52 protein-coding genes and 3 pseudogenes (1 of these 55 running past the window's edge) are annotated in these 56528 nt (G+C 69.7%); 26 read left to right on the forward strand and 29 right to left on the reverse strand.

All coding sequences use genetic code 11. The annotated features are described in order from the left end of the window. A pseudogene (gene araD, locus ACZ48Z_RS25850) lies at nt 1-93 on the forward strand (L-ribulose-5-phosphate 4-epimerase); the annotation flags it as partial. A gap of 94 nt (nt 94-187) precedes the next feature. On the opposite strand, the gene ACZ48Z_RS25855 reads toward araD, so the two are convergent. The 6 genes and pseudogenes from ACZ48Z_RS25855 to ACZ48Z_RS25880 all read right to left on the reverse strand — a co-directional run. After that, complete coding sequence (locus tag ACZ48Z_RS25855; RefSeq protein WP_468738258.1) at nt 188-556, reverse strand: cupin domain-containing protein; 369 nt, start codon at nt 554-556, stop codon at nt 188-190. Nucleotides 557-719: 163 nt separating this feature from the next. After that, nucleotides 720-1070: a VOC family protein gene (locus ACZ48Z_RS25860; RefSeq protein WP_468738259.1), complete on the reverse strand. Its 351-nt coding sequence runs from the start codon at nt 1068-1070 to the stop codon at nt 720-722. Nucleotides 1071-1201: 131 nt separating this feature from the next. Continuing rightward, nucleotides 1202-1417 (reverse strand): annotated as a pseudogene (locus tag ACZ48Z_RS25865) (arabinofuranosidase catalytic domain-containing protein); the annotation flags it as partial. A gap of 443 nt (nt 1418-1860) precedes the next feature. Then, nucleotides 1861-2970 (reverse strand): hypothetical protein, encoded by a 1110-nt coding sequence (locus ACZ48Z_RS25870; protein ID WP_468738260.1) that lies wholly within the window; start codon nt 2968-2970, stop codon nt 1861-1863. 2 nt (nt 2971-2972) lie between these two features. Then, entirely contained in the window at nt 2973-4043 is a 1071-nt protein-coding gene (locus tag ACZ48Z_RS25875; RefSeq protein ID WP_468738261.1) for a hypothetical protein, read from the reverse strand. 431 nt (nt 4044-4474) lie between these two features. Continuing rightward, a pseudogene (locus ACZ48Z_RS25880) lies at nt 4475-5329 on the reverse strand (molybdopterin dinucleotide binding domain-containing protein); the annotation flags it as partial. A gap of 57 nt (nt 5330-5386) precedes the next feature. On the opposite strand from ACZ48Z_RS25880, the gene ACZ48Z_RS25885 reads away from it, so the two are divergent. Then, on the forward strand, nt 5387-6241 hold the full coding sequence (locus tag ACZ48Z_RS25885) for a class I SAM-dependent methyltransferase (protein ID WP_468738262.1): 855 nt from the start codon (nt 5387-5389) through the stop codon (nt 6239-6241). Between the two features lie 267 nt (nt 6242-6508). Here the strand turns inward: ACZ48Z_RS25885 and ACZ48Z_RS25890 are convergent, their stop codons facing one another. The 3 genes from ACZ48Z_RS25890 to ACZ48Z_RS25900 all read right to left on the reverse strand — a co-directional run bounded on the left by ACZ48Z_RS25890 (nt 6509) and on the right by ACZ48Z_RS25900 (nt 9124). Next, nucleotides 6509-8197: a dolichyl-phosphate-mannose--protein mannosyltransferase gene (locus ACZ48Z_RS25890; protein ID WP_468738263.1), complete on the reverse strand. Its 1689-nt coding sequence runs from the start codon at nt 8195-8197 to the stop codon at nt 6509-6511. Nucleotides 8198-8229: 32 nt separating this feature from the next. Further along, complete coding sequence (locus ACZ48Z_RS25895) at nt 8230-8478, reverse strand: hypothetical protein (RefSeq protein ID WP_468738264.1); 249 nt, start codon at nt 8476-8478, stop codon at nt 8230-8232. A 139-nt stretch (nt 8479-8617) separates the two neighbouring features. Beyond that, complete coding sequence (locus ACZ48Z_RS25900; protein WP_468738265.1) at nt 8618-9124, reverse strand: SigE family RNA polymerase sigma factor; 507 nt, start codon at nt 9122-9124, stop codon at nt 8618-8620. Between the two features lie 330 nt (nt 9125-9454). Here ACZ48Z_RS25900 and ACZ48Z_RS25905 point away from each other — a divergent pair, with 330 nt between their 5' ends. The 4 genes from ACZ48Z_RS25905 (at nt 9455) to ACZ48Z_RS25920 (ending at nt 13184) form a co-directional block, all read left to right on the forward strand. After that, the gene (locus ACZ48Z_RS25905; protein WP_468738266.1) at nt 9455-9694 is read left to right on the forward strand and encodes a hypothetical protein; all 240 of its coding nucleotides are present in this window, start codon (nt 9455-9457) and stop codon (nt 9692-9694) included. Further along, a complete protein-coding gene (locus tag ACZ48Z_RS25910; RefSeq protein WP_468738267.1) occupies nt 9694-10071 on the forward strand; it encodes a toxin Doc in 378 nt (125 codons plus the stop codon). Before ACZ48Z_RS25905 ends, ACZ48Z_RS25910 begins: the two co-directional genes overlap by 1 nt. 295 nt (nt 10072-10366) lie before the next feature. Beyond that, the gene (locus tag ACZ48Z_RS25915) at nt 10367-12076 is read left to right on the forward strand and encodes a glycosyltransferase family 2 protein (RefSeq protein WP_468738268.1); all 1710 of its coding nucleotides are present in this window, start codon (nt 10367-10369) and stop codon (nt 12074-12076) included. A gap of 265 nt (nt 12077-12341) precedes the next feature. Beyond that, nucleotides 12342-13184, forward strand: a complete 843-nt coding sequence (locus ACZ48Z_RS25920) for an RNA polymerase sigma factor SigF (RefSeq protein WP_468738269.1) — start codon at nt 12342-12344, stop codon at nt 13182-13184. Nucleotides 13185-13381: 197 nt separating this feature from the next. Here the strand turns inward: ACZ48Z_RS25920 and ACZ48Z_RS25925 are convergent, their stop codons facing one another. Then, nucleotides 13382-14233 carry a YihY/virulence factor BrkB family protein gene (locus tag ACZ48Z_RS25925; RefSeq protein ID WP_468738270.1) on the reverse strand — a complete coding sequence of 284 codons (852 nt, stop codon included), beginning with the start codon at nt 14231-14233 and terminating at the stop codon, nt 13382-13384. Nucleotides 14234-14497: 264 nt separating this feature from the next. On the opposite strand from ACZ48Z_RS25925, the gene ACZ48Z_RS25930 reads away from it, so the two are divergent. Next, nucleotides 14498-14668 (forward strand): hydrophobic protein, encoded by a 171-nt coding sequence (locus ACZ48Z_RS25930; protein ID WP_468738271.1) that lies wholly within the window; start codon nt 14498-14500, stop codon nt 14666-14668. Nucleotides 14669-14923: 255 nt separating this feature from the next. On the opposite strand, the gene ACZ48Z_RS25935 is transcribed toward ACZ48Z_RS25930, so the two are convergent. The 6 genes from ACZ48Z_RS25935 to ACZ48Z_RS25960 all read right to left on the reverse strand — a co-directional run bounded on the left by ACZ48Z_RS25935 (nt 14924) and on the right by ACZ48Z_RS25960 (nt 20341). Beyond that, on the reverse strand, nt 14924-15091 hold the full coding sequence (locus ACZ48Z_RS25935) for a hypothetical protein (protein WP_468738272.1): 168 nt from the start codon (nt 15089-15091) through the stop codon (nt 14924-14926). Nucleotides 15092-15238: 147 nt separating this feature from the next. Next, on the reverse strand, nt 15239-16405 hold the full coding sequence (locus ACZ48Z_RS25940; protein WP_468738273.1) for a phospholipase D-like domain-containing protein: 1167 nt from the start codon (nt 16403-16405) through the stop codon (nt 15239-15241). Nucleotides 16406-16592: 187 nt separating this feature from the next. After that, a complete protein-coding gene (locus tag ACZ48Z_RS25945; RefSeq protein WP_468738274.1) occupies nt 16593-17561 on the reverse strand; it encodes an anti-sigma factor RsbA family regulatory protein in 969 nt (322 codons plus the stop codon). Further along, complete coding sequence (locus ACZ48Z_RS25950; protein WP_468738275.1) at nt 17558-18388, reverse strand: MEDS domain-containing protein; 831 nt, start codon at nt 18386-18388, stop codon at nt 17558-17560. Before ACZ48Z_RS25950 ends, ACZ48Z_RS25945 begins: the two co-directional genes overlap by 4 nt. Before the next feature lie 186 nt (nt 18389-18574). After that, nucleotides 18575-19495 (reverse strand): NADP-dependent oxidoreductase, encoded by a 921-nt coding sequence (locus ACZ48Z_RS25955; RefSeq protein ID WP_468738276.1) that lies wholly within the window; start codon nt 19493-19495, stop codon nt 18575-18577. Nucleotides 19496-19702: 207 nt separating this feature from the next. After that, nucleotides 19703-20341 carry an HD domain-containing protein gene (locus tag ACZ48Z_RS25960; protein ID WP_468738277.1) on the reverse strand — a complete coding sequence of 213 codons (639 nt, stop codon included), beginning with the start codon at nt 20339-20341 and terminating at the stop codon, nt 19703-19705. Between the two features lie 135 nt (nt 20342-20476). Between ACZ48Z_RS25960 and ACZ48Z_RS25965 the strand changes: the two genes are divergently transcribed. Beyond that, nucleotides 20477-21445: a GlxA family transcriptional regulator gene (locus tag ACZ48Z_RS25965; protein ID WP_468738278.1), complete on the forward strand. Its 969-nt coding sequence runs from the start codon at nt 20477-20479 to the stop codon at nt 21443-21445. 22 nt (nt 21446-21467) lie between these two features. On the opposite strand, the gene ACZ48Z_RS25970 is transcribed toward ACZ48Z_RS25965, so the two are convergent. The 6 genes from ACZ48Z_RS25970 to ACZ48Z_RS25995 all read right to left on the reverse strand — a co-directional run bounded on the left by ACZ48Z_RS25970 (nt 21468) and on the right by ACZ48Z_RS25995 (nt 28802). Then, nucleotides 21468-22319: a hypothetical protein gene (locus tag ACZ48Z_RS25970; protein WP_468738279.1), complete on the reverse strand. Its 852-nt coding sequence runs from the start codon at nt 22317-22319 to the stop codon at nt 21468-21470. 696 nt (nt 22320-23015) lie between these two features. Then, nucleotides 23016-25103 (reverse strand): NAD-dependent DNA ligase LigA, encoded by a 2088-nt coding sequence (gene ligA / locus ACZ48Z_RS25975; protein WP_468738280.1) that lies wholly within the window; start codon nt 25101-25103, stop codon nt 23016-23018. Nucleotides 25104-25309: 206 nt separating this feature from the next. After that, complete coding sequence (locus ACZ48Z_RS25980; RefSeq protein ID WP_468738281.1) at nt 25310-25705, reverse strand: hypothetical protein; 396 nt, start codon at nt 25703-25705, stop codon at nt 25310-25312. A 28-nt stretch (nt 25706-25733) separates the two neighbouring features. After that, complete coding sequence (locus tag ACZ48Z_RS25985) at nt 25734-26159, reverse strand: hypothetical protein (RefSeq protein WP_468738282.1); 426 nt, start codon at nt 26157-26159, stop codon at nt 25734-25736. Nucleotides 26160-26406: 247 nt separating this feature from the next. After that, on the reverse strand, nt 26407-28131 hold the full coding sequence (locus ACZ48Z_RS25990) for an acyl-CoA dehydrogenase family protein (RefSeq protein WP_468738283.1): 1725 nt from the start codon (nt 28129-28131) through the stop codon (nt 26407-26409). 98 nt (nt 28132-28229) lie between these two features. Then, nucleotides 28230-28802, reverse strand: coding sequence for a PadR family transcriptional regulator (locus ACZ48Z_RS25995; RefSeq protein ID WP_468738284.1), 573 nt, complete (start codon nt 28800-28802; stop codon nt 28230-28232). 679 nt (nt 28803-29481) lie between these two features. Between ACZ48Z_RS25995 and ACZ48Z_RS26000 the strand changes: the two genes are divergently transcribed. The 3 genes from ACZ48Z_RS26000 to ACZ48Z_RS26010 all read left to right on the forward strand — a co-directional run bounded on the left by ACZ48Z_RS26000 (nt 29482) and on the right by ACZ48Z_RS26010 (nt 31056). Beyond that, on the forward strand, nt 29482-30102 hold the full coding sequence (locus ACZ48Z_RS26000; RefSeq protein ID WP_468738285.1) for an RNA polymerase sigma factor: 621 nt from the start codon (nt 29482-29484) through the stop codon (nt 30100-30102). Beyond that, nucleotides 30099-30770 carry a hypothetical protein gene (locus ACZ48Z_RS26005; protein WP_468738286.1) on the forward strand — a complete coding sequence of 224 codons (672 nt, stop codon included), beginning with the start codon at nt 30099-30101 and terminating at the stop codon, nt 30768-30770. The genes ACZ48Z_RS26000 and ACZ48Z_RS26005 overlap by 4 nt, the downstream gene beginning before the upstream one ends. A gap of 112 nt (nt 30771-30882) precedes the next feature. Further along, a complete protein-coding gene (locus tag ACZ48Z_RS26010; RefSeq protein ID WP_468738287.1) occupies nt 30883-31056 on the forward strand; it encodes a hypothetical protein in 174 nt (57 codons plus the stop codon). Nucleotides 31057-31390: 334 nt separating this feature from the next. Here the strand turns inward: ACZ48Z_RS26010 and ACZ48Z_RS26015 are convergent, their stop codons facing one another. After that, on the reverse strand, nt 31391-31984 hold the full coding sequence (locus tag ACZ48Z_RS26015) for a TetR/AcrR family transcriptional regulator (RefSeq protein ID WP_468738288.1): 594 nt from the start codon (nt 31982-31984) through the stop codon (nt 31391-31393). Nucleotides 31985-32117: 133 nt separating this feature from the next. On the opposite strand from ACZ48Z_RS26015, the gene ACZ48Z_RS26020 reads away from it, so the two are divergent. The 4 genes from ACZ48Z_RS26020 (at nt 32118) to ACZ48Z_RS26035 (ending at nt 35566) form a co-directional block, all read left to right on the forward strand. Further along, nucleotides 32118-33677, forward strand: coding sequence for a carboxylesterase/lipase family protein (locus ACZ48Z_RS26020; protein ID WP_468738289.1), 1560 nt, complete (start codon nt 32118-32120; stop codon nt 33675-33677). 58 nt (nt 33678-33735) lie between these two features. After that, on the forward strand, nt 33736-34146 hold the full coding sequence (locus ACZ48Z_RS26025; RefSeq protein WP_468738290.1) for a hypothetical protein: 411 nt from the start codon (nt 33736-33738) through the stop codon (nt 34144-34146). 425 nt (nt 34147-34571) lie between these two features. After that, nucleotides 34572-35156: a dihydrofolate reductase family protein gene (locus tag ACZ48Z_RS26030; RefSeq protein ID WP_468738291.1), complete on the forward strand. Its 585-nt coding sequence runs from the start codon at nt 34572-34574 to the stop codon at nt 35154-35156. Then, nucleotides 35153-35566 (forward strand): VOC family protein, encoded by a 414-nt coding sequence (locus tag ACZ48Z_RS26035; RefSeq protein ID WP_468738292.1) that lies wholly within the window; start codon nt 35153-35155, stop codon nt 35564-35566. The genes ACZ48Z_RS26030 and ACZ48Z_RS26035 overlap by 4 nt, the downstream gene beginning before the upstream one ends. Before the next feature lie 433 nt (nt 35567-35999). Here the strand turns inward: ACZ48Z_RS26035 and ACZ48Z_RS26040 are convergent, their stop codons facing one another. Continuing rightward, the gene (locus ACZ48Z_RS26040; protein WP_468738293.1) at nt 36000-37019 is read right to left on the reverse strand and encodes a LacI family DNA-binding transcriptional regulator; all 1020 of its coding nucleotides are present in this window, start codon (nt 37017-37019) and stop codon (nt 36000-36002) included. 260 nt (nt 37020-37279) lie between these two features. On the opposite strand from ACZ48Z_RS26040, the gene ACZ48Z_RS26045 reads away from it, so the two are divergent. The 5 genes from ACZ48Z_RS26045 (at nt 37280) to ACZ48Z_RS26065 (ending at nt 44501) form a co-directional block, all read left to right on the forward strand. Next, complete coding sequence (locus tag ACZ48Z_RS26045) at nt 37280-39265, forward strand: glycoside hydrolase family 127 protein (protein WP_468738294.1); 1986 nt, start codon at nt 37280-37282, stop codon at nt 39263-39265. Between the two features lie 94 nt (nt 39266-39359). Continuing rightward, entirely contained in the window at nt 39360-40607 is a 1248-nt protein-coding gene (locus tag ACZ48Z_RS26050; protein WP_468738295.1) for a sugar ABC transporter substrate-binding protein, read from the forward strand. Between the two features lie 128 nt (nt 40608-40735). Continuing rightward, nucleotides 40736-41719 (forward strand): carbohydrate ABC transporter permease, encoded by a 984-nt coding sequence (locus ACZ48Z_RS26055; protein ID WP_468738296.1) that lies wholly within the window; start codon nt 40736-40738, stop codon nt 41717-41719. After that, nucleotides 41716-42537 (forward strand): carbohydrate ABC transporter permease, encoded by an 822-nt coding sequence (locus ACZ48Z_RS26060; RefSeq protein ID WP_468738297.1) that lies wholly within the window; start codon nt 41716-41718, stop codon nt 42535-42537. The genes ACZ48Z_RS26055 and ACZ48Z_RS26060 overlap by 4 nt, the downstream gene beginning before the upstream one ends. Before the next feature lie 194 nt (nt 42538-42731). Continuing rightward, nucleotides 42732-44501, forward strand: a complete 1770-nt coding sequence (locus ACZ48Z_RS26065; RefSeq protein WP_468738298.1) for an RICIN domain-containing protein — start codon at nt 42732-42734, stop codon at nt 44499-44501. A gap of 166 nt (nt 44502-44667) precedes the next feature. Here ACZ48Z_RS26065 and ACZ48Z_RS26070 read toward each other — a convergent pair whose 3' ends face one another. Continuing rightward, nucleotides 44668-45639: an aldo/keto reductase gene (locus ACZ48Z_RS26070; RefSeq protein WP_468738299.1), complete on the reverse strand. Its 972-nt coding sequence runs from the start codon at nt 45637-45639 to the stop codon at nt 44668-44670. A gap of 113 nt (nt 45640-45752) precedes the next feature. Further along, entirely contained in the window at nt 45753-46118 is a 366-nt protein-coding gene (locus tag ACZ48Z_RS26075; protein WP_468738300.1) for an STAS domain-containing protein, read from the reverse strand. A 215-nt stretch (nt 46119-46333) separates the two neighbouring features. Here ACZ48Z_RS26075 and ACZ48Z_RS26080 point away from each other — a divergent pair, with 215 nt between their 5' ends. The 3 genes from ACZ48Z_RS26080 to ACZ48Z_RS26090 all read left to right on the forward strand — a co-directional run bounded on the left by ACZ48Z_RS26080 (nt 46334) and on the right by ACZ48Z_RS26090 (nt 48380). After that, nucleotides 46334-46753: an ATP-binding protein gene (locus ACZ48Z_RS26080; protein WP_468738301.1), complete on the forward strand. Its 420-nt coding sequence runs from the start codon at nt 46334-46336 to the stop codon at nt 46751-46753. 404 nt (nt 46754-47157) lie between these two features. Beyond that, entirely contained in the window at nt 47158-47454 is a 297-nt protein-coding gene (locus ACZ48Z_RS26085; protein ID WP_468738302.1) for an STAS domain-containing protein, read from the forward strand. Continuing rightward, nucleotides 47451-48380, forward strand: a complete 930-nt coding sequence (locus tag ACZ48Z_RS26090; protein ID WP_468738303.1) for an anti-sigma factor RsbA family regulatory protein — start codon at nt 47451-47453, stop codon at nt 48378-48380. Before ACZ48Z_RS26085 ends, ACZ48Z_RS26090 begins: the two co-directional genes overlap by 4 nt. 231 nt (nt 48381-48611) lie before the next feature. On the opposite strand, the gene ACZ48Z_RS26095 is transcribed toward ACZ48Z_RS26090, so the two are convergent. Together ACZ48Z_RS26095 and ACZ48Z_RS26100 are read right to left on the reverse strand one after the other, a co-directional pair. Then, entirely contained in the window at nt 48612-49181 is a 570-nt protein-coding gene (locus ACZ48Z_RS26095; protein WP_468738304.1) for a TetR/AcrR family transcriptional regulator, read from the reverse strand. 571 nt (nt 49182-49752) lie between these two features. Beyond that, entirely contained in the window at nt 49753-51252 is a 1500-nt protein-coding gene (locus ACZ48Z_RS26100; RefSeq protein WP_468738305.1) for an MFS transporter, read from the reverse strand. A gap of 296 nt (nt 51253-51548) precedes the next feature. Here ACZ48Z_RS26100 and ACZ48Z_RS26105 point away from each other — a divergent pair, with 296 nt between their 5' ends. From ACZ48Z_RS26105 to ACZ48Z_RS26115, 3 genes are all read left to right on the forward strand, one after another. Then, nucleotides 51549-52424 carry an alpha/beta fold hydrolase gene (locus ACZ48Z_RS26105; protein WP_468738306.1) on the forward strand — a complete coding sequence of 292 codons (876 nt, stop codon included), beginning with the start codon at nt 51549-51551 and terminating at the stop codon, nt 52422-52424. A gap of 226 nt (nt 52425-52650) precedes the next feature. Continuing rightward, nucleotides 52651-53655 (forward strand): TIGR03885 family FMN-dependent LLM class oxidoreductase, encoded by a 1005-nt coding sequence (locus ACZ48Z_RS26110; protein WP_468738307.1) that lies wholly within the window; start codon nt 52651-52653, stop codon nt 53653-53655. Then, nucleotides 53646-55346: an alpha-amylase family protein gene (locus ACZ48Z_RS26115; RefSeq protein WP_468738308.1), complete on the forward strand. Its 1701-nt coding sequence runs from the start codon at nt 53646-53648 to the stop codon at nt 55344-55346. The genes ACZ48Z_RS26110 and ACZ48Z_RS26115 overlap by 10 nt, the downstream gene beginning before the upstream one ends. Before the next feature lie 64 nt (nt 55347-55410). Here ACZ48Z_RS26115 and ACZ48Z_RS26120 read toward each other — a convergent pair whose 3' ends face one another. Beyond that, nucleotides 55411-56528, reverse strand: the 3' portion of a protein-coding gene (locus tag ACZ48Z_RS26120) for an MFS transporter (RefSeq protein ID WP_468738309.1). Its footprint extends 247 nt past the window's final position; only the last 1118 of its 1365 coding nucleotides appear in the window; its start codon lies beyond the right edge, outside the window — the gene reads right to left on this strand; the stop codon is at nt 55411-55413.

Raw genomic sequence — 56528 nt, forward strand, 5'->3', positions numbered from 1 at the left:
CCCACCACCCCACCCCCACCCCACCTCCTCAACCGCCACTACACCCGCAAACACGGACCCAACGCCTACTACGGCAACCCCACCACCAACTGACGACGAAAGGTGCTCCGGTCGACCGGAGCACCTTCGCTGGAAATGACTATGAGCGGAGCCCTGTAGCGGAAAGAGGGGTGGATGGAAAAACAGGCTATTCCTGTGAGACCGCGTAACCGGGCACAGACGGCCATCGAACCGTCAACAACACGGATTCTTCTTCCGCGAACCAGGAGTGGTCGACTCCAGGCCCCCAGACAACGTAATCTCCCTGCTTTTCCAGAACAATGCTGCGGTTTGGAAAATCCACGCGAAACTGGCCGCTGATGAGTACGAGGAGAGCGGTGCGCTCTTCGCCCCTCACCCACTCCAAACGCTCGTCGCCGCGCGGGTGGATACCCCACTTGACTTCCACCGCCTGGGTGTGACGAGGGTCATCGATGTCCTTGAAGTGTCCGAGAATCCACCCTCGATCCAAGGGGGCGTCCTCGCCCGCATTTCCTGTGTAAATTTCGCCTTCCATGAAGCGGAAGAATATCAGGCATGACAGGAACGGAAGTATGTGATTCTTTATCTGAGCCTGGATCTCGAAGGCGGCGGCGAAGCATTTGATGTGGATGCGAGTCCCGGCAACGTCGCCTCGCCGACACCTTCGGGCACAGGTCTTGGAGACAGCTTGTCGGGCCTTACAGGTCGGTGGCCCGCTCATGGCGGGGCTCGTACAAGCCCACCTCGCCGCCACCCGGCAGACGGAACCTGGCCAGCCGTCCCCAGCGCGCATCAGTGAGTGGCTGCGTGAACTCGACGCCCTTCGCGGTCAGATCCGCCACGGTTGCATCGACGTCGTCGCACATCAGGTAGAGCTCCTGCGTCTCCGGGCCGTCCGTGGGATGCACGGCGACCTCGGCCGGCGGAAGCTTGAAGATCAGCCAGCCGCCTCCCGCGTCAACGTGCGGATACTCCAGCACATTCTTGAAGAAGGCCCGGTCCGCTTCCGCGTCACGGCTGTAGATGATGACATGTCCGCCATTGATCACGCGGCCAGGGTAAGTCCTCGCAGAGACAGCGCGATGCTGTCACTTCATACGGAATGTCGCGGATCAATTGGACAGTCGGCTTTCCCTCAATCGGTCGACGCAGGACGAAGACGGCCTCCGTACGCGGCTCAGTAGAGGGGGCCGTTGTAGGAGGGGTACAACGCGCGGGTGGTGCTGTGGGCCGCCACGCAGGGGGTGCCGCCGGCGGCGTAGAGGTCGCAGGGCAGAGAGCCGGCGGCCTGGGAGGCCGGGGCCGTGCCGGCGAGGATGCCGGTGCCGAGCGCGGTTGCCGCTCCTGTTGCCAGGAGGGCGCGCGGGGAGCGGCGTAACCACTGTCGGATGGTCATGGAATGACTCCTCTGGTTGTGGGGCGACGACCGCGGAAGGTGCGGTCGGCGGTCAGAACTGGGTGAAGAACTTCCACACCCCTCTGCCCACGCCTCGCCGGCACGGATCGTCTGCGCACGCGAGCGGACCGCGGCTCCCGGACCGACCCCTGGACACATCGCGTTGCGCGCCGGGCGACGACACGGCCGTCGTCCCCGCGCGGTGGACCGTGATCTCCCCCATGTCTGATCACCGTGGGGGAGCGGTACGCAGGACCCGGACACGCTCAACATCGCGAACGCCCGACCGGATATGACGTCCCCCGCCTGGGCTTCCTCCTCTGACATCTGCCGGTTCAGGTGCCGGCCCGGATGCCATGAGCGACCGTGTCCTGCGTTCGCGCAGAACCGCCCTAAAACCGGCCGCACCTCGACCGGCCCACCGCCCCTCCCTCTGCGTCGGCTCAGCCGAACCGCAGGATGCGCGGGGCGAAGGTGCCTTCGGGACCGTCGGCGCGGCCGACCGACCACACCGTCGCGGTGCCCGGCACCGGCGCCAGCCGTGGCGCCCAGGAGTCCCCCTCTCCGGCCACCGCCGGTTCGCTGTACTCGGTGAAGGACTGTCCGTTCCACGCGAGGAAGTCCGGGCCGGAGACAAGCGGGGGAGTGCTGCCCGGTGGGCCCCACTTCTGCGAGCGGCCCACCGCGACCCAGGCCAGCTCGCCGGACGTGGTGGGTGCCAGTGAGCTGATCGAGCCGAAATCGGTGGGCACGGTCACCCGGCTCCAGTTCTGTCCGTCCCAGCGGACCAGCAGGGGCGGGACCGGCCGGCCCGGCGGGCCGCCGACGAACCCGGCCGTGCCACCCGCCCACACCTCCGTCGGCGAGACCGCCAGCACACTGCCCACCGCCGACCGCGGGAACCCGTCCACGATCGTCTGCTGCCACACCTGCCCGTTCCAGTGCGACACGGCCGCCCCCGAGTCGGTGGCGCCCGCCGCCCAGACGTCGGCCGCCGCCAGGATGTGCAGTCCGTACACGGACCCGGGCGGCACGGGCAGGTCCCGCCAGCCGTTCCCGTCCCAGCGCAGCAGCACCTGTGCGCCGTCGCGCGACCCGATCAGCCAGGTCTCATCGCCGCCTGAGACGAGTTTCGTCGGAACGACACCGCTGGGCGGCCGGCTCTCGGACCAGGCGATTCCGTCGAAGCGGAGCAGACGGGCGCCCCTCGCCGCGTCACGGCCCGCCGCCCAGACCGCGGTCGGTGAGGTCGCGGCTACGGACAGCAGTTCTCCCTGCCAGCCGATCCCTGGCAGACTCTGGCGCTGCCACGCGGATCCGTCCCAGCGCAGCACCAGCGGAAAGCCCGGTGCCTCGCGGCCCACAGCGTCGGTGCCCACCGCCCATGCCCGGTCCGGCCCGAAGGCCACGGCTTCGTTCAGCCCGGCCTGTGGGCGCACCTGGGCCGGTACGGGGACGTGTTGCCAGGACAGGGTGTCCGCCGCGGCCGAGCTCATGATCGCCACCAGGGTCATGACGACAGTGAGGGCCGCGACGAGAAGTCTTCGTGCCATGGTCAGCCTCCCAGGCGCTCGCTCATCAGGTTCGGTTTCGAGCCGTAGATCTCGACGGTCCCGAAGGACAGGAGTGAGCGTCCGGTGCTCGCCAGGACACGCGGTTTGACGTCGATCGCGTTCGTGCGCTCCGGGCCGTAGGAGAAGGTGGTGCGCGGGCCGTCGATGCGCGCGTACTTCGACTGGAACGCGCGGTCGCTGCGTACGGGCAGCCACAGTGCTCCGTCCGGGCCGCGCACCATGCCCTCGGTATAGGTGTCGCCCAGCGGTGGGTACGTGGTGCGCCAGGCTCGGTGCCCGGTCCTGGTCATCAGGTAGGTGCGGGCCGCGCCGTCGACGTACTGGCTGCCGCCGATCGTGATCCGGCCGGACGGTTCGAGCAGGATCGTGTGCACGTTGCTGTTCGACGGCAGCGGCACCTTCGCGTCCCGCCACGCCGTGCCGTCCCAGCGCAGAACGGCCGTCCCGTTGCTGGTGTCCGCCCAGGCCCAGGCGTCGTCGGCGGTCCGCGCGGTGATCCCCATCAGGAACAGCACTCCGTCCGGGGTGGTCTGTGCGGTCCAGCCGGAGCCGTCGTAGTGCAACACCTTCAGCCCGGTGTCGTCCTCACCGACCACCCACGCGGCACCCTGAACCGCGGTGAAGTCCTGGTAGGTCCACAGGGTCTGCGGCACGGGGACGGTGCTCCACCCTCCCGCCGACCGGCGCAAGATCTCGCCGTTCCCCGCGCGGTTGTGGAAGATCCACACTTCCTTGCCGACGAACTGCACCTTGCCGAGCCAGCCCGGTTCACCGGCGCCGGGGAACGTGGTGTCCCGGCTCCACGCCGTGCCGTCCCACCGGTACAACATAGGCCGCAGCCCGTCGGCGGCCTGCTCGTACCCGGTCGCCCACGCCTCACCCGGCCCGCGGGCGGCGAGATCGGACACGGTCACCGGCGGGGTCGCGGCGGGCACTGGAAGCGCCGACCAACTCGGCGGTACTGCGGCACCCGGGGTCACGGCCGCAGCCGGCGACACCGCCGCGACACACGCGATCACCAGACAGAGGACGACCGCACGGAGACCGTTCATGGGACCTCCCAGAGCGCGAAGGCCGCACACGCTATTGGCCTTCACGGGCCGTGGACAGACCTCATTCGGCCGATCGTGGCGACCACCGAGGGGCGTGGGGCTGCTGGAGGCGCGAGCGCATTCGGTTCGCCTGCGGTCACGGACGGCGCTGTGCGATGTAGCGCGGGGCGTCGCTTGCGCGCGGCGGTGTCATGAACAACTGCGTCTGTCGGAATGGGAGTTGCTGCCGCAGGCGGGTGGCCGACCGCTTGGGGCTGCGGGGCTGCGAGGGTGTTGGTGTCGAGCGGGGCGCTCGCGGCCGGGCCGTAGGGGCTCTTGCCCGGCCCCGGGCGCGGACACTGAGCTTGTGCGGTCCGGTGATGGACCGGCGCGTCCGGAATGTCGAGTGCGGCCCGCGGTCGCCGCGGGCCGCACCATTCCTTCGGCCTCAGTCAGGTGCGAGCCGGTGTGGCCCGGTCGGGCTTGGGGTCAAGGCGGACGACGAGGCCCTTCGACGTCGGCTGGTTGCTGATGTCGGCGACGCTGTCCAGCGGCACCAGGACGTTGGTCTCGGGGTAGTAGGCGGCCGCGGAGCCCGGCGCGGTCGGATAAGGAACGACCTCGAAGTTCTCGGCCCGGCGCTCGACGCCGTCCGCCCAGACGCTCACCAGGTCGACGCGGTCGCCCTGGGCGAGGCCGAGTGCGGAGAGGTCGACCGGGTTGACGAGGACGACGTGGCGGCTTCCGTGGACGCCGCGGTACCGGTCGTTGAGCGTGTAGGGGATGGTGTTCCACTGGTCGTGCGAGCGCAGGGTCTGCAACAGCAGATGCCCCTCGGGCGCCTTCGGGACCACCGGCTCGTTGCGGGTGAACAGCGCTTTGCCCGCCGAGGTGTTGAACACGCCCTCGTTGACGGGGTTGGGCAGTTGGAAGCCGCCCGGACGCGACACCCGCGCATTGAAGTCGTGGAACCCCGGCACGATACGGGAGATACGGTCACGGATCGTGCCGTAGTCCCCTTCGAACCGGTCCCAGGGGATGTCCGCCTTGCCGTCGAGGGTGCGGCGGGCGAGCCGGCACAGGATGGCGACCTCGCTGAGGAGCAGATGGGATGCCGGTGCGAGGCGCCCCGTGGAGGTGTGCACCTCGCTCATGGAGTTCTCCACCGTGACGAACTGTTCGCCGTTGGCCTGGATGTCCCGCTCGGTGCGGCCGAGGGTCGGCAGGATCAGCGCCGTATCACCGCAGACGGTGTGGGACCGGTTCAGCTTGGTGGAGATGTGGGCGGTCAGCCGGCACGAGCGCATCCCAACTGCGGCTGCTCCAGGCGAAGTCGGCCGCATCGTGCGAGTTAGGCTGCCTGCATGACAGAGGCACGGGGCCGGGTGGAGCCGTCCGGTGTATGGGCGACGGCTGTGGGCGTGGCGCGGGTGAGGGCCCTGGAGACGGCACGGGAGGACCCGCTGTTCCGGGATCCGCTGGCGCTCGCCTTCGCCACCGCCGGGGGAGTCGGCCCGGGTTCGCGGCGGCCCGAGCGCGGCAACGAGGCCGAGCGGCGGCGCTGGCTCGGGGTGGCCTCCTCGATCATCATCAGGACGAAGTTTCTGGACGACCTGCTGGACCGGGCCGCCGAGGCCGGTATCCGGCAGGTCGTTCTGCTCGGCGCCGGAATGGACAGCAGGGCCTTCCGGTTGAGCTGGCCCGCGGCCACCAGGCTGTTCGAGGTCGACACCGCCGAGCCGTTGGACTTCAAGGAATCGGTGCTGCGCCAGGAGGGTGCCGTACCCGGCTGTGAGCGGATCACCGTCGCGGTGGACCTCCGCGAGGACTGGCCGGGTGCGTTGGCCGCCGCGGGGCACGACCCGGCGCTGCCGACGGTGTGGATCGCCGAGGGACTGCTGATCTACCTTCCCGAGGACGCGGTGGAACTGCTGCTCGACCGGGTCGGTGAGCTGTCCGCGACGGGCAGCCGGATGGGTCTGACTCTGGGGTCGCGCGGTGTGCTCGCCCGCTTCGCCGACGACGCCGCATCGGGCTCGCCCGCCTCCATGTGGGTCTCGGAGATGCCCGAGGACCCGGTGGGCTGGCTCTCCGGGCTCGGCTGGGACGCGGAGGCCTTCACCCTGCGCGACCGCGCCGCCGCCTACGGCCGCCCGATCAGCACCCCGCCGCAGCGGGACGAGGGCCCGGGCGGGTTGATCTCGGCGGTACGCCGCTAGGAGTCGCCGGCAACCACTGTCGTCGGTCATGACGCGTTCCTGGGGCGGCGGCGCAGAGGTTGCTGGCCTGACGCTCGCCCGCCGCCCCGGCACCGCGTGCGCGCGACATGCCCGGACGTGGACGCAGGTCACGGGCTACGGCCGCACCCGCAACCGTCGCGCGCCTGTCCTCACGCCCCTGGGCGGACCACCCCCTGAAACCGCTTACCGCGAGCACGGGAGCACGGGGATGGCTGCATGCGGCGTCGCCGTCCGGTCCGGCAGGCCTCAGATCCAGGTGTCGAGCCACATCCTGGCGTGCCAGTCGGCATACGGGATCGTCTGCCCGGAGTAGATCGGGAAGAAATAGATGAAGTTCCAGGCGATGAGCAGGACGAGCACACCCGCGGCCACCGCGCCGCGTACCCGGCGTCCGTGGGCTGCTCCCGGCGGTCCCAGCAGGGCTGCCGACATCATGGTGACGGCCAGGCACAGGTACGGCACGAAGACGATCGCGTAGAAGGAGAAGATCGTGCGGTCCTGGTACAGGAACCACGGCAGATAACCGGCGCCCACCGCACACAGGATGGCACCGGCGCGCCAGTCGCGTCGCAGGGCCCACCGGTAGAGCAGGTAGCCGAGCGCGCAGCACGCCGCCCACCACAGCAGTGGTGTGCCCAGGGCGAGGACCGTCTGCGAACAGTTGGTCGCCGTGTGGCAGCCGTCGGCGCCCGGGCGGGGTGACTGGTAGTGGAACAGCACGGGCCGGCCCATGACCGGCCAACTCCACGGATTCGACTCGTACTTGTGCGGAATGTGCAGACCGATGTTGAACCGGTACACCCCCGACTCGTAGTGCCACAGGCTGCGCAACGGTGCCGGAATCCACGACCATGCGCCGCCGCGGCCATCCGCCCAGTGGCGTCCGTAACCGTCGTCGGACAGGAACCAGCCGGTCCATGTCGCCAGGTACGTCACGCCGGCGACCGGGACGATGGTCAGCACCGACCGGCCCAGGTCTCTGCGCAGCACCGCGCGGTAGGGATGGCGCGCTCCCGCCACGCGGCGTGCGCCGACATCCCACAGCAGGGTGAGGATCACGAAGAGGACGAGGAAGTACAGACCGTTCCACTTGGTCGAGGCCGCCAGCCCCAGGAACAGGCCGGCTGCGGCTCGCCAGGGCCGTACTCCCGTTCCGGCGTGGTCCCCGGTGTGCGCGTCGGGGCGTACCCAGCCGTCCTGGTCTGCGGGCAGGGCTGCCGCGAGCCGGGCGCGTGCGTGGTCGCGGTCGATGAGCAGACTCGCGAACGCCGCGAGTACGAAGAACATGACGACGAGGTCGAGCAGAGCGGTGCGGCTCATGACGTAGTGCAGGCCGTCCACCGCCATCAGTGCCCCGGCGAGGCATCCCAGCAGGGTCGAACGGAACAGACGGCGTCCTGCCCGGCACAGCATCAGCACCGACAGTGTGCCGAGTACCGCTGTCATGAAGCGCCAGCCGAAGGGGGTGAGACCGAACATCCACTCACCGGCGGCTATGACCCACTTGCCCGTGGGCGGGTGTGCGACGAAGGAGCCGGTGTCGGAGAGGGGAATCACCTGCGGGTCGGCCATGATCTGCGGGTCGGCGATTTTGCGGTCCGGCCAGGTGCCCTCATAACCGAGCCGCAGCAAGGACCAGCCGTCCTTGGCGTAGTACGTCTCGTCGAACACCACCGCGTGTGGGCTGCCCAGACGCCAGAAGCGCGGCAGCCCGGCGAGCAATGTCACAAGCAGTGGTCCGCCCCACCCCGACCAGCGTGCCGCCGCCGGGGACAGCCCGAGCGCGTGCCACAGCTGCGGCCGTGGTGCGGGAAACGGTGCGATCAGGCGGTCCCGCACGGACGTGTGCGCGCTTTTGGGGCGCCGGACGTACCCGAGATCGCGCAGTCGCCGCTGCCAGGAGATCGGCCGGCGATCCGCCGTGTTCCGTGTCACGGGGCCGGATGACACGGGCGCGTTCCCGTGGATCACGTGGTGGGCTTTCCGCTCGCGGTGAGGCGGTACGGCATCGGCAGCGGCCGAGAGGTCGAGGTGACGGTGGATGCCGAACCCTCCTGGGCGGTCGACGCGGTGCGGACCATCGACGGTCCCGGGACCGGCTCGGCAGAGATGCCGGGGCGAGGCCTGGGCGCGGTGCCCCCATGAGCGAAGGAGCCCGACAGAGCCATCAGCCCGACCCCGAGGCCGGCGATCACCAGCGCGGAGCCCGTGGCCATCCACGCCGTCCGGGACCGCTGCCGAGCGCGCACGGCAGCTCGCAGGCGGTGTCGGTGCCGGTCTTCGTACGGTATGTCCTGTCGGCTGTCACGCATCATCCGCGCCAGGTCCTGCTCGAAGTGATCCATGGCTCCCTCTTCACTCCACTGGTTCGACGGCATCGGGCAGCAGCCTCCGCAATCGCGCGACACCGCGTGCCGTGAGAGAGCGGGCGGTACCCACCGGACACCCCAGCACCTCGGCGACCTGCTGCTCGGGCAGATCCTGGTAGTAGCGCAGTACGACGGCAGCGCGCTGGCGTGCCGGCAGCAATGCCAACATGGCTTCGAGCCGGGTCCGTTCGTCCACGGCCGCGGTCTCGTCCGCCACCCCGGGCGGATCGGGCAGCTGATCCACGGGACGCTCGCCCCACCAGCGACGCCGTGCCGAGCGGGCCGCGGCACGGGCCAGTACCTTGCGCACATACGCCTCGGGCGCCTGCTCGGCCACCTTCGGCCAGACGAACCACAGCTTGACCAGCGCCTCTTGCAGCAGATCCTCGGCCCGGTGCCGGTCTCCGCCGGTCAGCAGGCGCGCCAGGTGGAGCAACACCGACCACCGATCCGCAACGAAGCGGTCGAACCCATCGGCCCGCAACTGCCCCATCAGCGTCGCCCCTTGCCCCCTGCCGGACTCACCGGCCTCTACCGCGTCGTCGTGGCGGCGACGCACACCTTGATCGCCACCACGCGCCGCGGTGCGACCGCGGACCCCCTACACCCTTCACCAAGACACTGGACCCCACCCCGCTATGCACCCCAGGTATGTGGCGTGGACCACATTTCACGGGGAGTTGAGGGTCATCCGCCCCTCTCACACGGGCCGCAAGCGGCGTCGGCAACAGCGGTGACCGCGCCTCGGTGGACCGCGCCTACGACCCGGGTCGGTTCCGCTGCCGGTTCACACGTCCGGTACCTACTAGGTACCATGGGTCGTATGCCATCCCTGAACGTGCCGTTCACCGAGGAAGAGCTCGAAGGCGTGCGCGCGGCCGCGGCCGCCGAGGGCAAGAGCCTCAAGCAGTACCTGCACGACCTCGGGGTCCGGGAGATGCAGCGCAAGCAGTTCATCACCGGCGCGAGCGCTTGGGCCGACCGGCTGCGCGAGGAGTTCGACGACGCCTTCCCCGACGAAGTGCCCCCGTCCGAGCGTCCCGGTGGGGCTGCGGCCGCCTGATGCACCTGCATGTCGACGTCTCCTGGCTCCTCGATGTCCAGGAGGCCGCCCTCGGCTCCGAGGACATGTCGGTCGCTGACTACTCCGCCCTGGTCGCCGCCGTGGCCCGGCACAGGACCAAGCTCCCCACCCTGCAGGCCGCCGATCCGGACGCCGCGTGGCGTGCGGCCGCGCTCATGCACACCATCGTGCGCCTGGAGCCGCTCCCGCACCGCAACAGCCTCTACGCCGCGTTCGTCACGGCCCAGTACATGGACCAGTCCGGCGAGGGCATCGACCCGCCCTACGGTGCCCTGTCCGACCTCGTGCGGAAGGTCCGCGACACACGCCTGCGGGTCCCCGAGGTCGCCGACCAGATCCGTTCCTGGAAGATCTGAGCGGAACGGTCGCTGCCGCAATCGGGAGCTCACGGCCCCGTTGTGAGTGAGCGAGTGAGCGGTCGGTGCACGTGGCGCCAAGCCCGGCGAGGCCGGCTTGTTGCCGCTGGGCCCACCGGGGCTCCCGTTCGATCCCGTCGATTCCGTTGATCCCGTGCCTGACCAGCACGGTGGACAGGCGACCCCTGAAGGCATTCGCCCGGATTGTTTCGCATAGGACAACCTTTGCCAGAGCCTGAACGTCCAAAGAACAACAGGAGACGCTTTGTCTCCGCCGGGGGGAGTGTTCACGTTCATGCTCAAGGTCAGCATCGTGGTACCCGTCTACAACGCGGGCCCTTACATCGACCTGTGCGCGCCGTCACTCTTACACCAGACGCTGGGGGAGGGTGCGTACGAGATCATCTACGTCGACGACGGTTCGACCGACGACTCCCCGCAGCGGCTCGACGCGCTGGCAGGCGCATACGCGCACGTACGCGTGGTCCACCAGGAGAACTCCGGCTGGCCGGGCAAACCCCGCAACGTCGGCGTCCGGGAGGCTCGCGGCGAGTACGTCCAGTTCGTCGACCAGGACGACGAGTTGACTCCGGCGGCCCTCGAACACCTGCATCGACTGGCCACCCGCAACCGTTCCGACATCGTCCTGGGCAAGGTCATCGGCACCATGCAGGGCCCGAGCAACGTCTTCAAGCGCACCGTCGAGCGCTGCACGGTCGAGGACGCGCCCCTCATCGAGAGCCTCACCCCGCACAAGATGTTCCGCCGCGACTTCCTGCTCGCCCACGACCTCAGGTTCCCCGAGGGCCCGGTGCGGCTGGAGGACCAGCTCTTCATGGTCCGCGCCTACTTGCGTGCCAAGACGGTCTCGATCCTCGCCGACCACCCCTGCTACGTGTGGAAGCGCCGGGACGACGGCGGCAACACCAGCAGCCGCGGTACCACCCCGGAGGACTACTACGGTCACCTGCGCACCGTCGTCGACGCCATCAAGCAGGAGACCCGGTCCGGCCCCCTGCAGGACCACCTGCTGCGCCGCTCCTACCGCGTGGAACTCCTGCGCCCGGTGGGCGAACCCCGCGTCCTCAAGCGCACCGGCAAGAACCTCGAACGCCATTTCGAAGTCGTACGCGGCATGGCCCTCGACGCCTACCCGCCCGGTGTCCGCGACGGCCTCCCCGCCCTCACCAGACTGCGGGGGCACCTGCTGGAGGAGGGCCATCTGGAATCCCTCGTCGAACTGGCCCGCCGGGTCCAGGGCATCAGGCCCGAGGTCACCGTCGACGACGTCCGCTGGCGTGACGGAAAGCTCCATGTCACCACCACGATCGGCATGCGCCGTGCCGACGGTGAACCCCTCACCCTCGTCGAGCGCTACGGCCGTATGCTCCTCGACCCCGACCTGCTGGCCGGCATCCGTGGCGCCCGGGGCTGGGAGGCGCCGCACCCCCTTGGCCACGCCCACGGCGAACTCCTCGTCCACGACACGGTCCAGGACCTGTGGTGGTATCCGGATGCCGACCTGATCCCGTGCACGCAACCGCTGGGTGGCGGCCGCCACCGTGTTGTGCTCACCGGCGAAACCGTCATCGACCCCCTCACCCTGGTCGGCGGCCGGCCGATGGAACCCGGCACGCACCTGGTGTGGGCGAGTGCACAACTCCTCGGGGTGGGCCGCAGGGCGCGGGTGACGCGTGGCGACGACGCAACGCGCCGTGCGGGTCCGGGCTTCGGGGCGGGCCTAGGTCCGGGCTTCGGCTCGGTCAGGGTCGGCAGTCCGCCCCACCTGGTGATCTCGGGCTGGGGCGGTGGTCCGGCGGGCCAACTTCGCCTCTCCGTGCGCCCACCGGGCCGGGCCACGCTCCCGCACCGCATCCTCCTGCGCGCCACATCGGCCCCGCACATGCGCCGAGCGGCCCGTACGGTCCTCGATCAACTCCCCCCGGACGTACGCCGCCGGGCGAAGAAACTGGCGCGCAGGGCGGATCCCTGGAGCGGCGGCTGAGAAGCGGAGAGGACGACAGGCTCCTGCCGGCCCGGCGGCGCCGCTCCAGATCTTCGTGGCGCTCTGGACCGCCCCTGGCTCCGGTGAGGCGTGGCTCCGCAGCATGCGCCGCATGGTCCGTACCAAGGGTCGCTGTCGGGCAGGTCAGAGACCTCGCGATGTTTTTCGAAAGTTCGAGGAATGTCGTTCAGGGACCGGGGTATGCGGGTGCTTGCCGGATGATGGTCCGGCGAGGAAGACACCGATCAGCCGGGAGGGGCGCATCATGACGACGGCCACCGTGCAAGCCGCTCAGCAGACCTTGGAGGTTCCTGAGATCGCGGAACCGTCCAAGGTCGCGCCCAGGGACGCACGAGAGTTGTCGAGGGTGTTCTTCGACCAGCTCGCGGTGCTGGACGAAGGGACGCCCGAGTACCAGTACGCGCGCAACACGCTGATCGAGATGAACATGTCCCTCGTCCGCTACGCGGCCGGCCGGTTCCGCAGCCGTGGTCCGGAGGAGATGGAGGACATCGTCCAGGTCGGCATGATCGGTCTGATCAAGGCGATCGACCGGTTCGAGCTGACTCGCGAGGTGGAGTTCACCTCCTTCGCGGTCCCCTACATCGTCGGCGAGATCAAGCGGTTCTTCCGCGACACCTCCTGGGCCGTGCACGTGCCCCGGCGACTGCAGGAGGCCCGCGTCCAGCTGGCGCGCGCCAGTGAAGAACTCAACACCCGCCTGGGCCGTACGCCGACGGTCCGGGAACTCTCCGAGCTGATGAGCCTTCCGGAGCAGGAGGTCATCGAGGCCCAACTGGCCTCCAACGGATACAAGTCGGCCTCCCTGGACGCGGCGATCAGCGGCAGCGAGGACGGCGAGGCCGCGCTGGCCGACTTCATCGGCAACGAGGACGCCGCCCTCGGCCTGGTCGAGGACTTCCACACCCTGGCACCGATGATCGCCGAACTCGACGAACGCGACCGGCAGATCATCCACTGGCGCTTTGTCGACGAGCTCACCCAGGCCCAGATCGGCGAGCGCCTCGGCGTCTCCCAGATGCACGTCTCGCGCCTGATCACGCGCCTCCTGGCCCGTCTGCGCGAGGGAATGCTCAGCACCCACTGACGGGTGGCGGTCCGCGTAGGTCGGAGCCGCTCTCATAGTCCGCCGCAGCCGCTACGGCCGCGGGACATGAGAAGGCGTCGACCTACGGACCGCCTCACCTCGCGGGACTCCGCCGCCAGGCCGGGCACCGCCGCCGTTCGCCCTCACCGCACCGCCGTACCTGCGACAGGACGGCCTCCGGTGGGGGCGTTTTCGGCTCAGTCCCTGCGAACGGACTTCGCCAACTCCGCGTTGAACTGAGCGCCGACCAGAAGTGCCAGGTTGGACAGCCACAACCAGATCAGGAAGATCACGGCACCCGCCAGCGAACCGTACAGACGGTTGTAGGTGCTGACGTGTGACGTATAGATGGCGAATCCGAAGGAGACGGCCAACAGGAGCACCACCGCCAAGCCGCCCCCGGGAGCCATCCGCCGGACAGGACGCGAGGCGGCCGGGCCTGAACGGTAGAGAACGAGCACCAGGGCGACGGCGACCACCGCTATGACGGGCCAGCGCAGTGCGTCCCATGCCGACCGGGGCCCGGTGCCCAGATCCAGCACGCTGCCCAGACGCCGGGCCAGGTCACCGGTGAGCAGCAACGCGAGGGTCGATGTGAGGAGCAGGGCGATCAGGACCAGTGCCGTGGCGATGATGCGCGGAGCGGTACGCCAGACCGGCCGGGCGGCGTTCGTCCGCTCCATGGCGTACAGCGCACGCCGGAAGACGCTCAGATAACTGCACCCCGACCACAGGGCGCCCGTGCCTCCGACGAAGATCAACGTCCATGCCGTCGACGACTGTTCCGCCATCTGCTGCAGGGTGCTGCGCAGCAGAGCCTGGGACGCGGTCGGCGCGGCCTGCACCATGCGATCGATGACGTCCGGCCTGGCCGTGGGCATGGTCAGCCCCAGGATCGAGAGCAGGACCAGCACCAACGGGAACAGGGCCAGAACCGCGTAATAGGTCAGCGCGGCAGCCCAGTCCGTGACGTCGTCGTCCCAGACGGTCACCGGTGTCCGCCGTAGTGCCGCCCACCAGCGGGCCGTGCGACTGCCTGCATCATCCATGACGCGGATGTTCTCACTCTCCGTCCTCGGACCCTGCCGGGTGTGCCGGGTCACCGGATCACTGGGCGACGCTTTCGAAAGAGGGACTTCCCGAAAGCGCTTCGGGCCGGGACCATTTCGTGGCGCTCGGTGGAGAAGGCACAGCAATTTCCTGGAGACGCGCGATATTCGGCTGGTTCCCCGGGGCCGCCTCCACAAACGGAGCATCGCCGGTGAATGGCGCTGGAATTGCCGGGCAGACGGACGTGCAGGAGGTCGATAAACATGGTTCCCCTGCTGATAGTTCTGCTTCTCGCGCTGCTCCTCTTCGGGGCGGGCTTCGCCGTCAAGATTCTCTGGTGGGTTGCAGTCGCCGTCCTGGTGCTGTGGCTTCTCGGCTTCGTCATGCGTTCCACCACAGCCGGTGGTGGCCGGGGCCGCTGGTACCGATGGTGATCTGACCGGCACGTGCAGGTGCATCCCGGGGCCCGGCCGTCTTGACGGCCGGGCCCCGGGCGCGTGCGGTGCCGCGAGGAGAAGGCATACCGCCCATAGGAGTCACAAACGGCAGCAGGGGTAGGCGGGTTGCAGCCGGGGGCGGGTGCGGGCACGCGCGACGGAACCCGCGCGACCTCCTGCCCTGCACCCGCCCCCGGCGTCGCCGAAGTCCGCTGCCGGTGCACCCCTGCCGCGGACGCGGTGCCGCGAGCCCTACTGGGGCAACCGCCTGAGCCACAACGTGGCAAGACCGTAGGCGACAGCCGCCACGGCGACTCCCGCGAGGGTCGTAGACGTGTACGCGTATTCGGGCAGCCTGTGGCTGAAGAATCCGAACACGGCGTCACGGGTGATGGTGAACGCTGCGACGGCGGCGAACATCGCACCCGCTGACTGCCTGGTCCACCGACCCGACCTCGCGGCGACGGCATCCGGGTGGGGAGCAAGTGGTTCTGTCACTCGACACTTGTACCGGTCCCGATGCGATTCCTCGCTGGGATTCACACTCGTGTCAGGGGTGCCGTTCGGTCACAGGAAGTGCCGGATCGGGGTGACGGCGACTTCCTTTGCGCGTTGCAGCACCGCCCGCCGTCTCCACCGGGTGGGATCTATGTCCACACTGCGCTTCAGATCCGCTTCGTAATCCGCGTCGAGTGTCGCAGTGAACTCCTCGTCGAGTACGGCGAGCATCACCTCTTCGTCGTGGTCCATGGACCGACGGTTGAAATTGGTGGATCCGATGAGGGAAGCGACCTTGTCAACGGTGATGATCTTGGTGTGCATCATCGTCGGCTGGTACTGACGGATGTGCACACCCGCCTGCAGCAGGCGCGTGTAGTGGTGTTGACCGGCCAACTGACAGGCGCGCTGGTCGGTGTGCGGGCCCGGCAACAGGATCTCGACGCTCACGCCCCGACGAGCGGTCTCGCACAGCAGGTCGATGAAATAGGTGTCCGGAGCGAAGTAGGCGGTGGCCAGCCGGAAACGTTCCTCGGCGGAACTGAGCATGACCCGGATGAGGGTCTGCAGGTCCTGCCAGCCGATGCTCGCGGAGCCGCGGACGACCTGGACCACCGATGATCCGGCTTGCTGGTGTTCCGTGAAGCGGTCGCGGTCGTCGAAGAGTTCGTCGTGGCACTCCGCCCAGTTCTGCGCGAACGCGGCCGCGATGCCGTCGACGGCCGGACCGCGGACCTGGACGTGGGTGTCCCGCCATTCGGCCGGGTTGCGCGCATCGCCGCACCATTCCTCGGCGATGCCGACGCCGCCGGTGAACGCGGTGTGCTCGTCGACGATGAGAGCCTTGCGGTGGCAGCGGTGATTCTGCTTGAACGGCGACAGCCACGCTGGTCTGCGGAACCAGGCCACCTGTACGCCCGCGCAGCTCATGAGGTCCAGCAACTGCCGCTCGATCTCCTTGGCGCCGAAGCCGTCGAGCAGCAGGCGTACCCGCACTCCCGCGCGGGCGCGGTCGGCCAGGGTGGCGGCGATGTCGTGGGCCACCTGGCCCCGCCAGTACACGAACGTCATCATGTCGATGGTGTGCCGAGCCGAACGGATCGCCCCGAGCATCGCGGGGAAGATCTCATCCCCGTTGCGCAGGGGCACCAAGGCGTTGCCTTCGGTGGCGGCCACGCCGATGAGCCGCTCAAGGCGACGCCGTAGGCGCTGCTTGCGCGCCTCCGTGTCGGGCACGGTGTCGCGAGCAGAGGGTGCAGGTCTACCGCCGAGTGTCACGCCGAATCTCCAACTGGGCCATGAAGAAGGAACATCAGGGCTGCTGCGTGAGCCCGAACAACCGCATTCCCGGTCGCCGCCGCGGCACTCCAGCCGACGGCGGTGCCGAAGCCGAAGGGGACGGCCCGCACCGCATGGCTGACCGTCAGCTGTGGTGAGGCACGTTCATGTGGAGGCGGATGGTGGTGCCGTCATCCCGGGTGGAGCGGATCTCGACCAGGTCGCAGAGCTGGTGGACCAGCCACAGGCCGCGGCCGCCGATCTGGTCTGTGGTGGGGCGGGCACGGCCGACCATCACGTCGGCGATGTAGCCGGCGTCGCGGAACTCGCACAGGAACGTCGAGTCCTGGGTCCAGGTGCGCAGGGTCCCGCTGCCCCCGCCGTGCCGGATGCTGTTCGTGGCGATCTCCGTGACGGCGACGGCCAGCTTCTGCCGCTGTTCCTCCCGGATGCCCGCGTCCGATGCGCACTGGGTGACCTTCGCGCGGATCGCGGCCAGGTCGCCATGTGTGTAGCTCAGTTCCTGGAAGGGATCGCACGGGGGGTTCAGGGCGTCGAAGGGGTATGCGTCGGCGGTGAGGTAGCCCTGGTTGCGGACGTAGTGGCTGTCCTGGCGGATCAGCGGGTGGCAGCGGGACAACGACTGCAGGGCGCTCTGGTCGTCGTCGGCATCGTCGTAGGGGCACAGCATCGACCAGGCGGAGCTGCGGGCGAAGGCCCGGTTCAGGAGCCACTCGTGGTAGCGCAGCTCGGAGAGGTGCGCGGCGTTGCGGGCCTCGCGCCAAGCCGTCTCCCCGATGCCCCGTACCGGCCTGTTGCCCGCACCGCGCTCCTCCAGCCACGCCACCCAGGCGCCGACGAGCCGGCCGGGGTTGGGGCCGAGCGCCGTGGTGTCGACGAAGGTGACGGCGGGCTCGTCGGTGAGTTCGTCGCGCAGGAGTGACACCTTGTCCGACGGGACGGCGACGACCACGGCCTCCCCGCCTTCCAGGGCCTCGTGGATGTATCCCAGTGTCCCGGACAGGAACTGCGCGTCGCCGCGGTAGGGGTAGAGCTCGTGACGGAAGAACGGCTGGGCCTGTCCGGACGGCGTCGGGGAAGAGAGCGAGGTCATGCGGCCATCACCACCGGCAGGCCGGGGGCCGCGTAGCCTGCGAGGTCCCAGCACAGGCGCACGGTCTCGTTGGCGCCTTCCACGACGATCCGGCGGTCCGGCAGGTGACGGGCTGCGTCGACCAGGGCGTGCATACCAGCGGCATCGATCATGTCCAGGGTGTCGAAGCGCAGCTTCACCTTGGGTGAGAACCGGACCGCCGTGCGTACCGCGATGTTGAACGCGTCCGCGCACTCCGAGTCGATCACTCCGTCAACACTCCAGCTGTCGGCCCCCGTGCTGTACATCCGGAAAGCCGGACGTTCAGCGCGTCTGCCCATCTCGTGCGGGTGCACACCTGCCACATGTTCCAGCGTAGGCGCGTCCCACTGCGACGGCTGGAAGGCGCACAGCACGATGGCGTTGCTCTCCGAGGCGAACTCGTCGAGCTTCAGCTCCTGTGCCAGCAGGTCCTCGGTCCCGCTGGGCGCTGTCGCAGGCACCCGCTCGGTCAGCACGCGCACCGCCCGGTAGCCCTCCCGGGCCGCGGTACGGGCTTCCCGGCGCACCGCGGCCAGGAAGGAGTCGAGGTCCGCGACGCGGGGAAGGTCGAGAATCACCGAGGCGGACGGCACCGCGTCACGGGTCAGACCGGAGACGGCGCCGGCGGAGCCGACGACCACGATCTTGTCGCCGTAAAGAGCGCCGTCGGCCACGTAGGCGAGCACGTCGGGCGGGGTAGCGGCGGCTGAGTCCGTGTGCCAGCAGACGTGGTCCCCGAGCTCGAATTCGTCGAACGTAGCCAGCGTCCGCGCCGCCCTCACCTGGTCCCCTTCCGACCTTCTCACCCGCCCCGGACACTGAGGGTACTGGTCCGAACAGAAGATCGTTAAGCCGTATGGAGATCGCCCAGGTCACGGGCCTGCAACAGCGGAAGGATCCGTCCCTCCCTGTTCCGTCGCCCGGACGGTCAGGGTGTCGGGGCAGGACGGCCCCGACCCGTTGTCCTGCTCGATCAGTGCGCCCTCGCGCCGTCAGTCCTCGGTGATCCGGATGATCGTGCGGCCGGGGACGCGCTCCCGTGGACTGAAGGCGGCCGCCGCCTCTGCCAGCGGTCGCACCGCGCCGACCCGCACCCGGAGCCGGCCGTCCCGCAGGCGCTGGGCGAGAACGGCGAGACGTGCGCGGTCCGGTTCCACGACGAAGAAGAGGGCTCGCCCGTCAGCGGGCCGCACGGTGGGAGGGTGGGCGATGGTGACGAGCGTGCCGCCGGCCCGCACGAGCGACGCCGACCGGTCGAGGATGTCGCCGCCGATCACGTCGAACACGACGTCGGCCTGTCCCGCGTCCTCCAAGCGGTCGGCCTCCAGGTCGAGGAACGCGTGCGCCCCCAGGCCGAGGACGGTCTCCCGGTCGGGGGCCCGGCCCGTGGCGATCACACGGGCACCCGCTTCGCGGGCGAGCTGCACCGCGATCGAGCCGACACCGCCGGCCGCACCGTGGATCAACGTGGTCTGGCCGGCGACAAGATGTGCGTGGTCGAACAGGCCCTGCCACGCAGTCAGTCCGGAGATCGGCAGTGCGGCTGCCACCGTGTGATCGATGTCGGCGGGGAGCGGGGCGAGGTTGCGGGCTTCGACGGCGACGTACTCGGCCAGCGAACCGTCGCGGGTCCAGTCGGTCAGCCCGAAGACCCGCTGGCCGACGGTGAGGCCCCTCGTGCCGTAGCCGAGCTCCGTCACCACCCCCGAGACCTCGTGGCCGGGCACGCTCGGGGTGCGGTCGCGGCCGGCGCGGTCGGTCCAGGTGGCGGGCCAGTCGAGCTCCCCCCGGGTGAAGCCCGCGGCGTGCACCCGCACGATGACGTCGTTCTCGGCGGCGTGGGGCTGGGGGAGGTCCTCCGGGGTCAGTCCCGCGACTCCGGCCTCACGGTTGCGGACAGTGATGGCTCGCACGAGCATTTCCTTTCGTGTCGCGGTGTGGAATGAGCGTCGGTCGCTCTTCGGGGGGAGCCGTTCCACGGTCTGTCGGTGGGTGACCGGGCCGCGTGGATCAGTGCCGGGCGGCGACCGCTGGCGCCAGGGGCCCGCGCGGCACGGCCGCCGACGTGTACGGCGTGGACGACGGGAACGGAGCGGGCGTATCGGCTCGCTCTCTGCCGGTCACTGGGGCCAGGGAGCGTCCATGATGCGCTCGACCATGGACGTACGGCGGTATCCGGGAACGAAGTGTTCCAGGACGTCCGCGTTGACGGTCCCGTACGCGGTGTCCGGGCGGTCTTTGAGGCCGTCGACGAATGCCTGCAGGAACTCCTTCTTGAACGCGCCACGTGGATGAGCGGCGACGATGTCGTCCACCTGGTCGCCGGACAGCCTGTCCAGCCCCCAGCCGACCGCGTCGGTCAGCACGCCGTGGTTCGTGGCAGCCGTCTCGGGGCCCATCCGGCCGGGAAGCCCCGGTGTGGTGTGGAGCGCGATCGCCGTCCAGACGGCCTCGGCGGCACTCCGGGAGAATCCGCGGTCGCGCAGGAACTTCCTCGCGTGGTCGGCTCCGTCCAGCTCGAAACGCTGCTGCGTCCCGGAGAACGGGATCAGAAGACCCACGTCATGGAACATCGCCGAGATGTAGAGCAGCTCGGGATCGGGCTGGAGCTCCAGCGCACGCGCATGGAGTGAACCGAAGAGGAATACCCGCCGGGAGTGGTGGAAGATCAGCGGATTCGTATTCTCGCGGAGAAACTCCGTGGCCTCCGCGACAGCCGAGGTTTCGGGGATTTCCACCCCTGCGATGATGTCGGTCATGGTGTCCGTGCTTTCCGGTGTGATGTGCCGCGAGTGGAGCGTGCGTCCGTACTCCACGATGCCGACCCCGGGGGCCACCGCGCCGCCTCGGTCCGGCCAGGAACCCCTCGAATCCGGTCATCGCGGGACGGATCTGTGAGCTCCGGCATGCACCGGGTGGCGATCCTCGTCTACGACCGGGTCAAACTCCTCGACGTCGTCGGCCCCGCCGAAGTGTTCGGGGAAGCGAATCTTCTCGGTGCGGACTACCGGATCGCCCTGGTGTCGACGACGGGTGCCGACGTCGCCTCCTCGATCGGGATGCGGATCGCCGTCGACGGCAGTGCCGCCACACAACCGGACCCCGACACGTTCCTGATGCCTGGCGGAGACGTGTATCCCAGAGTTCCTGTCACGCGCGACCTGGTCGATGCCACCAGGGAGCTGGCGGCCCGTTCCGGCCGGGTCGCCTCGGTGTGCTCGGGTGCCTTCGTCCTCGGAGCGACCGGCCTTCTGGACGGCAGACGGGCGACCACCCACTGGAAGATCGCGGCCGAACTCGCCGCCCGGCACCCGAAGACCCGTGTCGAACCCGACGCCATCTACGTGCGCGACGGCACCGTCTACACCTCGGCCGGAGTCACCGCGGGCATCGACCTCGCGCTGGCCCTCGTCGAGGAGGATCACGGCCCCGAGGTCAGCCGGGAGGTGGCTCGCTCCCTGGTGGTCTACCTGCAACGGGCGGGCGGCCAGTCGCAGTTCTCCGCGTCCCTGCAGGGCCCGCCGCCCCGGTCGGCCGCCCTGCGCAGGGTCGTCGACCTGGTCACGGCGGATCCCGCCGGGAACTACTCGCTCGCCGAACTGGCCACGGCCCTCAACGTCAGTACGCGTCACCTCACGAGGCTGTTCCGGGAGGAGCTGGGCACCACACCGGCCCGCTACGTCGAGTCGATCCGGCTCGACCTCGCGAAGGCGCTGCTCGACCAGGGACACACCGCGACGCAGGCGGCGTCGTTGGCGGGCTTCCCGAGTTACGAGAGTCTCCGCCGTGTCTTCGCGCGGGAGATGTCCATCAGCCCCGCCGCCTACCAGCGCCGCTTCACCACCGCACGCCGTCCCGCGTAGCGGCCTGGCTGTGTGGCGGAGGCTACTTGACGTCGACGTAGTCGCCGGGCGCCGAGGATCCGCCGGTGGTGGTGTTGGTCGCGAACGAGTAGCGGTAGTAGCCGTCGGCCGTTGCCTTGGTGGTGGACTTGAGCGCGCCGCCGGCGCCGGTGGTGACCGACTTGAGGGTGGTGTAGGTCTGGCTGCCCTTCTTGCGGTACTGCAGCGACACCTTCTGCCCCGGGTAGCCGGCGTTCTTGCCGTTGGTCCAGTTGGCCCGCTTCAGGGTGCCGACGACGGTGATGGTCTTCCCCTTCTTCACCGGCTCCGGGGTGGCGTTGACGGTCAGTTGAGAGGCCCTCTTGATTTTGGTGGTGGTGACGTTGTCGTCGTAACTGGCATTCGCGTAAAGGTCGTAGCCGCCGAGGAACAGCTTCCAGGTCCCGGCGACACCGTTGTTCTTGAAATCGGACGCCGCGTTGATGTGGAAGACGGCTGTGCAGGCGTAGACACCGGTCTGGGACGTGGACTCGACGCACGTGGGATCGTCGTCGGGGCCCAGGGAACCGGTGATGGTGTCCGTGCTGGAGCTGTCCGTGCCCTGCCAGAGGAAGGCCTGCGTGAGCGCGACCCCGCTCGAACTGGTGGCGACGTACGTGACGGTGACGGTCTTCTTGGTCGTGACGCCCAGGACGATGTCCTTGCCGCCGTTGATGACAGCCTTCGAGAACTTCATGCTGCCGAGCGAGTCCGCCGGACGGACCGTCTTCGCGCCGAAACCGCTGAGGCTCACCCGAGCGCCCGAACCCTCCGCCGCCTGCGCGGTCGCCGGAAGAGCGAGCGTGGACGCAATGACGGCGGCGGAGAACACGGCTGCTGTGACACGTATACGCATGTGATTACCCCTGGTATGAAGAGGCCCGCCGAACTGCCGTGCCGGCCGGGCCCGTTGAAGTGGCCAATGCTCAAACCCTGTGGAAAACCAGCAAAGATGCCTCTCCTGCGCCGGCCGCGGGCGTCCCGCGGCACGGCTGCCGCGGCCGGTTGGTGCCGACGGGGGCACTGCGGACGGGCGGGCCGTCGAGAAACCCGAGGCTGTGCAGGTTGAAGGGCATGGACCACAGCGGGACAGTACGCGCCACAGGGGATGGTGCGGCATCCGTGGAATCACGCAGTTCCCTACGCAAGTTGTGCGAAAGGCCCGCCGCGAGGCCGTCCCGAAGCCTGGTGCAGACAGTGTGGACGTGCTCAGCGCTCGCCGGCAGAAGAACTCCGTCTCCTCGCCGACGGACTCCGTGTCCAGTTCACCCTCGCCCGCCCAGGCGAGCCGGCCCTGGAGGTCGGCTGCAAGGAGGGTCGAGAATCGCAGGGTCCGGGTGCGCAGGTTCGCGTCGCCGAGGTCGTTCAGGCACGCAGAGTCGCACATGGATTCCGTCGCGCTGGGTTCGATGGCAAGAGGGGGGCGGCAATGGCGGGCACGGCGCCCGCGGAGGGGCGGAGCGAGTCACGACGGCGCGCTGCCCCCTTTTTTTCCGGGCAGCGTGCCGTCTGCACTTCGACCGTCCGGGCGTCCCGGGACGGCCTCGCGGGGCTACTCGATGAAGTCGGCGATGAGGGCGGCGAATTCGTTCGGTGCGGCCAGCCGGATACCGAGGTCCTCGGCCTTGGTGCGCTTGGATCCGGCGCCTTCGCCGGCGACGACCAGGGTGGTCTTGCGGGAGACGCTGGAGGAGGAACGGCCCCCGGCCCGTTCGATGAGTTCGTTCATCTGGTTGCGGCTGAGCTTTTCCAGGACGCCGGTCATCGCACCGGTCACGACCACCGTCATTCCGGCCAGCGGCCCGTCCGCCGTCGCCGCACCTTCCGCGCTGCCGTCGGCGTCGACAGGCGTGGGGGCGGGCGGGGTGGCGCCGGGTTCGGTCATGTTGACCCCGGCGGCGGCGAGTTTGTCGATGAGCGGGGCCAGTTCGGCGAGTTCGGCCACGATGGAGGGGGCCTTCTCGGTGCCGATGCCCTCGACCTGCTGCATCTCCTCCGCGTCGGCGGCACGGATGTTGTCCATCGTGGCGAAGTACCGGGCGATCCGGCGGGACATGGAGCGGCCGGTGCCCCGTACGCCGAGGGCGCACAGCACCCGGGACAACGGCTGGCTCCGAGCCGCGGCGATCGCCGCCAGGAGGTTGTCGGTGCTGGTCGCGCCCATCCGCTCCAGACCCAGCAGCTGCTCGCGGGTGAGGGTGAACAGGTCGGCGAGATCGGCGACCAGGCCGGCGTCGACGAGCTGGACGACGCGGGTGGCGCCGAGGCCTTCGATGTCGAGCTGGTCGCGGCCGGCGGCGTAGGACAGGGCGGCTACCAGGTGGCAGTTGCGGCCGTTCTCGCACCGCCAGCGCTGCTCACTCGTGTCGATGCCGGACCCGCAGCGCGGGCACGCCTCCGGGAAGACGATCGGCTGTTCGTCACCGGTGCGCAGGTGCGCGACAGGGGCCTCGACGCGGGGGATGACGTCGCCGGCCCGATGGACCATGACGTGGTCGCCCAGGCGAAGATCGCGGCGGGTGATGTCGGCCGGGTTGTGCAGGGTGGCGTAGGTGATGGTGGCGCCGTCGATGACGACCGGTTCCAGGACGGCGCGGGGGGCGATGATGCCGGTGCGGCCGACGTTCCACTCCACTGCGAGCAGCCGGGTGATCTTCTCGACGGCGGGCAGCTTGTAGGCGACAGCCCAGCGCGGGGCCCGCGACCCCGCTCCGGCCGCCTGCTGGTCGGCGGCCAGGTCGGCTTTGACGACGACTCCGTCGATGCCGAACGGCAGGTCCGCGCGCAGTGCGGTGATCTCCCGCACCCGGGCCAGGACCTGCTCGACGCCGGTGGCCGTGATGCCGGGCACCGCGCTGGTGGCGGTGGTGTTCACGCCGTAGGCGGCAGCCTGGGCCATCAGCTCGCTGTGCGCGGCTTCGCCCAGCCGTACGGCGAGCGCCGTATCGGTGTCGGGCAGGGGCAGCAGGCCGTAGCCGAAGAAGGTCATCGGCACCGTGTAGTCGCGATCCTTGGCCCGTAGCGTGCCCGCCGAGGCGCCACGCGGATTCGCGAACGGCTGACCGCCGTGTTCGGTGCGCACCTCGTTGGCGTGCTCGAACTGGGCGGTGGTCATCAGGATCTCGCCGCGCAACTCCACTGTGACCGGCTCGGCCAGATCGAGGGGCAGCCCTTCCATGGTCCCGATGGCATGGCTGACGTCCTCCCCGGCTGTGCCGTCACCACGGGTGATCAGCCGGGTGAGATGGCCACGGGTGTAACGCGCGGCGACCGCGAGGCCGTCCAGCTTCGCCTCGACACTGAACTGCTCCACCTCGTGACCGACGCGGCGGGACAGCGACGCGGTCCAGGCGGTGAACTCCTCCGGGGAGAACACGTTGTCCAGGCTCAGCATCGCCACCGTGTGCGGGACATCGCCCTCCACGGCCCCGCCGGCCACCTTCCCGGTCGGCGAGTCGGGCAGGACCTCGTCCCGATGGTCGGCTTCCCACGCGGCGATGCCGCGCACCAACTGGTCGTAGGCGTCGTCGTCCAGCGGTGAGGTGCCGCCCGCGTAGTAGGCGGCCGCGGCCTTCACGGCATCCTCGACCGCCTGCGCGTAGGCGGCGGCATCCACGATCTGAGCAGTGGGTGTGGTCATGGCTGTCATCCTGCCTCCCACCACTGACAACGGCCCGCCGACGGCAGCGGGGCAGGACGCGGCTTCCGGCGATTCCGCGGGGTCCGTGCCTGGGCGCGGAGTGACGGTTTTGGCGACCATGACACTGGCGTCCGGTACGGCCGAGGGGCGCAGCAGTGAGGCGAGGGCGTTGCAGGAGGCGCTCCAGCCGCTGCGCCAGGCGAAGGTCAGGCGTACAGCCGTACGGAGTTCGTCGGCGTGAGGTCTGTCCACAGACCCCCGGAGCAGTTGTTGCCGATGTCCCAGGCAACGCTCCCCGTGGCGTTGTATCCGGTCCATCCCTGCACGCGTGCGCCGCCGGTCTGGCAGTTCACCACGGTGTATTCACCGACGAGGTTCTGCACGTTGTACGTGCCGTAGTAATAGAGGTTGTAGACCTTCGGGTGATTGGAACCGCCGTCCCAGATGTCGCCTTTGTAGATGCAGACATAACCCGAACTGCAGGCGATGGTCTGTACAGACGCCGGGGACGCGGGTGCGGCGGACGCGGCCGTCGAGGCGGCGAGGGTCACGGATGTGGCCAGCCCCAGACAGGCCAGCAGTGCTGGAAGGACGCGACGCATGCGGAGGCTCCTGACGATGGGGGGTTTCTCAGAGGCACCGGGGTACATGCGGCTGCCATTGGGACGGTGACCCGGTCGTCACGTACCAGTCGTTGATGTAGCCGCTGTCGCTGTCGAAGTCGAGCGCGAACCAGTAGCGGTCACCGTGGCCGTCCGCGTCGCCGTCCCCCGTGGTCCAGCAGGCCAGCATCATGGTGTCACCGTTGTGGTAGCGGTGCCCGGTCGTGCCCGAGCCGTAGGTCGGCCCGTTGTGGGAGGCCAGGTAGGACCCGGCAGAGATGCCGGTCACCGACGCGCACCACACGGTGTGCCCGTCGTGGTCGCAGGCCCAGCCCGCGGCCGACGCCGGTGTGGCGGTCGCGCCCACCGCGGCCGCGGCCAGAGCCAGTGCGCCGATCGACGCGGCGGCGCGACGGGACGTGAGCCTTTCGCCCAATTGCTTCAGCATCTCCATGTGCCCTTCCAAACAGCCGTTTTGACGCCGCCTCAACTTAGGTTGGCCCACAGGCGGCGACAAGCATTTCGATGACCGTCGAAAGGTCCCGGGACCGACAGCGGTACGCCCCTGGGGCGGCCTGCCCGCTTCCTCGCCACCCGCTGCCAGCCCTCGATGTCACCACCGTCGGAAATGCTGCGCAGTGTCCCGTCGGACCGGTGGCCAGGCCCCTGAGGCGCAGCCACCGGTGAGACGTACGGTGTTCCTACGGGGCCATCTCGTACGCGCCGGACAACGCCTCGACTCGTTGCCAGACCCGCTCCGTGCGCGCCTCGTCGACGACCGGCCGTCGGAGTGCAGCGATCGCCCACGCCTGCTGCTGTTCGGTCGCCGAGTCCTTGCCGTGCAGTTCGACGGCGTGCCCGCAGAAGTCCCGCACGAGGACGCCGAAGAGCTCGTCGAGTACGTCCTCGTCGAGTCCGGTCAGCTCGGCCTGCTCCAGGACGAGCTGTGCGTGCACCACGAGCGCGAAGAGCTGTCCGATCGCGAGGAGCAGATCGAGGTCACGGCTCTGCTCCGCGTCGGGGGCGGCTGTGGCGACGAACTCGCAGAGCGCGTCGGCCTGTTCGCGCAGGCGGGCGACGTTGGGCAGATGGGCGTACGCCGCGAAGGCCGGGCGCCAGTCGTGGAAGCGCACCGAGCCCAGGCCGCGGGCCGGCCCCTGCCGGAAGAGGAAGTCGTCGTCGGCCGCGTCGAGGCGGGTCGGCACCCCGGGGTAGTCGGCCGGGTCGAGGAGATGGTTGCGCAGGAACTTCAGGATCAGGGCCAGGTTGACGTGGACCGTGCCCTCCAGCTTCGGAAGACCGCGGATCTCCACCGCCGCCTGGCTGAAGTAGTTGTCCTTCTCGAAGCCCTTGGCGGCGATCACGTCCCACATCAGGTCGATGACCTTCTCGCCTTCCGTGGTCACCTTCATCTTCGTCATCGGGTTGAAGAGCAGGTAGCGGCGGTCGTCGGGGCCGGCGGAGCGGAAGTAGTCGACGGCGCGGTCGCTGAACAGCTTCATGCCGACGAGCCTGACGTAGGCGTCGGTCAGCTCGCGCCGTACATGCGGGAAGGCGGTGACGGGGCGGCCGTACAGGATGCGGTTGCTCGCGTGGGTGACGGCCTCGTACATCGCGTGTTCGCAGATGCCGATCGAGGCGGTGCACAGGTTGAACTTGCCGACGTTGACCGTGTTGAGGGCGGCGTCGAAGGCCGCGCGGCCGGTGTGCAGGACGTCCTCGGCCGTTACGGGATAGTCCTCCAGGCGGAACTCGCTGACGAACTTGGACGAGTCCACGACGTTCTTGACCAGGTGGTAGGCCGGATGACGGCTGTCGGCGGCGAAGAACACATAGCCGTCGGGTCCCTCGACGTCGGTACGGCGGCCGAAGACGGAGACGAGTCCGGCGGCGTTGCCGTTGCCGATGTAGTACTTGGAACCGGTGGCGCGGAAGCCGCCGTCGCCGTCGGGCTCCAGGAGCATGTCGGTGGAGTAGATGTCGGCGCCGTGGGCCTTCTCGGACAGTCCGAACGCGAACACCTCACCCTGGGCGAGGAGTTGTGCGGCGCGGGCGCGGGCGGCGGTGTTGTCGCTCTGCCAGACCGGGCCGAGACCGAGGATGGTGACCTGCCAGGCGTACCAGTAGTCCAGGCCGTAGAAGCCGAGGATCTCGTTGAGCGCGGCGATGCGGGCGGTGTCCCACCGCTTGTCCTGCTCCCCCTCCCCGGCGGCTGAGGAAGGCGTCAGGAAGGTCGCGAACAGGTTCTCCTTCGCGGCGAAGGCCAGGAAGTCGCCGAGCCACGCGCGGGTGCGGTAGTCCTCGATCAGCTGCCGCTTCCCCCGCTCCTCGAACCAGTCGACGGTGGCACGCAGCAAGCGGCGCGTCTCGGGGTCGAAGTGCGCGGGGTCGTAGGTGCGCGGGTTGAAGAGCAGGTGGTCCGCCATGGTGAGGGGGCCCTTTCGGCTGGTGGACGGAGGGGAATGGGGAGATACGGCGGCTGCGGGAGCCGTAGGGGAGGGGTGGCCGGCTGGTGCGGTGGCGGTCAGCGGACCGGGTCGAACCGGGCCAGCGTCGCGAGCACGTCGTCCAGCCAGGCGGTCATCATCTGCTCGTATGCGATGCCGCCGCGCAGTACGGCGTGCTGGAGCTCTCGCTCGGCGTCGAGGGGTGCGTCCGCGGCGGCCGCGCTCGCTTCGGGGCCCGTGAAGTCCCGCTTCTGACCCGCGAGATAGTGCGCCAACCGGTCGCGGTGCGCCTGCCGGTGCCGTTCCACCTCGCGGATCAGGGCGGCAGGGTCGTCGAAGGCGGCGCCCCGGATCTTCACCGCCAGGTCGTGACGAACGCTCTCCGGCTCGATGGGATCGTGCAACCACGACGACAGAGCGGCCCGGCCGAGGTCGGCGACGGAGTACTCCTTCTTGTCCGGCCGGCCTTGCTGCGGGACATCACGGGCGTCGACCCAGCCGTCGTTCTCCATGCGCTTGAGCACGCGATAGATCTGCTGGTGGGTCGCGGTCCAGAAGTATCCGATGGACCGCTCGAAACGCCGGGCCAGCTCGTAGCCGGATCCCGGCTTCTCCAGGAGCGATACCAAGATCGCGTGTTCGAGCGCCATGGCGACGATCGTGCTATGCAACTTGTTGCATAGCAAGTCCCCTCGGCTCCGATGCGACGCGGCTCACCCCGGACGTGGACTTGCATCGGCCTCACGACCCCGCGTCTTCCCGGGGCTGAGTGACCCGCAGGGCGGGCGTGTCGGTGACCGTGTGTTGGTTCGACGGTTCCCTGTCGCCCCTCCGGAAAGGAGGCCCGGAGGATCGTGATGCGGCCCTGCCGGCGCGATGATCACCGGGCCTCGGGCCGGTCGCCGGACAGCCGTCCCCTTGCTCGTGTGGCAGGCAGATCAACTGGTGGGGCCGGTGCGGTGCAGGTGAGACGGGTGCGCGGGGCGGGGCCGGTGCGGGATGGGCTCGGTGTGCGCGCGGGGTGACGTGGGGGATGTGATGCAGAACACGAAGGCATGCGCAGGCGTGTTCGCCGTATCGCTCAAGTGGGTTACGCCTGGCCAGAGGGCTACGTAGGGTGACTAGCGCTGCTTGTTGAAGCCTGCACAGCGCCTTCCCGGGGCCATGGTGCACGGATTTTTCAAGGGGACGTGAGTGTTCCGCCCCGCACATCACTTAGCTAGGGGACAGGCCCAACAGCCTGTCGGCGCATGAGAGTTGGCGCCGGGTCCCTGAATTGCCTCGATGGAGAGGATCTTTGCTCATGTCCCCTGCCGACAGGAGCTGCACGTGAGGTACGACGACACTCCCGAGGGCGCATCGGCGGAGTACGGCGCCGGGCTGACGCAGTCGATGTTCGTGCCTTTGGACCTGCCGCTGGACTTCGAGGCCTTCTACCTAGGACACCAGGAGCCCTTCCACGCCTATGCGGAGGTCCACTTCGGTGTCCGGGAGACCGCGGAGGAGGTCATTCACGAGGTCTTCCTGGAGATCCACGCCGGCTGGTCGCAACTGCTGAGCGCGGGCAACCTCGAACAGGGCGCGTGGGCGATCGTGCGGCGGGTCGTCCACAACCGCCTGGACCGTGAGGGCCGGGGGCCGGCGTTCGTCATCAACGGACCCATCGCCCAGGCCCTCGACACGGCGCTGGTCACGGCCCGCGACAAGCTGCACAAGATGGAGTCGAGCAGCGGACTGTACGAGGCGATCGCCGAGCTGCCCGACCGCCAGTTCGAGGTGATCGTGCTGCGCTACGTACTGGGCTATCCGACCGCGAAAGTCGCCTGGTACATCGGCATCGACGACCGCACCGTCGGCCACCACCTGCGCCGCGCCAAGGAACGCCTGCGCGTCAAGCTCGGCCTGCCCGAGACCCCCAAGAAGCCCAAACAGAAGGGAGCCGGAGCATGACCGCCCCCATCGACACCCTCCTGGAAGGCGCCCGCCTCCCGATCACCCCGCGCCGCGGCACCGACGTCGCCGCGGGCCTGCGCCGCCTGGCCGCCGACGCCTCCCGCCGTACCGCGGCCACCGAGGTCACTCGCGCCGCCCAGGCCGGACAACGCCTCGCCGTGGTGTGCCGCTGGGTCCTCAACGAACCCGACGCCGCCGCCCATGTCGCGAAGATCGCCGAAGGCCCGGACCGCGGGGCGCTGACCGAGGACGAACTCGACGTCGACGGCGCACTCGTCTTCGCCTGCCTGCTGTCCCTGACCGGACACCCCGAATCCGCACAGTTCTGGTGGCAGCTCGCTGCCGGCGCAGGCAGCCGCGCCGCCGCCTACTGCCTGCACCTGCACCACCTGTGCGAGGGCGAGTCCAGGCGGGCACGGCACTGGTTCCACCAGCTCACCCACTCCATGGCCGACACCGCCCCGCCGGACGCCGCCTTCCTCGACGGCCTGGAGATCTTCGCCCGGTACGTGCGCGCCAACGGCTGTGGCGCGCACGCGCCGACCGGGCGCCTGGAGAGCGAGGTCGACCGGCTCGCGGCTCGTACCCCGCACTCCTCCGTCATCGTCGCCCGGCCCGACCGCCAACTCGTTGACCGGCTGGCTGAGTTCGCCGAGGGCCGCTGACCTTCGGGCCCAGCAGGACCCAGTGAAGGGGAGTCCGTCGCCGGTCACCGGTTCTCGGGCCACGGCCGGACGGACTCCCCGTCAGGACGCCTCGCAGAAAGGGACTTCCGTCATGCACGCCAACCCCCACCCGTCCCGCCCGGGACGCGAACGACTCCGCACCGCCTTGACGTGGCTCGCACGACGTCGGCGCACCGCCCTCAACCAGCTGCTGCGCGGCGCCTGTTACGGCGCGGGCACGGGAGCGGTCGGCCTGTTCTTCATGTGGGTCGAACGCCAGATGTGAGGGATGCGCGAGCGGTGCCGGTCAAAATCCGAGCGTCCACCTCACGGGCGGTCCCTGCGGCCCTCGGGGACCGTCCACGCGGCCCAGTCCGGAGAGGGGCACTTGCGGGAGCAATGCTCAAGACCTGTGGATCGGACCCTGGTTGGACGCGAAGGGCGCACCTTCCCGGGTGATCGAGCCCGTTGCGGGATGCCGCTCGGCGGGGCATGCGCGCTCCTGTCCTCGCCGTCGGCGACAGCGCCCTCGTCACCAAAGGCGATGGGTTCACAAGACGGTCATTCCCATGCGGCGCGCAGGATTGCCATGGGCATGATGAATGCCCCGCCGCCGGCAGTCACCGGAAGAGATGGTCAAGGTAGTAGTCGATGGCGGCGGTGGCCTGTTCGGGGGTGCGCAGGCCCAGGACGACGGGTGGACCCTGTGAGTCGGCGAGGCCGAAGAGCAGTTCCGCTTCCATGTCGGGGTCGCGGTCCGGCGGGATATCGCCGGCTTCCTGGGCCGTGCGGACGAGGTCGGCGAGGAGCTCGTAGAGGCGGGGCAGTCCGTCGACGTACAGGGCTCGCAGCTTGGGGTTGGCCAGCATGCGGATGAGGTAGGCGACGCCGACGAGCCACTCGCGGCGGCGCCGGTCGTCCCTGGGGATGGTCTCCAGCAGCACCCAGCGCAGCGCCTCCCGGGGGGTGGGCTCGCCCTCGGGCCATGCCTGCTCGTTCCACCGCTGCTGGACCAGCCAGTCCTGGTACTCGATCGCATAGGCGAGCAGTTCGTCCTTGTTGGCGAAGTAGTGCTGGATGCGCCCGGCTGAGACGCCCGCCTGTGCCGCCACGGCCCGCACGGAGATCGCTTCAAGTCCATGGTCGGCGACGATGTCGAGCAGCGCCTCGGCGATCTGGTCCCGGCGGGCCTTGTGGTCTACCTGTCGCGGCACGTCGACGGGCACCTGCCTTCCTGGTGGTTGCCTTCCTGGGCGGATCAGCCTAATCTCGCTTTTACGATACGAACGTATTGCAACGATGGACTGCCTGCACGCCTCAGAGCGGCAAGCGGGGGAGGGCTGGACCATGGCGAAGCGACGCTCCAATGCCGGTGCCGCACTGGGCGCGGCCCTCCTCGTCGCGGTGATGGGCACAGCGGATGCGGTGCAGACCTCGCCGGCGACGGCCGGGCAGCACCCGCACGGGCAACACCCCGCGAACCGATCGGACACCGTTCGTACGCGCCAGGGCCGCTTGGAGGGGGTGACCGCCCACGGCGTCACCACCTATCAGGGCATCCCCTACGCGGCGCCTCCGGTCGGCCCGCTGCGCTGGCAACCCCCGGCCGCGCCACCGACCTGGACCGGCACGCGGACGGCGGCCGAGCCCGGACCGGCCTGTGCGCAGCCCGAGGTGGCGGACTCCGCGGAGGACTGCCTGTACCTCAACGTCACCACTCCCGCTGACGGACCGGGCCGCGCGGCCTCGCGGCCGGTCGTGGTCTGGTTGCACGGCGGGGCTTTCAGCTCGGGCTCCGGGGATCAGTACGACGCCACCCGGATGGCCCGGCAGGGCGACGTCACGGTCGTGACGGTCAACTCGCGCCTGGGCGCCCTGGGCTTCTTCGCCCATCCGGACCTTCCCGACTCCGGGGCCTTCGGCCTGCAGGACCAGCAGGCGGCGCTGCGCTGGGTACGGGACAACGCCGCCGCGTTCGGCGGGGACCCAGGCAATGTCACGCTCATGGGCGAGTCCTCCGGAGGCGCGAGCGTATGCGCCCAGCTCACCTCGCCCAAGGCCGCCGGACTCTTCCACCGCGCGGTCATCCAAAGCGGCTCCTGCCTGCAGAACTGGCCCAAGAACACGCTCGCGCCCGGCGACCCGGCCGCCACCTATTTCGCTCCCCAGGACAAGCTGGCCGCCAAGGGCCGCGGCGCTCTGGGCTGCCCCAGCCTGAAGTGCCTGCGCGCCAGGTCCACCAAGGACGTGCTGTCCCTCAACGGGCGCTTCCACCAGCCCGCCTACGGGACGAGCGTCCTGCCCCACTCGCCGGCCCACGCGCTCGCCGCCGGCAACGTCCACCGCGTGCCCGTCCTACAGGGCAACACCCGTGACGAACACCGGCTGTTTGCCGCCCTGTTCACGCTGGACGAGCCGATGACGACAGCGGACTACCACCACCTGCTCACCGAGACCTACGGCAGGCGCCAAGCGGCCCGCATCGCCAGCCTGTACCCGCCCGGTGCCACGCCCGCACTGGCCTGGGCCAAGGTCGGCACCGACCGCAGCTGGGTGTGCCCCACTCTGGCCGCGGACCGGCTGCTGGCCAGGCATGTTCCGGTCTACAGCTACGAGTTCGCCGACCGCCACCCACCCGCACCCGACCTCCGCCCCGACTTCCCGCTGGGCGCCTACCACAGCGCGGAGCTGCCCTACCTGTTCGGCATGGGCGACCTCCGCCTCGACGACGGGCAGTCCGCCCTCTCCCGACGCATGATCACCGCGTGGACGACGTTCGCCAGAACGGGCACGCCGGGCGACAACTGGCCGCCGTTCCCGCACACCCAGCAGCTGGCCCGGAACACGTTCTCCGGCGTGGACGCGGCGGCCGAACACCGCTGCGCCTTCTGGTCGCGCACCTCCTGACGCCCATGATCTGCACAACCCCCGCGGACCGTACGAACGAACCCCTCGGAGGAACCCCATGAACGACATCGCCACACCGCTCGCCGAGGCCGACTACATCGGCGCCACCGCCCACGAGTTGAGCGAGAAGCGAGCAGCGGCGAAGATCGCCGCCGGCATCAGCCAAAGGACTCTCTTCCAGCGCCGCGGCCGGATCATCCTGCACCCCGACCTGCTCGTCCTCACCGGCTGGTCCGACAACGGCGATCTCACCCTCTCCCGCGCGGACATCACCGCGGCAGAAACCCGCTTCACCCACCTGTACGGCCGCTTCCTCGGCGGCCTGCTGAACGCCGGCCAACCCCTCATCCTCACCACCACCAACGCATCGGCCGACGAGGTGTACCTGCTCATCAACCACCGCGGCTTCCTGGAGACCACGGACGACCGGGCCTGGGAGAAGCGCATCGAGCGGTGGCGCCGCGACTGAAGCGTCGGGAAACGAAGACACCCTCCAGTGATCAACGCACCACCCGCACGTGGGCAGCGTCGCCACCCCGTGTCGGTGGCCGGGCTCTGCGCCGCTGGCAGCCCCGCCCTTGTGGACGGGACCCATTGCCGGCCCGAGCGCAGCTGCGGTGGCAGGTCGTGAACGCATCCACCTCGTCGCCCTGGTCCGTGCCGGAGCCCGTTTCGAGCGCGGCCACATCGTTGAACCCCATGCGAGCCACACGGCCTGAACGACCGCAATTGATCTACGGGTCATGACGCCTGCCCCCTCAGCGCGGCAACAGGCCGGCGCGTCGGGCCGATGAGTTCGCCGGCTGTCCGAAGTCTTCCTTGTGGCAGGCCCGCCCCACCGGCAGATCAAGGAACGCCGGATCCCGGTGTCATGGAGGAGAGATGGAGGCCAGGATGAACAATCCGATTCGGCTGTACATGTCGATGTCGCTCGACGGCTGTATCGCCGGCCCGGACGATCAGCCAGGACAGGAGCTCGGACGTGACGGCGGACGGCTCTTCAACTGGCTCGACGACCGGGAGTCCGACGGGCCGAGCGGCCAGGTCTACGGTGAGGCGACAGCGACCGGCGCGGTGATCTCCGGCCGTCGGACCTTCGAACTCGCCGGGCGCTGGCAGGGCGATCACCACGACGGCGTGCCGATCTTCGTGCTCACCCACCAGGTGGACGACGGGGACGTGCCACCTGGCCACGCGCGTTTCGTCACCGACGTCGAGGACTGCGCCCGTCAGGCTCGCGCGGCCGCAGGGGACCGGCCGGTCATGGTCCATGGGGCGGGGGCGGCGCAAGCACTTCTCCGAGCCGGGCAGCTGGACGAGATGGAGATCCACCTGGTTCCGGTCCTCCTCGGGGACGGCCGACGGCTGTTCGAGCACCTGGGGAGCGATCACATCGAACTGGATCTCGTCCGACGGCTCGAGGGTCGAGACGTCACGCACCTCCGCTACCGGGTGCTTCGGCCCGTGGAGGCCGCGTGAAGACGCTCTTCGTCTCCTACCGCGTGACCGACCTGGACCGCTCGCTCGGTTTCTACACCGCCTTGGGCTACGCCGAACTGGGCAGGGTCGAGGTCGGCGAGGGGGCTCGCCTCGTGATCCTCAAATTCCCCGGCGAACCGGCGGCCTCGCTCGAACTGGTCCACCGCCCCGGCGACGGACCAGTCGACGTGGGCAGCGGTTTCGACCACCTCGCGATCCAGGTGGAGAGGCTCACCACCACCCTGGAGACGCTGACCGAAGGCGGCCTGGAGCCAGAACCCCTTCAGTACCCGGGCGGCCCTCACGGCCCGAAGACGTCGTGGCTCACGGACCCGGACGGTTACCGGATCGAGTTGGTGGAGTGGCCGCCCGGACATCCCGACGGCATCACCGCAGCAGACTTCGCCTGAGGCGGCCACGGACTGCGGAGGGTCGAAGCCTTCTCCCGGCGCGATCCCACCGCATCCACAGGCCTTGCCGATTACTCCACTTCCGGGTGGTGGCGTAGGCCGAGAAGTAGGCGATTTCCCCGGAGCGGGTTCCTCGGGGCGGGCCAGGTCACGGCGGACCAGTGCCTGGCGGTGATCCTTCGCCCCACCCTTGCCGAATCGTGCGGCAAGGGCCTCGGCTCCCGCGCGGGTCGGTACACGGGGCCCGAGTGTCGCGACCGGACCTCTTGGGCAGGTCGGGCTGCCCGGCCTTCCCGTTCCTCCGTCGGCGGGACGACCTCGGCCCGGAACATCGACTGGTCGGGGAGTGCCGGCCCTGTGTGATCTCGTCCGACTCTCCGCCCCGGACCTACGGGTCCTCCCTCGCGGGAGTCGGCGGGAGTCGGGCGGCGGCTCAGGACGACTCGCGCACCACGAGGCGGCAGGGGACGGTGTGCCGGCCGGGCTCCGGTTCGGAGCCGATGGCGTCGAGCAGGCGCAGAGCGGCCTGGCGGCCGATCTCGGAGAGGTTCGTGTCGATCGTGGTGAGCGGCGGGCGGCAGGCCAGGGCCATGATGTCCCAGTTGTCGTAGCCCACGATCGCGACCTTGCCGGGCACGTCGAGCCCCCGCTCGCGCAGGGTGTCGGCGACCCCCCTGGCGATCTGGTCGTTGCCGCAGAAGAAGGCGTCCGTGTCGGACGTGATGCGCAGGACCGCCTCCGCCGCGCGACGTCCCCACGCCTCACTCCACTCGCCGAAGTGGACGCGGCCGGTGGCGAGTTCGAGTGAGGAGCGTTCCAGCAGTTCGACGGTGTGGCGGGCGCGGTCCTGGGCGGCCGCGTGGTGGGCCGGGCCGGTGATGTGCGCGATCCGGGTACGGCCGGTCGCCAGCAGGTGTTCGACGGCCAGCCGCGCTCCGCTCCGGTCGTCCGAGACCACGGAGATGTCGTCCGGGTCCGTGGAGGGCGAGAGCGCGTAGACCGTCGGGATCGGTTCTATGCCCTTGAGGGGCGGTCTCGGGTCGGTGCGGCGGCCGGTCACGATGATGCCGTCCACCCGCCGGTCCATGAGGTTGCGCAGGTGATGCTGCTCGCGGATGGCGTCGCCGCGGGTGTCGCAGAGCAGCACCGAGATCTTTCCGGCGCCGAGCGCGTCCTCGGCGCCCAGCAGCACGGGTGTGCTGAAGCGGCCGATGCCGTCGGTCGTCATCAGGCCGACGGTCCAGCTGCGGCCGGTGTGCAGGCTCTGTGCGTGCTGGTTCGGCCGGAAGTCGAGTTCCTCGACGGCGGCCAGGACCCGCTGTCGCGTCTCGGGCCGCATCCTGCCGTTCCCGTTGAGTGCCTTCGAGGCCGTCCCGACACTGACGCCGGCCAGCTTGGCCACATCGGCGAGCTTTGCCCGTCCGGCGGGGGGAGAACCTGGAACATCGGACACGCGCAACCCTTTTCCTTGATGGTGGAGGCGCTGCACATCCTGACATCGTTCCCGCAGACTGGCCAGTCTGCGGGAGATGCGGAGAATACTTCGGCGTACCTCTTGACTCGCGGGCCGCATCTCTCTACTTTTCCGGCAGAAAAACGTTTTCCCAAAAGGGTTCGAGAGACAGTCCTCCTCCTGCCCGAAGTCCGGGCTGCCGTGACGCCGTGAGCGCACCGGATCCCCGACCCGCTCCTCATCCAACTGTTCGGAGAGCCATGCCTCACCCGCCTTCCGCCGTGCCCTCCTCCGAGTCCCCGACCCTGCCCGAACAGCCGGTCAGTCCCGTGGGCCCGGTCCGCCCGGGCCCGGGCGCCAAGACCACGCTCGCTCCCGCCACGGTCGACGTGCGGGGCGGTTTCTGGAGCACCCGGCGCCAGGTGAACGAGCAGATTTCCATCCCGCAGGGCCCGGGCCTGCTGGAGTCCGCGGGAAACCTGAGCAACCTGCGGGTCGTGGCCGGTCGCGCGGAGGGCGAGTTCCAGGGCGCCTACCCGTTCGTGGACTCCGACGTCTACAAGTGGCTGGAGGCCGCTTCCTGGCAGCTCGCCCGGCAGACGCCCGACGCGGACAGCCCGCTCGCGGCCGAGGTGGAGCGGCTGGTCTCCCTCGTCGCCGACGCCCAGCAGCCCGACGGCTACCTGAACACGTGGTTCCAGCTCCTCAAGGGCGGCGAGCGCTACCAGGACCTGCGCTGGGGCCACGAGCTGTACTGCGCGGGCCACCTCATCCAGGCCGCCGTCGCCCACCACCGGGCCACCGGCCGGCCTGAACTCCTGGACGTGGCCGTCAAGTTCGCCGACCACATCGACTCGGTCTTCGGTCTGCCCGGCAGCGGCAAGCCGATCGACGGCATCGACGGCCACCCCGAGATCGAGACGGCCCTGGTGGAGCTCTACCGGGAGACGGGGGAGGGCCGCTACCTGGACCTGGCCGGCTACTTCGTCGACCGCTTCGGCCACGGCCTGCTGGGCGGCGAGGCCTACTGCCAGGACCGCGTCCCGCTGCGCGAGGCGACCGACGTCGAGGGGCACGCCGTACGCCAGCTGTACCTGCTCGCCGGTGCGACCGACCTGGCGACCGAGAACGGGGACACCGGGCTGCGTGCCGTCACCGAGCGGTTGTGGTCCGCGATGACCGCCACCAAGACCCACCTCACGGGCGGCCTGGGCGCCCACCACGAGCAGGAGGATTTCGGCGACCCCTACGAACTGCCCAACGAGCGCGCCTACTGCGAGACCTGCGCCGCCATCGCCTCGGTCCAGTGGAGCTGGCGCATGGCCCTGCTCACCGGCGAGACCCGCTACAGCGATCTCATCGAGCGCACCCTGTTCAACGGCTTCCTGGCCGGGGTGTCCCTGGACGGCGAGAGCTGGCTGTACGTCAACCCGCTCCAGGTCCGCGACGGCCACACCGACCCCGGTGGCGACCAGTCGGCCCGCCGTACCCGCTGGTTCCGCTGCGCCTGCTGCCCGCCCAACGTGATGCGGCTGCTGGCCTCCCTGGAGCACTACCTCGCCTCCAGCGACGGCAGCGGCCTCCAGATCCACCAGTACGCCACCGGCCGCTACACCGGCGACCTCGCCGGGACCCCCGTCGCGGTGAGCGCGGAGACCGACTACCCCTGGCAGGGCACGATCGGCCTCACCGTCGAGGAGAGCCCGGCCGACCGGCCCTGGACCCTGTCGCTGCGCATCCCGCAGTGGTGCGGCGCCTACCGGGTCCGGTGCCAGGACACGACCTACGACCAGAGCGACGCGCCCGTCACCGACGGCTGGCTGCGCCTGGAGCGCACCTGGGCACCCGGCGACCGGGTCGTCCTCGAACTCTCGCTGGCACCCCGCCTCACCGCCGCCGACCCCCGGGTGGACGCCGTACGCGGCTGCGTCGCCATCGAACGCGGGCCGCTCGTCTACTGCCTGGAAGGCGTCGACCACCCCGGCGGCGGCCTGGACGACATCGTCCTCGACGTCACCGGCCCGCTCGCCGCGGCGCACCGCCCCGACCTGCTGGGCGGGGTGACCACCGTGACGGCCTCCGGCTACCGCCGCCCCGCTCCCGACGCGGGCTGGTGGCCGTACACCCCCGCAGACGGCCAGGCCCCCGCAGCGGACCCCGCCCCCGTCGAACTCACCGCCGTCCCGTACTACGCCTGGGCCAACCGCGAGGACGGCAGCATGCGGGTCTGGTTGCCCACCTCCTGAGCCCCCCTGGCCCTCCCCCCGGGCCTCCCACATTCCCCACATCCCCCCGCGCCCTGCCCCTCCCGATGAGCCGCCCCAAGACAACGAGGTCTCCGTGAGAAACACCCGTCACACCCTGATAGCCGCCGTCGCCACCGTCGGCGCTCTCCTCTCCGTCGCCGCCTGCGGAGGCGGCTCCGACTCCTCCGCCTCCGGATCGGACAGCGCCGGCGGGACGTACACCTTCTGGGACCCGTACCCGCAGTTCGACGCCTCCTCGGCCTGGGGCAAGCTCGTCAGCAAGTGCGGCACCGATGCCGGGGTCACGGTCAAGCGCACCGCCATGGACACCACGGACCTGGGCAACAAGGCCCTGCTCGCCGCCCAGCAGGGCAACGCTCCCGACGTGATGCTCGTCGACAACCCGGTGGTCTCCACGCTGGTGGAGGCGGGCATCCTCAACAAGACGAGCGACCTCGGACTGGACACGAAGCCGATCCAGCAGAACATCCTCGGCGCGGGCACCATCGACGGCTCCTCCTACGGTGTGCCGATCGGCGCCAACACGCTCGCGCTGTACTACAACAAGAAGGTCCTGACGGCCGCGGGCGTCGACCCGGCCTCGATCAAGGACTGGAACTCCCTCACGGCGGCCCTGAAGAAGGTCAAGGCCGCCGGCAAGAAGGGCATCACGTTCTCCGCGATCAACACGGAAGAGGGAAGCTTCCAGTTCCTGCCGTGGTTCTGGGGCGCCGGCGGCGACCTGACCAAGCTGAACTCGGCGAAGGGCGTGGCCGCGCTGTCCCTCTGGAAGGGCTGGGTGGACGACGGTCTTGCTCCCAAGGACGTCCTGCAGAACACCCAGACCACCAGCTGGCAGGAGTTCGCCACCGGCGACTACGCGTTCAGCGAGAACGGCACCTGGCAGCTCGGCAACGCCGACAAGGCCGGATTCGACTACGGCGTCATCAGCATCCCCGGACAGAGCGGCGGATCGGCGCCGGTGCCGACGGGTGGCGAGTTCGTCACCATGCCGGTCCAGAAGGACAGCGGCCGGTACGACGTCACCAAGAAGATCGTCACCTGCCTGACCAGCTCCACCAACCTGCTGGCCACGGACACCACGCTGGCCTACGTCGCTCCCACCGCCGCGGTGCAGGCCGAGCAGGTCAGGGCAACTCCCAAGCTCAAGCCGTGGGTCGACGCGGTGGCCGTGGCCCGGGGCCGCACCAGCGGCGGTCTGGGCACCAAGTACCCGACCATCTCGCAGCCGATGTGGACCGCGGTGCAGAGCGCCCTGTCCGGCGGCCAGAGCCCGCAGGCCGCTCTCGACGCCGCCCAGACGGCCGCCGGCAAGGGCTGACCCCGACACCCTCGCGGCCCTCGCGGCACGTGCCGGAGCCACCCCTCCGGCAGCCGCACGGCACGGCACCCGCAACCGCCCGGACACCGCCGCCGGTCCCGGGCGGGCCACCCCCTCCAGGAGTCCGTATGACCATCGCCCGCGTCGACCGCCGCGCACAGCGGTCCCTGGCCAGGCCCGGGGCGGCCGGCACCGCCGCCCCGGCGGACGGGCCGGCCCTGCGGCGCCGCCAGCACCTCAGGAGCCGGCTGACCGCACTGGCGTTCCTCGCGCCGCTGGCCCTCTACCTTGCCGCGTTCTACGTCTATCCCCTCTACCGCAACCTGGACCTGAGCCTGCGCGACTACACGGTCCGCTCCTTCGTCGCGGGCGACGCGCCGTTCTCCGGGCTCGACAACTTCCGGACCGTCCTGGACGACCCCACGTTCGGCCCGGCGATGCGCCACACCATGATCTTCACCTTCGTGTCGATCGCCTTCCAGTACGCCGCCGGGCTTGCCCTCGCGGTCTTCTTCAACCGCCACTTCCGGCTCGCCGGCACCCTCAGGGCGCTCTTCCTGATCCCCTGGCTGCTGCCGCTGATCGTGTCGGCGTCGACCTGGTCGTGGATGTTCAACAGCGAGTCCGGCGTGCTCAACTACGCCCTCCACACGGTGGGCGTGGCCCCGGTCGACTGGCTCAACTCGCCGCACTGGGCGCTGACCTCGGTCATCATCGCCAACATCTGGATCGGTATCCCGTTCAACCTGGTCATCCTTTACAGCGGGCTGCAGAACATCCCCGGCGAGCTGTACGAGGCCGCCTCCCTGGACGGGGCGAGTGCCTGGCAGCAGTTCCGGCGGATCACCTTCCCGCTGCTGCGCCCGGTCTCGGCGATCACCCTGCTCCTGGGCCTCGTCTACACCCTCAAGGTGTTCGACCTGATCTGGATCATGACCAAGGGCGGCCCGAGCGATGCCTCCGCCACCCTGGCGACCTGGTCCTACCAGCTCGGGTTCGGCAGCCTGCTCCCGAAGTTCGGCCCCGGTGCCGCGGTCGGCAACGTCCTCATCCTCATCGCCCTCGTCTTCGGACTGCTCTACATCCGCGTCCAGAGGAGGCAGGAAGCATGAAGTCCCGTACGGGAAAGCGCCGTTACACCGTCATCGGGCTCGTCCTCACCGCCGTGATGCTGTTCCCGGTGTACTGGATGGTGAACGTCTCCCTCACCCCGCAGCAGGACATGCGCAAGAGTCCCCCCGACCTGCTGCCCCTGCACCCCACCTTCGAGGGCTACCGCGCCGTCCTGAACGACCAGATGCCCTACCTCGGCACCAGCCTGCTCATCGGCACGGGCACCGTCGTCCTCACCCTGGTGCTGGCCGCCCCGGCCGGCTTCGCACTGGCCAAGCTCCGCCCGTGGGGCGGGGGTTCGCTCGGCCTGGTCCTGCTGGTGGCCCAGATGATCCCCGGGATCGTCATGGCGATGGGCTTCTACGGCATCTTCCTCGACCTCGGGCTGCTGAACTCCTGGTGGGGCCTGATCGTCGCGGACTCCACCATCGCCGTGCCGTTCGGCGTCATGATCTTCACGGCGTTCATGTCGGGCATCCCCGGCGAGCTGATCGCCGCGGCCCGCATCGACGGAGCAGGAACCTTCCGCACCTTCCGGTCCGTGGTGCTGCCGGTGAGCCGCAACGCCGTGGTCACCGTCTCGCTCTTCAGCTTCCTGTGGGCCTGGTCCGACTTCGTCTTCGCCAACACCCTCGACGGCGGCGGCGACTGGCGGCCGATCACCCTCGGCATCTACCACTACATCGGCAACAACAACCAGGAATGGAACGCGATCATGGCCACCGCCGTCGTCGCGTCCCTGCCCGCAGCCGTTCTGCTCGTCCTCGCCCAGCGCTATGTGGCCGCAGGCGTGACCGCGGGCGCGGTCAAGGACTGAACCACGGTGACCGCCGCCCCCGGCCCACCGGCCGGGCGGGGCCGGGCTCCACCCTGCCCCGGCCACGCACCACCCAGGGCCATGCCCGTCTTCCAGGGCCCAGGTCCCGACACAACCGGTCGGACGGCCCCCGAGCCGCCCACAGCGCACCGCCCAACCGGCATGTCCCCGTCCCGATTTCAGGAGAGCCGCTGATGTCATCCCTGAGTTCCCGCCACCGCTGCAGAATCCCGCTCGGCCGCGGCACCGCCGCCGCCCTGGCCACGGCCATGGCGGCCACCGCCATCGCCCTGACCGGCACGTCCGCCCAGGCCATCCCCACCTCGTCCACCACCCTGGTCGTCAACGCCAACCAGACCCTGCGCTCCGTCACGCACGTCGGCACGGGCAGCCTCTACGGCCTCGCCGACAACAACACACCGGCCGACAGCCTGGTCACCGCGCTGAAGCCGAACACGTTCATCCAGATGGCACCGGGCGGCAGCCAGCTGCCCAACGGCGAACCCGCTCCCGCTGGCGACTCCCTCGTGGTGGCGGCGAAGGCGGCCCGCGCGGGCGCCAAGGTCGTCGTAAGGATGCCGGACTGGTACCCGAACTTCCCCTACAAGTGGGTGAGCTGGAGCGACTGGCTGTCCGCCGTCGACAAGCAGGTGGCCTCGGTGAAGGCCTCCGGCGCCACCAACATCAGCGCCTACGCGCTGTGGAACGAACCCGACTGGACCTGGGACACCGCCAACGCCGGTGCCTTCAACGCCGGTTGGGCACGCACGTTCAAGGAAGTCCGCGCCAAGGACGCCACGACGCCGATCCAGGGCCCGAGCTACTCGGCGTGGAACCAGTCCTGGATGAGCTCCTTCCTCACCGACGCGAAGGCCTCCGGCACGGTGCCGGACGTCATCGCCTGGCACGAGCTCCAGGGCAGCGCGAACATCGCCGCCGACGTCTCCGCCTACCGTGCCCTGGAGACCAGCCTCGGCATCAGCCCGCGCCCGATCGACATCGAGGAGTACGGCACACCCGCCGAGATGGGCAACTCCGGCGCCCTCATCGGCTATGCCGCCAAGTTCGAGCGCGGTGGCGTGCGCGACGCCGAACTCGCCTTCTGGAACCACTACGGCACCCTCGGTGACACTCTGACCGACACCGGCGGATCACCCAACGGCTCCTACTGGACGTATAAGTGGTACGGCGACATGTCCGGCAACATGCTCGTCACCACGCCTCCCGCCCAGACCGGCATGGACGGCCTCGCCTCGCTGAACGGCTCGGGAAACCAGATCAGCGTCCTCGCCGGCGGCTGCACGGGCTCCTGCGCCGTCACGGTCAACGGCCTGAGCTCCCTGTCGGCCTTCGGCAGCACGGTCCACGTCAAGCTGGAGTACAGCCCGAACACCGGCCGCACCACCGCCTCCTCGGGTCCGATCACCGTCTCCGACGCCGACTACACGGTCAGCGGCGGCTCCATCACCGTGCCGGTCGCGATGAACGCGACGGACGGCTACCACCTGGTGATCACCCCGAGCGGTACCAACACCTCGCTGGCCGGGCGCTACCAGATCACCAACAAGAACAGCGGCCTCGCGCTGGACACGCTGAACGCGGGCACCGCCCAGGGCACTTCGGTCGTGCAGGCCACGTCCACCACCGGCACCGACCAGAACTGGACCCTCGTGTCCGCGGGTTCGGGCCTGTACAAGATCGCCAACCAGAAGAGCGGGCTGCTGCTCGGCATCACCAACGCGGGTACCGCCGACGGCGGCACCGCCCTGATCTGGGGTGACAACGGCACCGCCGACCACCTCTGGCAGCTCATCCCGGCCCGCGACGGCTACTACAAGATCGCCAACTACAACAGCGGCCGCCTGCTCGGCGTGGACCAGATGAGCACGTCCTCCGGCGCGCAGGTCCTGCAGTGGTCCGACAACGGCACCGCAGACCACCTCTGGAAACTGACCGCCCGCTGATCCCCGACCACCAAGGCCCCGCGTCCGCCGTCCGTACGGCGTGCGCGGGGCCGCCTCGACGCCTGAACACGTCGAGGCGTCGCCGGAGAGCGGGAGGGAACCGGCGCGCTGCCGGCGACCCGCGCGTGCTGCGGACCCGTCGTCGGGCGATGCCCGCCTCCGGAAATCAGCTGTAGAAGTTCTTCGGCCAGCGGTGCCTGGCCAGCAGAGCCAGTTCGCGGCCGGTCAGCGGCGGTGCCTCGGCGACGGCCGCGTTGCGTTCCACGTTCGTCAGAGACCGCATCCCGACGATGACCGTGGAGACCGCCTGCCCGGCGAGCGCGAACCGCAGCGCGGTGGACGCGAGTTCGTCGACGCCGATCCCCAGGTCGGTGATGAGCGCGTCCACGTGCTTCTCGACCTGGGCGGCCCGGTCGTCCCTGAAGTACCAGTTGCGCCAGTCACCTTCGGGGAAGGCGACGCCCGCCCGGACCGAACCCGTCAAGGCTCCCTCGTCGAGCGCGACCCGCCCGATCACTCCGACGCCGTACTCCTCGCAGGCCGGCAGCAGGGCGTCGGACGGGGCCTGCTCGAAGATGTTGTAGATCACCTGGACCGCGTCCAGGACCCCGGTGCGCAGCAACATGAGGACGTTCTCGGGCTGATGGTCCTTGACCGAGATCCCGAAGGCCCTGATCTTGCCCTCCTGCTTGAGGGCATCCACCGTCTCCAGCCAGTCACCGCGACCGGTCCACTCGTCCTCCCAGGTGTGCAGCTGAAGGAGGTCGACGTGGTCCCGGCCCAGTTCACGCAGGCTGGTTTCCAGGCTTTCCCGCAGGTGCGAGCCCGGGAACACCTCGTCGGGGTGGAGCCCACTGGACGCCAGGGAGACCGGGACCTTCGGCGCGACCTTGGTCGCCACGAGCACGCCGTCACCGCCCCCGGGGCGCTCCCGCAGCGCACGGCCGACGACAGGCTCACTGCGGTCGTACGCCCTGGCGGTGTCGATGAAGGTGAGGCCCAGGTCGAGGGCGCGGTGCAGGGTGCTCACGCCGGAGTCGTCGTCCGCACCGACCCAGGCTCCCTGGCCCAGTCCCCAGGCGCCGTACCCGATCTCCGACACGGACAGTCCGGTGCGGCCGAGGTCCCGATGACGCATGTGCTGTTCAGCTCCCCTGGATGACACGACGATGGCGAGGGTACCGATCTGTGTGCTTCCGCCACCGTGACTGACCTGCTCGAACGACGGTACAGGCCCGCGTGGGGCAGAGGTCAGGTGCTCAGCGCCTGCTCGACGGTGGGGAAGCAGGAGATGATCTCGTCGATGCCGACCAGGCGCAGCAGCTGCACGACGGACTCCTGGGCGCCCGCGATGCGCAGCCATCCCTGAGCACCGCTCACGCGGCGGTGGACGGTGACGAAGACATTGATGCCGGTGGAGTCCATGAAGGTCACGCCGCTGAGGTCCGCCACGATCCGGGGCGGCGCGGTGACGTCCTCGGGGAGCAGTGCGTGACTGAGGACGTCCTTGACGTCGTGGTCGATCTCGCCGTGCACGCGCACGACGAGGACGCCGTCGACCACTGCGCGCTGGATGGAGAATCGGCCCGTCCAGTCTTCCTGGTGGATGTCGCTCACGTCTTTCCGACCGGGCCCAGGCTTGTCCACCCGGGGCTTGCCCGTGATTCTGCCCCACGGCCGCGGCGGCACGCGCCCAGGCAGCCGTGCCGGATGACACTCCTGATGACATGCATGACGCTGTCGCGGGTACCTGCGCACGTCAGGGGGGAGTGAGGACGAGATACGTGGTATCCCAGGGCGACGGTAACGGCTGTGCCGGAGATCAGTACCTGATGCGAGCCGGCTACGCGCTGAAAGGAGATGTCGGTTGCATCGCAGAAGCCCGCCGGAACGCTGTCGTCTTCCTGGACCAGGCCCGCACGGGCTGTCACCTGCCGGTGTCCGAGCGGGTCACGGACCTCACCCGGCTGGTGGTCAGCGAACTCGTCACCAACGCGCTCAAGTACGCCCCCGGCCCCGTCCTGATGGAACTGCGCATCGCCGCCCATTCCCTGGACGTCGTCGTGTGGGACAGCGACCCCACCGTTCCCGTTGCCCGGCCCGCCGATCCTGACAGGATCGGCCAGCACGGTCTGGAGATCGTCCGAGCCGTCACCCAGGACCTCTTCACCGAGCAGGAGTCGGTGGGCAAACGCGTCACGGCCCGCATTGCTCTGGCCAACGCCCTCAGCAACGCCACCGCACGCCGCTGAGCGGGAGCGTCCTGCCGACCGCCGACTCATCGTGCGAGAACCCCGGGTCGGCCCAAGCGGGTCCTTGGCTCCGAGGAAAGGAGGTCCAGATGCCAGATCGATGCAGCCGGATGTCTTGCGCGGACCGACCACCGACTCCCGCACCAACGTCCGCTGGAACGCACCCCGGTCCAGGTCCTGGCACCCTCCCGCGGCCAGGTCGGGGCGCGGTCCTACGCCGGTCTATCGCTGACGCCGGAGCGGATCACGGACGTCGCTCCACCGTGCTGTCGCCGTTTATAATTCTTCGGCAGCAGAGACTGTGAAGCAGGACAGCAGAAAAGCACAGGAGTGACGGCGTGGACAGTTCAGGGGAGGCCGACGTGCCGTCGGCATCGCCGGCCCCGCACGCGGGTGTTCTCCGTGTGCTCCCGCTGACGGACCGGCCCGGGTGGCAAGCGGTCGGCGAGGTCACTCTGCTCACCCGCCCGGCCTGGGAACAGACGCTGCACCACCTTGCTCTGAGCGACGAAGAGGCGTGCCACTTGGAACTTTCCGCGGTCACCTTCGTCGACGTCGCAGGCGTCTCGGCTCTGGCGGTGACCGCCCAGGGCCTTCGGCAGGGGCGACGCATCGTGCTTGAGGAGCCGCCTGCCACCCTGCGGCGCGTTCTGGACATGTTCTGGCCGGACCTGCCCACTGTCGAGGTGATGACCCGATGACGGCCCCCAGCACCGAGCCGTTCGTCCACCCCGCCTTGTTCTACTCGGGCGAGGAGGAGTACCTGAACGGCACTGTGCCTTTCATCCGCGACGGTCTGAAGGCCGGGGAGCCGGTGGCGGTGGCCGTGCCGGGGCCGAATCTCGCCGTCCTCAAGACGGCTCTCGGTCAGGACGCCACACATGTGACGTTCCACGACATGACCGAGGCGGGGCGCAATCCCGGACGGATCATCCCGAAGGTGCTCCGCGCCTTCGCGGACGCGCATCGCGACACGCGGGTGCGGATCATCGGTGAACCGATCTGGGCAGGCCGCAGCACCGTGGAATACCCGGCATGCGTCCAGCACGAGGCACTGATCAACCCGGCATTCCAAGGCCGGGACGTCACCATCCTGTGCCCTTACGACGTCGACAGCCTCGACGAACAGGTACTCGCCGACGCGTACGAGACGCATCCCGTGGTCATCTCCCGTGGCGAGGAACGACCCAGCTCCGCCTACGCCCCCGAGTACGTGGTCGCACGCTACAACCAGCCTCTGGAGCAACCGGCGCAGGCCACGGAACTCGTCTTCGACGCCGACCGACTGCCGGGCGCCCGGCATTTCGCGGTCGAACAGGCCACGCAGTTCGGTCTTTCGGGTGTCCGCCTGGAGGACGTGGCCCTCGTCGTGGCCGAGTTGACCACCAACAGTGTCGTGCACGGCGGGGGCTCCGGCACCCTGCGGATGTGGGCCGACGGCGGCCAGGTGGTGTGCGAGGTACGCGACCACGGGCACCTCGACGATCCGCTGGCCGGCCGTCGCCCACCCGCACGGGACCAGCTCGGCGGCCGGGGCCTGCTGCTGGTGAACTCCCTGGCCCACCTCGTGCGGATCCACACCGGCCCCGACGGTACGGCCGTTCGCTGCTACATCAGTCAGCGCTGACCCCGGCTCAGCAAGCCGGTGGCTTGCGGCCGGCTCCTCGGCGAGTGGCCGGACCGTCCGATCGCGCGCCTACGTCGTGTCGGCGGGATACGACGTGTGGGGCGGGCGGGACTTACCTACGGCTGACGGGCCGGGCTGCGTAGCCACCGCCATGCTTTCCGTGTCCTCCGCCGGAGACCGGCAACAGGCAGCCGTGCGCAGCGGTCACCGAGACCGCTCGACGCGCGAAACTCAGCGCACGGTCGCCGCGTCGAGCAGGGCGGCCACCGTGGGAGCGACGAGGCTTGTCAGCGTGTCGGCTCCGATTCCCGCGCGGGCACTGGCGCCGTCGAAGACCAGGATCAACTGCCGGGCCAGCAGATCCGGGTCACTGGTCGCACCCTGTTCGGCCTCGGCGCGGAAGAAGGCCGTCAGGTTCCCCTTGACCCTTTGCGCCACTTGGCTCGCAGGGTGGCTCTGATCCTTGAGCTCGACCTGAATGGAGAGGTACCGACAGCCCTGGAAGTCGGGCGCGCTCGCCTGCGACTGCAGCTGGTCGAAGACGTGCAGGATCCGCTCACGGGGTGAACGGCCGTCGTCCGCCGGGGGCAGGAGTGTCGCCACGAAGGCGGCCGCCCGTTCCGCCAGGCTCGCCGCCAGCAGCTCGCCCTTGCTCTCGAACAGCTGGTACATGGAGCGCTTCGACACTCCCGCCGCCTTGCACAGCGCGTCAACGCCGATGACGGCGCCTTCCTGGTGACTGAGCGTGGCCGCCGCCTCGAGCAGTCGCTCTCGGGGTTTTGACTTCGCCTCGGTGGTCATATCGCGAGGGTAACCCGATTCCGGCAGAATGAAAACCGATCGGTTTATGGAGGGTGGCTGAGCCTGGTTGCGGCGTTGCGAAAGGAGATCGGCGGCGGCCGCGAGTGGTCTGCCGCAGCTGATCGCAGACCGCGTGGGAGCGGTGAGGGCGAGCAGCGTCTCGATCGGCGTGCAGTGACTCCGGCCGTGGCGACGCCACCCCGTTGAAGCCGACCTCCCGACGGGGGTCAGCGTGACCGGCGCCATGCTCGGCCCGTCGACGTCAGCGAGGGCGGTCGGCGCGGCGACCCGGGCGACCGTGTTCCCTGCCGCCGGGAACAGTCGCAGCGGCAGGTGGGGGAGTCGTTCAGGCGTGCCCGCGCTGCCGACCGCGCCCGCGCCCGCGTCCGCCAACTCGCCCAACGGCTGCGGTAATTCGGCCCACATCGTGGAGCTGACGAGTGCCGGCGGCCGTGAAATCGGAAGCTGCCGGCAGTCTGCCGGGGATCAGTTCAATGATGAGGATCGTGCGGGAAGGAGCGGGCACCGTGTTGGAGGTGCCCTGTCCTCCCTCGCCGGTTCGTGGTGAGCGTCAGTGGGCGATCACGGGCTCGCCCTCCGACGGCGCCAGAGCCCGGTTCGGGATCAGGAACGCGGCGAGCACCGCACCGACCGTGAAGATCCCGGCGCCCCAGGCCAGGGTGGCCGTGTAGCTCTCGACCCCGGCCTGCGCGGCGGTCAGGGCGCCGGGCTTGTGTGAGGACAGGTAGTCGGTCGCGGCCGACGAGGCAATCGTGGTCAGCAGTGCTGTGCTGATCGAGCCGCCCACCTGCTGGCTGGTGTTGATCATCGCTGAGGCGACGCCCGCGTCCTCGTGGTGCACGCCCGCGGTCGCACCCTGGAACGCGGTGGTCATCACGGCACCGATGCCGAGACCCAGCAGGATCATGCCGGGCATGATGTGGGCGACGTAGGTGCTGTCCAGGGCGAGGCGGGTCAGCAGCGTCATGCCGGATGCGGCGACCAGGAAGCCGGCGGTGATCACGACCTTCGGGCCGACCCTGGGCAGCACCAGCGAAGGCACCGTGGTCGACGAGGCGACGATGCCCGCGACCATCGGCAGGAACGCCAGACCGGCCTGAATCGGTGAGTAACCGATGCTCGCCTCCAGGTAGTAGGTCAGGAACAGGAAGATCGAGAACATTCCCATGCCCAGGACGAACACCGCCAGGAACGAACCACCGCGGGTCCGGTCCAGCACGAGGCGCAGAGGCAGCAGCGGATGCGCGACCCTCGTCTCCAGCCACGCGAACACCGCGAGCAGCACCACGCCGCCGATCAGGCAGCCGAGGGTGACCGGGTCGGTCCAGCTGGTGGATTCGACGTGCGCGAACCCGTAGACGATCGCGAACAGCGCGGCGCTCACCGTGATGGTGCCCGGGATGTCGATCTTGGGCCGCTCGGTGATCGCGGGCTTGGCCAGCAGCAGGAGCGCACCGACCAGCGCGACGGCCGCGAAGATGACGTTCACGTACATCACCCAGCGCCACGACGTCCATTCGGCGAGCATGCCGCCGAGCAGCAGCCCGACCGCGGCGCCCGCACCGGACAGCGCACTGAAGATGCCGAAGGCCTTCGGCCTCTCGGACGGCTGGGTGAAGGTCACGCTGAGCAGTGAGAGAGCCGCGGGCGCGAGCAGTGCGGCGAAGAGGCCCTGGGCCACACGCGCCCCGACGAGTACTTCGAAGCTGCCGGCCGCGCCGCCGACGACGGACGCGCCCGCGAAGCCGACCAGACCGGTCACGAAGGTGGTGCGCCGGCCGAACAGGTCACCGAGTCGGCCGCCGAGCAGCAGCAGGCTGCCGAACGCCAGGGCGTAGCCCGTGATGACCCACTGTCGACTGCCGTCGCTGAAACCGAGGTCGTGTTGCGCCGCGGGCAGCGCGATGTTCACGACGGTCGCGTCGAGCGTGACCATGAGCTGCGCCGTGCCCAGCACGACGAGCACCCACCAGCGCACGGCGTGGGAGCCACGGCGGCCCGAGTCAGGTGTGCCGGAGGCGGGCGCCTCGCGGTCGAAAGTGGTACTCACTTTTCCCCTTTGTTGCTGCTCATAGGCTGACCACCAGCTGGAAACCGATCTGTTTCCAATCAGGAAAACAGATCGGTTTCCAGAGTGCAAGTGGGGACGCGGGGCGCACGGGAACGGTCGGGGCCCGGGTGCTTCTGCCGGGCTTGCGGATGGAAACCGATCGGTTTACGGTGTGGGGGACCTCATCGGTTTCTCTCCGTTGAGGTAGGCCCGTGGGGCGCGCCATGCGCCAACGGCGCCCGCGACGCGATCGCAGCAGAGTCACCATTCCGCAGCACACACAAGGAGTCGGCGAGATGTCCCACCACGAGACCCGCCCCACGATTCATGTCGCCGGGACCACCAGCCACACCATCGCCCCGCGCGCAGGACACAGCCGTGAGGGGACGCTGCGCTACCTCAAGGCGGGCACCGGCGCCCCCCTGGTCCTGCTGCACACCGTGCGCACCCAGGCCGAACACTTCCGTTCCCTCATCCCGCTGGTCTCGGACAGATACACCGTGTACGCCCTCGATCTGCCGGGGATGGGCTATTCCGAGATCGTGCCCGGGGCGTCGTACGACGAGCCGGCGATGCGCGCGGGCGTCGAGCGGCTGCTGACCGAACTCGACCTGCACGACGTGACGTTGCTGGGGGAGTCCATGGGGGCGGTGCTCGCCCTGACCGCCGCGGCCGATCTGCCGGAGCGGGTACGGCGCGTCGTCGCGGTCAACACGTACGACTTCCGTGACGGGATCGCCCGCTCCAGCCTCCTCGCCCGCGTGGTCGTCAGCGGTGTCCTCGCCCCGGGGGTGGGCCCGGTGATCGCCGGGGTGCAGCCCAAGCCCGCCCTCCGCAAGATCCTTCAGGGCGGCCTGGGCGACAAGAGCGCACTGCGCGAGGACTACGTGGACGAGCTCCTCAAGGTGGGCACCCGTCCCGGCTATCCGACCGTCGCCCGGGGCGTGTACCAGGCCCTGCCCAGCCTCATCGCGGCCCGCTCGCGCTATCCCGAGGTCAAGGCTCCCGTCCACTTCGTCTACGGAGAGAAGGACTGGTCCCGCGTCTCGGACCGGGAGGCCAACAAGCAGCTCCTGCCGGCCGCCGACTTCACGCAGGTGCCGAAGGCCGGCCACTTCATCGCCCTGGAACGGCCCGACATCCTGGCCGACCTGCTGAACACGGCGGTGTGAACGCAGCGTTCCACGTCGTGCTCGCGTGCGGCCTTCGCTGTCGAGGCGGTCGGCCCGGGCGCCTTCGTAGACCTTCCTGAGCAGGTCGACGGTCGGCATCCGGGCTGGTGCCGTGGCCTTTGCGTCGGGACCTCGCGATCGGCTCAGTCGGAGACCACCTCCCGACCACGCCGACGTCCGTATGGCGGCGTTCGGTGGAGGACCGTTCGGGGGGTAGCCGCTTGGCATGACTGTCTATGGATTACATGCCTCGCACGAACAGGTCCCGCCCGCGGATCTGCTCGACGCCGTGGTACGTGCGGAACACGCGGGCTTCACCGCCGCCATGTGCTCGGACCACTTCTCCCCGTGGAGCGTGCGCCAGGGAGAGTCCGGGTTCGCCTGGGCATGGCTCGGAGCCGCACTCCAGGCGACCGAACAGGTCCCGTTCGGCGTGGTGAACGCCCCCGGCCAGCGATACCATCCCGCGGTCGTCGCCCAGGCCGTCGCCACGCTCGCGTCCATGAACCCGGCCCGGTTCTGGGTGGCGCTGGGTACCGGCGAGGCATCCAACGAGCACATCACCGGCGCCGGTTGGCCCCGCAAGGACGTGCGCACCGCGCGGCTGCGGGAGTGCGTCGACGTCATCCGGGCGCTCCTGCGGGGCGAGGAGGTCAGCCACGACGGGCTGGTCAACGTGGACCGGGCCCGGCTGTGGACGCTGCCGCCGGACGTACCGCCCCTGATCGGAGCCGCGTGCAGCACCGCGACGGCGGCCTGGTGCGCCGAGTGGGCCGACGGCCTGATCACGGTCAACGCCCCGCGAGAGCGGCTGCGCGAGATCATCGACGCGTACCGGGACGCGGGCGGCCGTGGCCCCCTCCACCTCCAGGTGCATCTGAGCTGGGCGCCCGACGAGGACGAGGCCCTCGCCCTCGCCCACGACCAGTGGCGGACCAACGTGCACGCGCCGCCGGTCAGTTGGGACCTCGACTCCGCGGAACTGTTCGACACGGTCAGTGAGCACGTCACGCCTGAGGAGGTGGCGCGCACGGTCGACGTCTCCTCCGACCTCGGCCGCCACACCGCCCGGCTCCAGGAGTACGCCGACCTAGGCTTCCACGCGGTGATGCTGCACCACGTGGGCCGCGAACAGACCGCGTTCATCGACGCGTTCGGCGCCGACGTACTGCCGCACCTCGACGTGACCCGCCCGATTCCCGCCACGGCGAAGGAGTACCGATGCGTCTGACACGCACATCCGACCTGTGGTGGAAGAACGCGGTGGTGTACTGCCTGGACGTGGAGACGTACCAGGACGGCAACGGGGACGGGATCGGCGACTTCGCGGGACTCACACAGCGTATCGACCACCTGGTACGGCTCGGCGTGACCTGCGTGTGGCTGATGCCCTTCTACCCGACGCGGGAGCGCGACGACGGTTACGACATCACGGACTTCTACGCGGTGGACCCGCGCCTGGGCACCCTCGGCGACTTCGCCGAGTTCGTCCGCACCGCACGCGACCGCGGGATCCGCGTGATAGCCGACCTCGTCGTCAACCACACCTCCGAGGACCACCCCTGGTTCCAGGACGCCCGCTCCGGCCGCGACTCCGCCCACCGCGACTGGTACGTCTGGGAGGACGAGCCGCCCGCGGACGGTCCCAAGGGCGTGGTCTTCCCCGACGCGGAGGACAGCCTGTGGGAGTACGACGAGGGCAGCGGACAGTACTACCTGCACCGCTTCTACAAACAGCAGCCCGACCTCAACGTCGCCCACCCCGAGGTCCGCGACGAGATAGCCCGCATCATGGGGTTCTGGACCCAACTCGGACTGTCCGGCTTCCGGGTCGACGCCGTGCCCTTCCTGCTGGAGACCGACGGCCAGAGCGACGCGGGGGCGCTGCCCGACCCGCACGAATACCTCGCCGACCTGCGTGCCTTCCTCGGCCGTCGCAACGGCGAGTCGGTGCTGCTCGGCGAGGTGAACCTGCCCTACGACGACACCACCCGCTTCTTCGGCGATCCCTCCTCGGACCGCGGCGACGAACTCACCATGTGCTTCGACTTCGTCGCCATGCAGCAGATGTACCTGTCGATGGCACGTCAGGACGCCCGGCCACTGGCCACCGCGCTGCGAGACCGGCCCGCCGCTCCGCGCGATGCCCACTGGGCGATGTTCGTGCGCAACCACGACGAACTCACCCTCGACAAACTGAGCGACGACGAACGAGCCGAGGTGTTCGCGGCCTTCGGCCCGGAAAAGGACATGCAGTTGTACGACCGAGGACTGCGCCGCAGGCTGCCGCCCATGGTCGACGGCGACCGGCGCCGCATCGAACTCGCCTACAGCCTGCTGTTCACCCTGCCGGGCACCCCCGTGCTCTTCTACGGCGAGGAACTCGGCATGGGCGAGAACCTCGCCGCCGAGGGACGTCAGGCCGTACGCACTCCTATGCAGTGGACCCCGGAGCAGGGCGCGGGGTTCTCCACCGCCGCGCCGGACGCGTTCCCCAATCCGCTGGTGGACGGGGCCTTCGGTCCCCGGAAGGTCAACGTGTACGAGCAGAGCCGTGACCCCGGCTCACTGCTCAGCCGCATGCGTTCGTTCATCGAACGCTACCGGGAGACCCCCGAACTGGCCTGGGGTGACTACCGCCTGGTGGAGACAGGGGAGCACGCGGTGCTGGCACACGTCTGCCGTGCGGGCGAAGGCACGGTACTGGCCGTGCACAACTTCGCGGACCGGCCCCTCACCGTACGGCTGGACATCCACGAGGCCGGAAAGGGCGGGCACCTGACGGACCTGCTCGACGAGAAGCACACCGCTCTGAACGTGTCCGAGGACGGTCTGTTCCGCGTCGACCTGCCTGCCTACGGCTACCGGTGGCTCCGCGTCGGCACCCCGGCGGACGACCCCGAAAGGGTCGCTTGCGCCTGACCCGCCCGTCTCCCCTGAGGACAACAGCCTCCCCCTCATCGACGTCGGCGGTACAGCTCACGCCTCAGGAGTGCGGCGGCGGTGTCGGGGGAGTGGTGGCGCGGCGGGAGGTCATCACGGCGGTGGCGATCGCGGTCGCGGCCAGGATCGCCCCGGCGGTGGCCAGGGCCGCCTGCGCGGCGGCGCGCGGCGCGTCCGCGCCGGCAAGGTAGACGCCGCCGACGACCGCGACGCCCAGCGTGCCACCGAGCTGCTGGACCGCGTTCAGGAGTCCCGCGGCGGAGCCCGTCTCCTGCGGCCCGACACCGCGCAGCGCGGTGGTGAAGAACGGTGGCGTGAACAAGCCGGTGCCCACTCCCGCGACGGCGAGTGCGAACGGCAAGGCCACGGGGTACGCGCCGGGGCCGCTCACCCGGTAGGCGAGGACGGCCCCGGCCAGGCCGGTGGCGAGGGTGGCGAGGCCCGCGTGCATGACGCGGGTTCCGTAGCGCGGGACCAGATGGGCCCCCGCGGCCCAGGACCCGACGGCCAGTCCGGCCGACCATGGCAGCAGTGTCAGGCCCGCGGTGAGCGGACCGCGGTCGAGGCCCAGTTCCAGGTGCAGCACCACGGTGATCATGACGGCGTTCATGACGGCGAAGAACAGCGTTGAGGTGGCCAGCGCCGCAGGGAACGCGCGGCCGCGCAGCAGCGCCGGTTCGATCAAGGGAGCCCGGCCCATGCGGGCGGTACGGCGCTGCTGGGCGACGAACACGGCGAGGACGACGCTGCCGGCCGCGGCGACGGCCCACGCCATCGGGCCCGGGGTGCCGGTGGCCAGCGGGCACACCACCAGGGCGGTGCCGGTCATCGCCAGTACGGTCCCGGCGGGATCGAGGCGGGGGCGGGACGGGGCGCGGTCCTCACGCAGCCGTGGCGCGATCGCCAGCACGGCGCAGGCAAGGGGAAGGTTGACGAGGAACACCGCGCGCCACGACGACCCGAACAGGTCGGCGTGCGTCAGGACACCGCCCAGCACCGGCCCGAGCACCGCGGACAGGCCCATGACCGGGCCGATGGTGCCGAGCGCCTTGGGCAGTTCGTCGCCGTCGAACATCGCACGGATCAGCCCGAACGTCTGCGGGATGATCAACGCCGCGGCGGCGCCCTGCAGTGCGCGCAGTCCGATCAGCGCCTCGGCGT

This window comes from Streptomyces sp. NPDC031225 (genome assembly GCF_055570355.1).

Excerpts from the sequence above, each read along its gene's own strand:
- ACZ48Z_RS25855 (WP_468738258.1), bottom strand. The coding sequence starts at position 556 with ATGGAAGGCGAAATTTACACAGGAAATGCGGGCGAGGACGCCCCCTTG.
- ACZ48Z_RS25870 (WP_468738260.1), bottom strand. The coding sequence starts at position 2,970 with ATGGCACGAAGACTTCTCGTCGCGGCCCTCACTGTCGTCATGACCCTG.
- ACZ48Z_RS25875 (WP_468738261.1), bottom strand. The coding sequence starts at position 4,043 with ATGAACGGTCTCCGTGCGGTCGTCCTCTGTCTGGTGATCGCGTGTGTC.
- ACZ48Z_RS25885 (WP_468738262.1), top strand. The coding sequence starts at position 5,387 with ATGACAGAGGCACGGGGCCGGGTGGAGCCGTCCGGTGTATGGGCGACG.
- ACZ48Z_RS25895 (WP_468738264.1), bottom strand. The coding sequence starts at position 8,478 with ATGGCCACGGGCTCCGCGCTGGTGATCGCCGGCCTCGGGGTCGGGCTG.
- ACZ48Z_RS25900 (WP_468738265.1), bottom strand. The coding sequence starts at position 9,124 with ATGGGGCAGTTGCGGGCCGATGGGTTCGACCGCTTCGTTGCGGATCGG.
- ACZ48Z_RS25905 (WP_468738266.1), top strand. The coding sequence starts at position 9,455 with ATGCCATCCCTGAACGTGCCGTTCACCGAGGAAGAGCTCGAAGGCGTG.
- ACZ48Z_RS25910 (WP_468738267.1), top strand. The coding sequence starts at position 9,694 with ATGCACCTGCATGTCGACGTCTCCTGGCTCCTCGATGTCCAGGAGGCC.
- ACZ48Z_RS25915 (WP_468738268.1), top strand. The coding sequence starts at position 10,367 with ATGCTCAAGGTCAGCATCGTGGTACCCGTCTACAACGCGGGCCCTTAC.
- ACZ48Z_RS25920 (WP_468738269.1), top strand. The coding sequence starts at position 12,342 with ATGACGACGGCCACCGTGCAAGCCGCTCAGCAGACCTTGGAGGTTCCT.
- ACZ48Z_RS25925 (WP_468738270.1), bottom strand. The coding sequence starts at position 14,233 with ATGGATGATGCAGGCAGTCGCACGGCCCGCTGGTGGGCGGCACTACGG.
- ACZ48Z_RS25930 (WP_468738271.1), top strand. The coding sequence starts at position 14,498 with ATGGTTCCCCTGCTGATAGTTCTGCTTCTCGCGCTGCTCCTCTTCGGG.
- ACZ48Z_RS25935 (WP_468738272.1), bottom strand. The coding sequence starts at position 15,091 with ATGTTCGCCGCCGTCGCAGCGTTCACCATCACCCGTGACGCCGTGTTC.
- ACZ48Z_RS25945 (WP_468738274.1), bottom strand. The coding sequence starts at position 17,561 with ATGACCTCGCTCTCTTCCCCGACGCCGTCCGGACAGGCCCAGCCGTTC.
- ACZ48Z_RS25960 (WP_468738277.1), bottom strand. The coding sequence starts at position 20,341 with ATGACCGACATCATCGCAGGGGTGGAAATCCCCGAAACCTCGGCTGTC.
- ACZ48Z_RS25970 (WP_468738279.1), bottom strand. The coding sequence starts at position 22,319 with ATGCGTATACGTGTCACAGCAGCCGTGTTCTCCGCCGCCGTCATTGCG.
- ligA (WP_468738280.1), bottom strand. The coding sequence starts at position 25,103 with ATGACCACACCCACTGCTCAGATCGTGGATGCCGCCGCCTACGCGCAG.
- ACZ48Z_RS25980 (WP_468738281.1), bottom strand. The coding sequence starts at position 25,705 with ATGCGTCGCGTCCTTCCAGCACTGCTGGCCTGTCTGGGGCTGGCCACA.
- ACZ48Z_RS25985 (WP_468738282.1), bottom strand. The coding sequence starts at position 26,159 with ATGGAGATGCTGAAGCAATTGGGCGAAAGGCTCACGTCCCGTCGCGCC.
- ACZ48Z_RS25990 (WP_468738283.1), bottom strand. The coding sequence starts at position 28,131 with ATGGCGGACCACCTGCTCTTCAACCCGCGCACCTACGACCCCGCGCAC.
- ACZ48Z_RS25995 (WP_468738284.1), bottom strand. The coding sequence starts at position 28,802 with ATGGCGCTCGAACACGCGATCTTGGTATCGCTCCTGGAGAAGCCGGGA.
- ACZ48Z_RS26005 (WP_468738286.1), top strand. The coding sequence starts at position 30,099 with ATGACCGCCCCCATCGACACCCTCCTGGAAGGCGCCCGCCTCCCGATC.
- ACZ48Z_RS26010 (WP_468738287.1), top strand. The coding sequence starts at position 30,883 with ATGCACGCCAACCCCCACCCGTCCCGCCCGGGACGCGAACGACTCCGC.
- ACZ48Z_RS26020 (WP_468738289.1), top strand. The coding sequence starts at position 32,118 with ATGGCGAAGCGACGCTCCAATGCCGGTGCCGCACTGGGCGCGGCCCTC.
- ACZ48Z_RS26025 (WP_468738290.1), top strand. The coding sequence starts at position 33,736 with ATGAACGACATCGCCACACCGCTCGCCGAGGCCGACTACATCGGCGCC.
- ACZ48Z_RS26030 (WP_468738291.1), top strand. The coding sequence starts at position 34,572 with ATGAACAATCCGATTCGGCTGTACATGTCGATGTCGCTCGACGGCTGT.
- ACZ48Z_RS26045 (WP_468738294.1), top strand. The coding sequence starts at position 37,280 with ATGCCTCACCCGCCTTCCGCCGTGCCCTCCTCCGAGTCCCCGACCCTG.
- ACZ48Z_RS26055 (WP_468738296.1), top strand. The coding sequence starts at position 40,736 with ATGACCATCGCCCGCGTCGACCGCCGCGCACAGCGGTCCCTGGCCAGG.
- ACZ48Z_RS26060 (WP_468738297.1), top strand. The coding sequence starts at position 41,716 with ATGAAGTCCCGTACGGGAAAGCGCCGTTACACCGTCATCGGGCTCGTC.
- ACZ48Z_RS26065 (WP_468738298.1), top strand. The coding sequence starts at position 42,732 with ATGTCATCCCTGAGTTCCCGCCACCGCTGCAGAATCCCGCTCGGCCGC.
- ACZ48Z_RS26070 (WP_468738299.1), bottom strand. The coding sequence starts at position 45,639 with ATGCGTCATCGGGACCTCGGCCGCACCGGACTGTCCGTGTCGGAGATC.
- ACZ48Z_RS26080 (WP_468738301.1), top strand. The coding sequence starts at position 46,334 with ATGCGAGCCGGCTACGCGCTGAAAGGAGATGTCGGTTGCATCGCAGAA.
- ACZ48Z_RS26090 (WP_468738303.1), top strand. The coding sequence starts at position 47,451 with ATGACGGCCCCCAGCACCGAGCCGTTCGTCCACCCCGCCTTGTTCTAC.
- ACZ48Z_RS26095 (WP_468738304.1), bottom strand. The coding sequence starts at position 49,181 with ATGACCACCGAGGCGAAGTCAAAACCCCGAGAGCGACTGCTCGAGGCG.
- ACZ48Z_RS26105 (WP_468738306.1), top strand. The coding sequence starts at position 51,549 with ATGTCCCACCACGAGACCCGCCCCACGATTCATGTCGCCGGGACCACC.
- ACZ48Z_RS26110 (WP_468738307.1), top strand. The coding sequence starts at position 52,651 with ATGACTGTCTATGGATTACATGCCTCGCACGAACAGGTCCCGCCCGCG.
- ACZ48Z_RS26115 (WP_468738308.1), top strand. The coding sequence starts at position 53,646 with ATGCGTCTGACACGCACATCCGACCTGTGGTGGAAGAACGCGGTGGTG.